This window comes from Xanthomonas sp. NCPPB 1132, assembly GCF_056629235.1.
This window is the reverse complement of sequence record NZ_CM152819.1, coordinates 586,228-642,656: the sequence shown is the minus strand read 5'-3', so window position 1 is coordinate 642,656 and position 56,429 is coordinate 586,228. Positions and strand designations below refer to the sequence as shown.

General features: G+C 70.3%; 49 protein-coding genes and 2 pseudogenes (2 of these 51 only partly in view). 32 read left to right on the top strand and 19 right to left on the bottom strand.

Annotation, left to right across the window (positions count from 1 at the left end; genetic code table 11):
* Both AC1G9L_RS02815 and AC1G9L_RS02810 read left to right on the top strand, forming a co-directional pair.
* On the top strand, nt 1-521 hold the 3' portion of the coding sequence (locus AC1G9L_RS02815) for a class I SAM-dependent methyltransferase (RefSeq protein WP_019800540.1). Its footprint begins 148 nt before the window's first position; the window shows 521 of its 669 coding nt (coding positions 149-669); the start codon falls outside the window, past its left edge; it ends in the stop codon at nt 519-521.
* Between the two features lie 302 nt (nt 522-823).
* Nucleotides 824-1,414 (top strand): fasciclin domain-containing protein, encoded by a 591-nt coding sequence (locus AC1G9L_RS02810; RefSeq protein ID WP_019800539.1) that lies wholly within the window; start codon nt 824-826, stop codon nt 1,412-1,414.
* Nucleotides 1,415-1,533: 119 nt separating this feature from the next.
* Here AC1G9L_RS02810 and AC1G9L_RS02805 read toward each other — a convergent pair whose 3' ends face one another.
* The 3 genes from AC1G9L_RS02805 to AC1G9L_RS02795 form a co-directional block, all read right to left on the bottom strand.
* On the bottom strand, nt 1,534-2,976 hold the full coding sequence (locus AC1G9L_RS02805; protein ID WP_481070238.1) for a UdgX family uracil-DNA binding protein: 1,443 nt from the start codon (nt 2,974-2,976) through the stop codon (nt 1,534-1,536).
* Between the two features lie 56 nt (nt 2,977-3,032).
* Nucleotides 3,033-4,277: a putative DNA modification/repair radical SAM protein gene (locus AC1G9L_RS02800; protein ID WP_019801168.1), complete on the bottom strand. Its 1,245-nt coding sequence runs from the start codon at nt 4,275-4,277 to the stop codon at nt 3,033-3,035.
* Between the two features lie 108 nt (nt 4,278-4,385).
* Entirely contained in the window at nt 4,386-5,192 is an 807-nt protein-coding gene (locus AC1G9L_RS02795) for a DODA-type extradiol aromatic ring-opening family dioxygenase (protein WP_481070237.1), read from the bottom strand.
* A gap of 140 nt (nt 5,193-5,332) precedes the next feature.
* Here AC1G9L_RS02795 and AC1G9L_RS02790 point away from each other — a divergent pair.
* Together AC1G9L_RS02790 and AC1G9L_RS02785 are read left to right on the top strand one after the other, a co-directional pair.
* Nucleotides 5,333-6,237, top strand: a pseudogene (locus AC1G9L_RS02790) (LysR family transcriptional regulator).
* Between the two features lie 107 nt (nt 6,238-6,344).
* The gene (locus AC1G9L_RS02785) at nt 6,345-6,914 is read left to right on the top strand and encodes a flavodoxin family protein (protein ID WP_209031548.1); all 570 of its coding nucleotides are present in this window, start codon (nt 6,345-6,347) and stop codon (nt 6,912-6,914) included.
* A gap of 191 nt (nt 6,915-7,105) precedes the next feature.
* Here AC1G9L_RS02785 and AC1G9L_RS02780 read toward each other — a convergent pair whose 3' ends face one another.
* Nucleotides 7,106-8,017: a LysR substrate-binding domain-containing protein gene (locus tag AC1G9L_RS02780; RefSeq protein ID WP_019801855.1), complete on the bottom strand. Its 912-nt coding sequence runs from the start codon at nt 8,015-8,017 to the stop codon at nt 7,106-7,108.
* Nucleotides 8,018-8,161: 144 nt separating this feature from the next.
* Between AC1G9L_RS02780 and AC1G9L_RS02775 the strand changes: the two genes are divergently transcribed.
* From AC1G9L_RS02775 to AC1G9L_RS02720, 12 genes are all read left to right on the top strand, one after another.
* Nucleotides 8,162-9,229 carry an aldo/keto reductase gene (locus tag AC1G9L_RS02775; protein ID WP_481070236.1) on the top strand — a complete coding sequence of 356 codons (1,068 nt, stop codon included), beginning with the start codon at nt 8,162-8,164 and terminating at the stop codon, nt 9,227-9,229.
* A gap of 38 nt (nt 9,230-9,267) precedes the next feature.
* A complete protein-coding gene (locus tag AC1G9L_RS02770) occupies nt 9,268-9,687 on the top strand; it encodes a carboxymuconolactone decarboxylase family protein (RefSeq protein WP_481070235.1) in 420 nt (139 codons plus the stop codon).
* Nucleotides 9,688-9,741: 54 nt separating this feature from the next.
* Nucleotides 9,742-10,737: an aldo/keto reductase gene (locus AC1G9L_RS02765; protein ID WP_209031545.1), complete on the top strand. Its 996-nt coding sequence runs from the start codon at nt 9,742-9,744 to the stop codon at nt 10,735-10,737.
* 65 nt (nt 10,738-10,802) lie between these two features.
* Complete coding sequence (locus AC1G9L_RS02760) at nt 10,803-11,504, top strand: glycosyltransferase (protein ID WP_481070234.1); 702 nt, start codon at nt 10,803-10,805, stop codon at nt 11,502-11,504.
* Between the two features lie 84 nt (nt 11,505-11,588).
* On the top strand, nt 11,589-12,035 hold the full coding sequence (locus AC1G9L_RS02755; RefSeq protein ID WP_019802466.1) for a GNAT family N-acetyltransferase: 447 nt from the start codon (nt 11,589-11,591) through the stop codon (nt 12,033-12,035).
* Between the two features lie 109 nt (nt 12,036-12,144).
* Nucleotides 12,145-13,161 (top strand): 3-oxoacyl-[acyl-carrier-protein] synthase III C-terminal domain-containing protein, encoded by a 1,017-nt coding sequence (locus tag AC1G9L_RS02750; protein WP_019802467.1) that lies wholly within the window; start codon nt 12,145-12,147, stop codon nt 13,159-13,161.
* Nucleotide 13,162: 1 nt separating this feature from the next.
* The gene (locus AC1G9L_RS02745) at nt 13,163-14,140 is read left to right on the top strand and encodes an NAD-dependent epimerase/dehydratase family protein (RefSeq protein WP_481070233.1); all 978 of its coding nucleotides are present in this window, start codon (nt 13,163-13,165) and stop codon (nt 14,138-14,140) included.
* On the top strand, nt 14,137-14,985 hold the full coding sequence (locus tag AC1G9L_RS02740) for an MBL fold metallo-hydrolase (protein WP_019802129.1): 849 nt from the start codon (nt 14,137-14,139) through the stop codon (nt 14,983-14,985). Before AC1G9L_RS02745 ends, AC1G9L_RS02740 begins: the two co-directional genes overlap by 4 nt.
* Nucleotides 14,978-16,159: an ATP-grasp domain-containing protein gene (locus AC1G9L_RS02735; RefSeq protein ID WP_481070232.1), complete on the top strand. Its 1,182-nt coding sequence runs from the start codon at nt 14,978-14,980 to the stop codon at nt 16,157-16,159. The genes AC1G9L_RS02740 and AC1G9L_RS02735 overlap by 8 nt, the downstream gene beginning before the upstream one ends.
* Entirely contained in the window at nt 16,156-17,262 is a 1,107-nt protein-coding gene (locus AC1G9L_RS02730; RefSeq protein ID WP_019800819.1) for a hypothetical protein, read from the top strand. Before AC1G9L_RS02735 ends, AC1G9L_RS02730 begins: the two co-directional genes overlap by 4 nt.
* A 142-nt stretch (nt 17,263-17,404) precedes the next feature.
* A complete protein-coding gene (locus AC1G9L_RS02725) occupies nt 17,405-18,592 on the top strand; it encodes a diguanylate cyclase (RefSeq protein ID WP_019800820.1) in 1,188 nt (395 codons plus the stop codon).
* 43 nt (nt 18,593-18,635) lie between these two features.
* Complete coding sequence (locus tag AC1G9L_RS02720; protein ID WP_481070231.1) at nt 18,636-19,649, top strand: Rieske 2Fe-2S domain-containing protein; 1,014 nt, start codon at nt 18,636-18,638, stop codon at nt 19,647-19,649.
* Here AC1G9L_RS02720 and AC1G9L_RS02715 read toward each other — a convergent pair.
* Nucleotides 19,639-22,536, bottom strand: coding sequence for a bifunctional diguanylate cyclase/phosphodiesterase (locus tag AC1G9L_RS02715; protein ID WP_481070230.1), 2,898 nt, complete (start codon nt 22,534-22,536; stop codon nt 19,639-19,641). The genes AC1G9L_RS02720 and AC1G9L_RS02715 overlap by 11 nt on opposite strands.
* 181 nt (nt 22,537-22,717) lie before the next feature.
* Nucleotides 22,718-23,644: an oxygenase MpaB family protein gene (locus AC1G9L_RS02710; protein WP_481070229.1), complete on the bottom strand. Its 927-nt coding sequence runs from the start codon at nt 23,642-23,644 to the stop codon at nt 22,718-22,720.
* A gap of 174 nt (nt 23,645-23,818) precedes the next feature.
* On the opposite strand from AC1G9L_RS02710, the gene AC1G9L_RS02705 reads away from it, so the two are divergent.
* Both AC1G9L_RS02705 and AC1G9L_RS02700 read left to right on the top strand, forming a co-directional pair.
* Nucleotides 23,819-24,436: a hypothetical protein gene (locus AC1G9L_RS02705; protein WP_026143828.1), complete on the top strand. Its 618-nt coding sequence runs from the start codon at nt 23,819-23,821 to the stop codon at nt 24,434-24,436.
* A 266-nt stretch (nt 24,437-24,702) separates the two neighbouring features.
* Nucleotides 24,703-26,820: a TonB-dependent siderophore receptor gene (locus tag AC1G9L_RS02700; protein ID WP_019798974.1), complete on the top strand. Its 2,118-nt coding sequence runs from the start codon at nt 24,703-24,705 to the stop codon at nt 26,818-26,820.
* Between the two features lie 558 nt (nt 26,821-27,378).
* On the opposite strand, the gene AC1G9L_RS02695 is transcribed toward AC1G9L_RS02700, so the two are convergent.
* The 6 genes from AC1G9L_RS02695 to AC1G9L_RS02670 form a co-directional block, all read right to left on the bottom strand.
* Nucleotides 27,379-27,774, bottom strand: a complete 396-nt coding sequence (locus AC1G9L_RS02695) for a hypothetical protein (protein ID WP_019798975.1) — start codon at nt 27,772-27,774, stop codon at nt 27,379-27,381.
* 43 nt (nt 27,775-27,817) lie between these two features.
* Nucleotides 27,818-28,585, bottom strand: a complete 768-nt coding sequence (locus AC1G9L_RS02690; RefSeq protein ID WP_209230689.1) for a LytR/AlgR family response regulator transcription factor — start codon at nt 28,583-28,585, stop codon at nt 27,818-27,820.
* A complete protein-coding gene (locus AC1G9L_RS02685; RefSeq protein WP_019802180.1) occupies nt 28,578-29,888 on the bottom strand; it encodes a histidine kinase in 1,311 nt (436 codons plus the stop codon). The genes AC1G9L_RS02690 and AC1G9L_RS02685 overlap by 8 nt, the downstream gene beginning before the upstream one ends.
* Before the next feature lie 170 nt (nt 29,889-30,058).
* A complete protein-coding gene (locus AC1G9L_RS02680) occupies nt 30,059-30,277 on the bottom strand; it encodes a hypothetical protein (RefSeq protein ID WP_019802179.1) in 219 nt (72 codons plus the stop codon).
* Nucleotides 30,258-30,707 (bottom strand): type II 3-dehydroquinate dehydratase, encoded by a 450-nt coding sequence (locus AC1G9L_RS02675; RefSeq protein ID WP_010343672.1) that lies wholly within the window; start codon nt 30,705-30,707, stop codon nt 30,258-30,260. The genes AC1G9L_RS02680 and AC1G9L_RS02675 overlap by 20 nt, the downstream gene beginning before the upstream one ends.
* A gap of 10 nt (nt 30,708-30,717) precedes the next feature.
* Nucleotides 30,718-31,140 carry a hypothetical protein gene (locus AC1G9L_RS02670; RefSeq protein ID WP_019801857.1) on the bottom strand — a complete coding sequence of 141 codons (423 nt, stop codon included), beginning with the start codon at nt 31,138-31,140 and terminating at the stop codon, nt 30,718-30,720.
* Nucleotides 31,141-31,419: 279 nt separating this feature from the next.
* Here AC1G9L_RS02670 and AC1G9L_RS02665 point away from each other — a divergent pair, with 279 nt between their 5' ends.
* The 4 genes and pseudogenes from AC1G9L_RS02665 to AC1G9L_RS02650 all read left to right on the top strand — a co-directional run.
* Nucleotides 31,420-33,012: an APC family permease gene (locus AC1G9L_RS02665; protein WP_481070228.1), complete on the top strand. Its 1,593-nt coding sequence runs from the start codon at nt 31,420-31,422 to the stop codon at nt 33,010-33,012.
* Between the two features lie 286 nt (nt 33,013-33,298).
* Nucleotides 33,299-34,171, top strand: a complete 873-nt coding sequence (locus AC1G9L_RS02660) for an SEL1-like repeat protein (protein ID WP_481070227.1) — start codon at nt 33,299-33,301, stop codon at nt 34,169-34,171.
* Nucleotides 34,172-34,338: 167 nt separating this feature from the next.
* Nucleotides 34,339-34,728: a hypothetical protein gene (locus AC1G9L_RS02655; protein ID WP_481070226.1), complete on the top strand. Its 390-nt coding sequence runs from the start codon at nt 34,339-34,341 to the stop codon at nt 34,726-34,728.
* A gap of 145 nt (nt 34,729-34,873) precedes the next feature.
* Nucleotides 34,874-35,158 (top strand): annotated as a pseudogene (locus AC1G9L_RS02650) (amino acid transporter); the annotation flags it as partial.
* Nucleotides 35,159-35,171: 13 nt separating this feature from the next.
* Here the strand turns inward: AC1G9L_RS02650 and AC1G9L_RS02645 are convergent.
* Nucleotides 35,172-35,702 carry a hypothetical protein gene (locus tag AC1G9L_RS02645; RefSeq protein WP_481070225.1) on the bottom strand — a complete coding sequence of 177 codons (531 nt, stop codon included), beginning with the start codon at nt 35,700-35,702 and terminating at the stop codon, nt 35,172-35,174.
* Nucleotides 35,699-37,405, bottom strand: a complete 1,707-nt coding sequence (locus tag AC1G9L_RS02640; RefSeq protein WP_481070224.1) for a M28 family metallopeptidase — start codon at nt 37,403-37,405, stop codon at nt 35,699-35,701. Before AC1G9L_RS02640 ends, AC1G9L_RS02645 begins: the two co-directional genes overlap by 4 nt.
* 283 nt (nt 37,406-37,688) lie before the next feature.
* On the opposite strand from AC1G9L_RS02640, the gene AC1G9L_RS02635 reads away from it, so the two are divergent.
* From AC1G9L_RS02635 to AC1G9L_RS02605, 7 genes are all read left to right on the top strand, one after another.
* Nucleotides 37,689-39,116 carry a cellulase family glycosylhydrolase gene (locus AC1G9L_RS02635; RefSeq protein WP_481070995.1) on the top strand — a complete coding sequence of 476 codons (1,428 nt, stop codon included), beginning with the start codon at nt 37,689-37,691 and terminating at the stop codon, nt 39,114-39,116.
* 268 nt (nt 39,117-39,384) lie between these two features.
* On the top strand, nt 39,385-40,860 hold the full coding sequence (locus AC1G9L_RS02630; protein ID WP_481070223.1) for a cellulase family glycosylhydrolase: 1,476 nt from the start codon (nt 39,385-39,387) through the stop codon (nt 40,858-40,860).
* A 166-nt stretch (nt 40,861-41,026) separates the two neighbouring features.
* A complete protein-coding gene (locus tag AC1G9L_RS02625; RefSeq protein WP_481070222.1) occupies nt 41,027-43,912 on the top strand; it encodes a M16 family metallopeptidase in 2,886 nt (961 codons plus the stop codon).
* Nucleotides 43,913-44,198: 286 nt separating this feature from the next.
* The gene (locus AC1G9L_RS02620; protein WP_481070221.1) at nt 44,199-44,978 is read left to right on the top strand and encodes a DUF72 domain-containing protein; all 780 of its coding nucleotides are present in this window, start codon (nt 44,199-44,201) and stop codon (nt 44,976-44,978) included.
* A 129-nt stretch (nt 44,979-45,107) separates the two neighbouring features.
* Nucleotides 45,108-46,031: a GAF domain-containing protein gene (locus AC1G9L_RS02615; protein ID WP_481070220.1), complete on the top strand. Its 924-nt coding sequence runs from the start codon at nt 45,108-45,110 to the stop codon at nt 46,029-46,031.
* Between the two features lie 363 nt (nt 46,032-46,394).
* The gene (gene treA / locus AC1G9L_RS02610) at nt 46,395-48,086 is read left to right on the top strand and encodes an alpha,alpha-trehalase TreA (RefSeq protein ID WP_019802031.1); all 1,692 of its coding nucleotides are present in this window, start codon (nt 46,395-46,397) and stop codon (nt 48,084-48,086) included.
* Between the two features lie 57 nt (nt 48,087-48,143).
* Nucleotides 48,144-49,589 (top strand): hypothetical protein, encoded by a 1,446-nt coding sequence (locus AC1G9L_RS02605; RefSeq protein WP_481070219.1) that lies wholly within the window; start codon nt 48,144-48,146, stop codon nt 49,587-49,589.
* A gap of 7 nt (nt 49,590-49,596) precedes the next feature.
* Here AC1G9L_RS02605 and AC1G9L_RS02600 read toward each other — a convergent pair whose 3' ends face one another.
* Together AC1G9L_RS02600 and AC1G9L_RS02595 are read right to left on the bottom strand one after the other, a co-directional pair.
* Entirely contained in the window at nt 49,597-50,367 is a 771-nt protein-coding gene (locus AC1G9L_RS02600; protein ID WP_019799064.1) for a transglycosylase SLT domain-containing protein, read from the bottom strand.
* 416 nt (nt 50,368-50,783) lie between these two features.
* Nucleotides 50,784-51,710: a hypothetical protein gene (locus AC1G9L_RS02595; protein ID WP_481070994.1), complete on the bottom strand. Its 927-nt coding sequence runs from the start codon at nt 51,708-51,710 to the stop codon at nt 50,784-50,786.
* Between the two features lie 330 nt (nt 51,711-52,040).
* Between AC1G9L_RS02595 and AC1G9L_RS02590 the strand changes: the two genes are divergently transcribed.
* Together AC1G9L_RS02590 and AC1G9L_RS02585 are read left to right on the top strand one after the other, a co-directional pair.
* Complete coding sequence (locus AC1G9L_RS02590; RefSeq protein ID WP_481070218.1) at nt 52,041-52,826, top strand: transporter substrate-binding domain-containing protein; 786 nt, start codon at nt 52,041-52,043, stop codon at nt 52,824-52,826.
* A gap of 83 nt (nt 52,827-52,909) precedes the next feature.
* Complete coding sequence (locus AC1G9L_RS02585) at nt 52,910-53,383, top strand: DUF4410 domain-containing protein (protein WP_019800641.1); 474 nt, start codon at nt 52,910-52,912, stop codon at nt 53,381-53,383.
* A gap of 273 nt (nt 53,384-53,656) precedes the next feature.
* Here the strand turns inward: AC1G9L_RS02585 and AC1G9L_RS02580 are convergent, their stop codons facing one another.
* On the bottom strand, nt 53,657-54,556 hold the full coding sequence (locus AC1G9L_RS02580; RefSeq protein ID WP_019800640.1) for an AraC family transcriptional regulator N-terminal domain-containing protein: 900 nt from the start codon (nt 54,554-54,556) through the stop codon (nt 53,657-53,659).
* A 302-nt stretch (nt 54,557-54,858) separates the two neighbouring features.
* On the opposite strand from AC1G9L_RS02580, the gene AC1G9L_RS02575 reads away from it, so the two are divergent.
* On the top strand, nt 54,859-55,218 hold the full coding sequence (locus tag AC1G9L_RS02575; RefSeq protein WP_019800639.1) for a hypothetical protein: 360 nt from the start codon (nt 54,859-54,861) through the stop codon (nt 55,216-55,218).
* Between the two features lie 29 nt (nt 55,219-55,247).
* Here the strand turns inward: AC1G9L_RS02575 and AC1G9L_RS02570 are convergent, their stop codons facing one another.
* Both AC1G9L_RS02570 and cycA read right to left on the bottom strand, forming a co-directional pair.
* Entirely contained in the window at nt 55,248-56,168 is a 921-nt protein-coding gene (locus AC1G9L_RS02570; protein ID WP_019799335.1) for a CorA family divalent cation transporter, read from the bottom strand.
* 78 nt (nt 56,169-56,246) lie between these two features.
* Nucleotides 56,247-56,429, bottom strand: partial view of a D-serine/D-alanine/glycine transporter gene (cycA, locus tag AC1G9L_RS02565; protein ID WP_019799334.1) — the final stretch only. The gene runs 1,188 nt beyond the window's last position; the window shows 183 of its 1,371 coding nt (coding positions 1,189-1,371); its start codon lies off the right edge, out of view — the gene reads right to left on this strand; the stop codon is at nt 56,247-56,249.

Below are 56,429 nucleotides of genomic sequence, written 5' to 3'. Positions count from 1 at the left end.
CCTTCCACGACCACGTGCGGCTGCTGGGCTACCTGTGCCTGCTGCTGGAGGGCGTGCCGGGCGACCTGGTGGAGATCGGGGTGTGGAAGGGCAAGTCGCTGGTGCTGATGAACGAGGTGTCTGGCCGCCAGCGCCGGGTGATCGGCATGGATCCGTTCGCGCTGCCGAACCAGTTCGAGGAGTTCAACCACTATCGGCAGAAGTTGCTGCCCAACGCGCGCTTCATCCGCGGCTATTCCGAATTCTGCGCCGAGCATTTCTACGCCATGGAGCCGAAGGTGGCGCTATTGCACATCGACGGCGGCCACACCGGGCGCAACGTGCTGCTGGATTTCCTGCTGTACGCGCCCAGCGTCGTCTCGGGGGGATTCGTGGTGTTCGACGACTACGGCGACTGGGAGTACTCGCCGGAGGTCGGCCCGGCAGTGGACCTGCTGCGCGCCGCCGGCTACTTCGGCGACTTCCATGTGCTCGGCTGCGCCCACGGCTTCGAGAACAGCTACGTGCTGCAGCGCCGCTGAGCCGATACGCCGCCTTGCGCTGACCGGCGCTGCCAGGCGGCGGCGTCTACGGACGCGTCGATGACGCACCACAGGCGGTTGGGCACAGCGTGCGCAGGCGCCGCTGCCTCGCACGGCCTGTCGCCGCGTGTGTTTCAGCACACAGGGAGACCGGCTTGACCGCGCAAGACCCGAGCGGCGACAAGGCCGGCGCAGCGCGTTCATCATTATCTGGGCGGCGTGATGCAACCGCGCCGGCGCAGGGCGCGTAAAGGCAGGTGCACGGTCGACTGGCCGTGCATCCCTTTCCAGGAGCCAAGCCCATGAAACTCCACTTGCTGTCCCTGGCCCTCGCCGGCCTCGTCTCCCTGCCCGCCATGGCCGCCCCCAGCCAGGCCGCCATGCACGACCACGCCGCGATGAGCGAGACCAAGCCGAATCCGATGGTCGGCGGCGCGCCGATGTACGCCACCAAGGACATCATCGACAACGCGGTCAACTCCAAGGATCACACCACACTGGTCGCCGCGGTCAAGGCCGCCGGCCTGGTGGACACGTTGAAGGGCGCCGGCCCGTTCACCGTGTTCGCACCGACCAATGCCGCCTTCGCCGCGCTGCCGGCCGGCACGGTGGACACGTTGCTCAAGCCGGAAAACAAGGAAAAGCTGACCCAGGTGCTGACCTACCACGTGGTCCCGGGCAAGCTCGACGCGGCGGCGTTGCTGGCGCAGATCAAGGCCGGCGGCGGCAGCGCCAAGCTGACCACCGTGCAGGGCGAAACGCTGATCGCCAAGGCCCGCGGCGGCAAGATCACCCTCACCGACAGCAAGGGCAATACCGCGCACGTCACCACCGCCGACGTGATGCAGAGCAATGGCGTGATCCATGTGGTGGACAAGGTTTTGATGCCGTAAGCACATCGGGGGTGCATTGGCATCGCGGGGACGGCTGCGGCCGTCCCCGTTTTGCACGTCCACGCATGCAACCGCGCCGCCGCGCCCCGATGGCGACACCGCGGCACGCGCACGCATGGTCAGTTGCCGGAATTTCCCGTGTGCAGCATCGGCACCTGCGCCGCCAACACGCGCAGGTCGCGCACGAAGCCTTGATAGGCTTCATCGCCCGCTTCGCCGCCACGCTGGCGCAGCACCCACGACGGATGCACCGTGGCCAGCGCGCGGGTGCCGTCGTCCAGCGCCTGCCATTGCCCGCGCTGGTCCATCAGCCTGAAGCCGCTCCCCAGCACCGCGCGCGCCGCGGTCGCGCCCAGGCACAGCACGATGCGCGGACGCACCCGTGCCAGTTCGCCGGCCAGCCACATCCGGCAGGCCTCGACATGCGCGCGCTCGGGATTGCGGTGCAGCCGCGCCTTGCCGCGCTGCTCGAAACGGAAATGCTTGACCGCGTTGGTCACGTACATGCCTGCACGTTCGACCCCCAGTTCCTGCAGCGCGCGATCGAACAGGCGCCCGGCCGGGCCGACGAAGGGACGCCCGCTCAGGTCCTCCTCGTCGCCGGGCTGCTCGCCGACCACCATCACCGCCGCGTCCTGCGGGCCTTCGCCGAACACGGTCTGGGTGGCCGGCTGCCATAGCGGACAACGGCGGCAGTCGCGCGCCGCCACGCGCAGCGCCTCGAGGCTGTCGTCGGCGGCCACCACCGGCGCCGGTGCCGGCGCGGGAATGCGCCGGCGCACCGGCTCGGGCGCGCGCTCGGCCATCTCGCGCACGCGCAGCCCGGCGTCGCGGATCAGCGTGGGCAGCAGCTGCGCTTCCGGCAGATGCTTCCAGTATTTCTGCGGCATCTCCTGGCGCATCATCGTCGGATTGAGCCGCGCCGGGTTGAAGATGTTGGCGTAGTAGGTGCGCCACAGCGTGTCCTGCGCGTCGTCGGCCGGCGCATCGGCACGCTGCGCACCGGCGCCGAACTGCAGCGTCTCGCCGTCCCAGCGCACGCTGCGGTACGGGGTGAGGATCGCCCAGCGCATGCCGGTGAAACGGCGCGCGAAGAACGGCGCCACCCGATCGACGATGTGGTGTTCCGGCTCGAACCAGGCGATGTAGGCCTCCTGCTCTCCCGGCACCTCGCGGAAGCGCACGAACGCCTTCATCTTGTGGCTGTCGCGGCGCACCGCCTGCGCCCACTGCTGCGCGCGGTGCACATCGGCATCGGTGACCCGCTGCAGCAGCGCGCGCTCGCCGCCGGCGATGCGCCACAACAGGCGGTACAGCAGCGCGTGCCGCTGCGGATCGCGATGGCACAGCACCGCACCGGCCAGCGCCAGGAACTCGGCCGACACCCGCGGCGGCGCCACTTGCGCCGGCAGCGTGGCGACATCGGTCCCGACGAGCAGACCACCCTGCGCATCGCCATCCCACGCCAGCGTCTCCGGCGCCACCTGCGCACACCACGCCGCCCGCGCCACCGCCCGCCACGCCTCCAGGCTCCACGGCGGCACCACCTCAGCCTGGAACACGGTCCGCTCCCTGCCTCGCACCAGCGCGTCGAACGCGACGGGCCGCACTCACCGCGTCAATCAAACAAGCCCACCTGCCGCGGCGCCGGCGCCAGTTGCGCGCGCAGCCGCTGCGGATCGTCCAGCCGTTGCCGCGGGTGGTGGTCGAGCACACTGACGAACGGCAGCAGCTTCTTCAGCGGCACCCGCAATCGCGCCAGGTCCTCGACCCGCAGCCGCGCATGCCGCCGCGCCAGCAGCAGGCGCTCGACATTGCGCGTGCCCAGCCCCGGCACCCGCAGCAGCATCTCGCGCGCGGCGGTGTTGAGATCCACCGGGAACCGCTCGGAGTTACGCAGCGCCCAGGCCAGCTTGGGGTCCACGTCGAGGTCGAGCATGCCGCTGGTGGTGGGCGGGGCGATCTCCTCCACCGAGAAATCATAGAACCGCAGCAGCCAGTCGGCCTGGTACAGGCGGTGTTCGCGCTGCAGCGGCGGCGCCAGCAGCGGCAACTTGGCCGAGGCGTCGGGAATCGGGCTGAACGCGGAGTAGTAGACCCGGCGCAGGCGGTAGTTGCCGTAGAGATTGTGGCTGGTGTGCAGGATCGCGCGGTCGTCCGCGCCGTCGGCGCCGACGATCATTTGCGTGCTCTGTCCGGCCGGGGCGAAACGCGGCGGCTTGGCGCGCACCCGTGCCTCGGCCTTGCGCGCCTCCTTGCTCTCCTCGATGCGCCAGCGCAACTCGCCCATCGCTGCGCGGATGCCGCCGACGTTCTTCTCCGGCGCCAGTTGCGCCAGGCCGCGCTCGGTCGGCAACTCCACGTTGATGCTGAGCCGGTCGGCGTAGCGGCCGGCGGCGGCAAGCAGTTCCGGCGCCGCATCGGGAATGGTCTTGAGATGGATGTAGCCGGCGAAGCGGTGCTCCTCGCGCAGCTGCCGCGCCACTTCCACCAGTTGCTCCATGGTGTAGTCGCTGTTGCGGATGATGCCGCTGGAGAGGAACAACCCCTCGATGTAGTTGCGCTTGTAGAAATCCAGGGTCAGCTTGACCACTTCGGCCGGAGTGAAGCGCGCGCGGCGCACGTTGCTGGAGACGCGATTGACGCAGTACGCGCAGTCGAATACGCAGAAATTGGTCAGCAGGATCTTCAGCAGCGACACGCAACGCCCATCGGGCGTGTACGAGTGGCAGATGCCCATGCCCTCGGTGCTGCCGATGCCGCCGCTGCGCAGCGAATGGCGCTTGTCGGCGCCGCTGGAGGCGCAGGAGGCGTCGTACTTGGCCGCGTCGGCGAGCACGGCGAGTTTTTCGAGGGTATTCACCGGCAGACGATGCCGGGTCCGCGTCTCAAACGGTGAGACGCGGATGCGTTGCGGCCTTCACCGCCATGAACCGCTCAGGTCATGCGGACTCGGGCGGGCGCGCGGCACTCAGGCCGCGACCGGGACCGCCGTACCGTCGAAGCGGTAGATATCCATCGCCAGCAGGCCGGCATCGATGCCGGCGTCGATGCGCTGCGCGCCGAGCCCCTCCGCACCGGCCGCGCCCATCGCCACGTAGATCGGCAGCCAGTGCTCGTCGGTGGGATGCGCGCGCGCGGCGAACGGCGCCTGCCGGCGGTAGTCGAGCATCGCCGGCACGTCGTCGCGGCGCAACGCCTGCTCGGTCCACTCGATGAACGGACGCACGTAGGGCACCTCCTTGCCCTCGGCGTAGCGGCCGAAGTCGTGCAGGTTGTGGGTGATGCTGCCCGAGCCGATCACCAGCACGCCGTCTTCGCGCAGCGGCGCCAGCGCCCGGCCCAGCGCCAGATGGTGCTCCGGCCCCAGCTCCGGCTGGATCGACAGCGGCACCACCGGGATGTCGGCCTGCGGGTACAGCAGCGACAGCGGCACCCATACGCCGTGGTCCAGGCCGCGACGCTCGTCCAGCACTGGCGCCAGCCCGGCCTGCGCCAGCAGCTCGGCCACCTGGTGGGCCAGCGCCGGCGCGCCCGGCGCCGGGTACTGCATCGCGTACAGCGCCTGCGGGAAGCCGCCGAAATCGTGGATGGTCTGCGGCTGCGCGGCGGCGCCCACCAGCGGCCGCCGACCCAGCCAGTGCGCCGAGGCCAGCACGATGGCGCGCGGCCGCGGCAGCGTGGCCGCGAGCTGCGCCAGCCGCGTGCCGACCAGGCCGGGCTGCAGCGCGGTCATCGGCGAACCGTGCGAGATGTACAGGGAAGGCAAACGCGCCATGGAAGGTCTCCACGCAGTGGGGGGCGGCACGGTGGCGCGCGCGGCCAGCGCCGGGCGTTCGTGCAGGCGACCAGGGTATTTCCGCCATCTGCGGGAATAAATTACCCTGCCGCCGACGATCCATTTCAGGAACCGAAACAATGGACACGCTGGAGGCGATGCGGGTCTTTGTGCCGTGGTCGACCGCAACGGGTTCAACGCCGCCGCCGACGCGCTGGGCATGTCCACCGCCAGCGTCACCCGCCAGGTGGCGTGGCTGGAACAGCGCCTGGGTTCGCGCCTGCTCAATCGCACCACCCGCCGGGTCAGCCCGAGCAGCGTCGGCGCCGCCTATTACCAGCGCTGCCAGCTGCTGCTGGCCGAGTTCGACGACATGGAGGCGGCGGTCGGCGAACAGGCGTTGACACCCTCCGGCACGCTGCGGATCAACGCCCCCTTCAGTTTCAGCGTCGCCCGGCTCGGGCCGCGCCTGGCCGGCTACAGCGCGCGCTATCCACAGGTCGCCCTCGATCTGTCGCTGTCCGACCGCCTGGTGGACATCGTCGAGGAAGGCTACGACCTGGCGATCCGCATCACCCGGCAGGTGGCGCCGACCTTGATCGCGCGCAAGCTCGGCGAAGTGCAGGCGTTCCTGTGCGCGGCGCCGGACTACCTGGCGCGCGCCGGCACCCCGCAACTGGCGGCCGACCTGGCCGGCCACCCCTTCCTCAGCTACAGCTACGTGCAGGACGACCTGACCCTGCACGGCCCCGACGGCGCGACCCAGGTACGGGTGGCCGGTACCCTGCGCGCCAATTGCGGCGACGTGCTGCGCGAGGCGGCCATCGCCGGCATGGGCATCACCGTGCAGCCGGACTTCATGGCCGAGGCGGCGCTGGAGGACGGCCGCCTGGTGCGGGTGCTGCCCGACCACGAGATCGGGCCGATCGGCGTGTACGCGGTGTACGCCAGCCGCAGCCACCTGGCGCCGAAGGTGCGCAGCTTCATCGACTACCTGGTCGAAGTGGGCATCGACCGCACGATGCGCTCCCCGGCCGAGAGCTGAACCGCGGCGCGCGGTCGGACACAACATCCCGCCGATGGCGCTGATCGGGGCGGCCGGGCATGCGCACAATGCCCGCGCTTTTCCCCCTCACCTTCAGGAGTCCGCGCATGAGCAAGATCGCGATCGTCTACTTCAGCGGCTACGGCCACACCGTCAAGCAGGCCGAAGCCGTGCACGCCGGCGCCGCCAGCGTCGGCGAAGCCACGCTGTACCGCATCGACCAGGACGGCAACCTGCCCGACGGCGCCTGGGAGGCCATTGGCCAGGCCGACGCCATCGTCTACGGCAGCCCGACCTACATGGGCGGCCCGGCCTGGCAGTTCAAGAAGTTCGCCGACGCCAGCTCCAAGCCGTGGTTCTCGCAGGCCTGGAAGGACAAGATCGCCGCCGGCTTCACCAACTCGGCCTCGGTCAACGGCGACAAGTTCGCCACCATCGAATACTTCTGGACCCTGGCCCAGCAGCACGGCCAGATCTGGGTCGGCACCGGCCTGCTGCCGTCCAACACCAAGGCGCACGGCCCGAACGACGTGAACTGGACCGCCGGCTCCGGCGGCGCGCTGGCGATCTCGCCGTCCGACGCGTCCCCGGACGAGGCGCCGCGCAGCGGCGACCTGGAGACCGCGCGCCTGCTCGGCAAGCGCGTGGCCGAGTTCGCGGCCAAGCTCAAGGGCTGATCCCCCTCGGTGCCGCCCGCGCTGGGCGGCACCCTGCATCGCGACTGCCGCGGTGCCCGCGGCGACGCGATGCCCCTTCAGCGCCCGGCCTTGCCGGCCGGGCGCTTTTCGACGCCGCGATCGCGGCTGCGGCACCGCCGCCTGTTCCCTCTCTTCCCACTTCACCCGCCGGCCCTCGGCCAGCGCCATCGCTACGCCGTGCCACCGACTGCATGCGCCGCACGCAGATGATCGATGAACACACGCAACTTCGGCGGCAGATGCTCGCGCGCCGGGTAGTAGATGTGCCAGCCGGCGAACGGCGCGTGCCAGTCGTCCAGTACCCGCTGCAGGCGCCCCGCGGCGACGTCGGCCGCCACCTGCCATTCGAACGCCTGGCCCAGGCCCAGGCCGCGACGCGCGGCGTCCAGGCCGACCGCGGTGTCGTTGACCACCAGCCGCCCGGCGACTTCGACCAGGAAATCGTGCCCATCGCGGGTGAACTCCCAGGCCTGCAGGCGGCCGTCGGTGCGCCGCCAGCGGATGCAGTCGTGCGCGGCCAGTTCGGCCGGCGTGTGCGGCGTCCCATGCGCGGCGAAGTACGCCGGCGCGGCCACCACCGTCTGCCGCTGCGGCGGGCCCACCGGGACCGCGATCATGTCGCGCGCCAGGCTCTCGCCCAGGCGGATGCCGGCGTCGAAGCCGCCGGCGACGATGTCGGCCAGGGTCCGGTCCGAATACAGCTCCACGCTGACCTCCGGATAGCGCGCCAGGAACGCCGGCAGGTGCGGGCACACCAGTTGCTCGGCGGCCACCAGCGGCAGGTTGATGCGCAGCGTGCCGGCCGGGCGGTCGCGCAGGAAATCCAGGTCGGCGAAGGCCGCATCGATCTGCGCCAGACCCGGCGCCACCCGTTGCAGGAAGCGCTCGCCGTGCTCGCTCAGGCCGACCCGGCGGGTGGTGCGGTTGAGCAGGCGCGCGCCCAGTTGCGCCTCCAGCGCGCGCAACGTCTGCGACAGCGCCGAGGGCGAGACGCCCAGTTCGGCGGCGGCGCGGGTGAAGCTGCCATGGTGGGCTACGCGGACGAAGGCGACGACGGCGGACAGCGGCGAGGGACGGTGCATGGCGGGCGGGCAGCAATGTAGGACGGACGCAGCAGGCGCCGGTCATTGTGTAGCACAGCTTCAAAGCCCATGCGGATTGCCCGGATTTATCCAGGGCGACGCGGCGCCTACAGTGCCCCGCACCCTCACCTGGAGACCGCCGCGATGGCCCTCGACCATTACCGCCTGCTCGGCCGTTCCGGCCTGCGCGTCAGCCCGCTGTGCCTGGGCACCATGACCTTCGGCGCCGACTGGGGCTGGGGCGCGGACGAAGCCGAGGCGCGCCGCCTGTTCGACCTGTACGTCGATGCCGGCGGCAACTTCCTCGATACCGCCAACATCTACACCAACGGCAGCGCCGAGACCCTGCTCGGCCGCTTCGTCGCCGGCCGCCGCGACCGCCTGGTGATCGCCAGCAAGTTCGCGCTCAACCCCTTCCCCGGCGACCCCAACGGCGGCGGCAACCACCGCAAGGCGCTGCTGCGCTCGGTCGACGCCAGCCTGATGCGGCTGGGCACCGATTACCTGGACCTGCTGTACCTGCATGCCTGGGACGGCACCACCGGCATCGACGAGGTGATGCGCGGCTTCGACGATCTGGTGCGTGCCGGCAAGATCCTCTACGCCGGTATCTCCGACACGCCCGCCTGGCAGGTGGCGCGCATGCAGACCCTGGCCGACCTGCGCGGCTGGACGCCGTTCGTCGCCCTGCAGATCGAGTACTCGCTGGCGCAGCGCACGGTCGAGCGCGAACTGGTGCCGATGGCCGCGGCGCTGGGCATGTCAGTGCTGGCCTGGTCGCCGCTGGCGATGGGCGTGCTGACCGGCAAGTACGGCGCCGCCGACCTGGCGCGGGTGCGCGCGGCCGCCTCCGGCGGCGCACAGGTCGATGGCGTGGGCCGCGCCGAGGTCGCGCATTCGCAACGCACCTTCAACGAGCACGCGCTGGCGGTGGCCGAGGCAGTGGTGGCGCTGGCCGCCGAGCTGCAGCGCTCGCCGGCGCAGGTGGCGCTGGCCTGGCTGCTGGCGCGCGGGGCGATGCCGATCGTCGGCGCGCGCAGCCTGGCGCAACTGCAGGACAACCTGGGCGCGCTCACCCTGCACCTGGATGCCGAGGCGCTGCAGCGGCTGGATGCCGCCAGCGCGATCGAACTGGGCTTCCCGCACGATTTCCTGGCCTCGCCGAACCCGCAGGCCTTGCTGAGCGGCGGCACCCGCATCCAGCCGCGCTGAGCGCGGCGACCGTCGCCTTCGCACACCAGGACCGTTCCATGGCATCCCCAACGCATGCATTGCCCGGCAGCACCACACTGGCCGAGGCCGAAGCGGCCGGCATCGCGCAGATCGCCGCGCTGATGGGCGCGCAGCAGGGCGCGGCGATCCGCGCCCTGGCCGACGCCGCGGACACCGCGCTGAGCGGCCGCGGCGCGGCCATCGCCTTCGCCGAGATCTACCGCGCCGACAGCGCACTGGACCTGAAGACCCGCGAACTGGTCACGGTGGCGGTGCTGGCCAGCCTCGGCCACGCCACACCGCAGTTGCGCCTGCATCTGCGCGCCGCGCAGGCCGCGGGCGCCAGCCGTGCAGAGATCTTCGCCGTGCTCGACCAGTTGCACGCCTACGTTGGGTTTCCCACCGCGCTCAACGCCCTGGCCGTCGCCCGCGACACGCTGGGCGCATCCTCACCCTGAGCGAACCGCCCGGCGGCCACGCTTTCCCTCCCCTCCCCCTTCAGGAGCATCTGCATGCAAACCCGCACCCTCGGCCGCAACGGCCCCCGCGTCTCCGCCCTCGGCCTCGGCTGCATGGGCATGAGCGCGTTCTACGGCGGCCGCAGCGACGACGCGGCCGCGATCGCGGTCATCCATGCGGCGATCGAGCACGGCGTCAGTCTCATCGACACCGCCGACATGTACGGCCCGCACACCAACGAAGTGCTGGTGGGCAAGGCGCTGGCCGGGCGCCGCGACCAGGTCGTGCTGGCGACCAAGTTCGGCATCAAGCTCGACCCCAACGACCCGGCCGCGCGCGGCATCGACGGCCGTCCGGAGTACGTGCAGTCCGCTTGCGAGGCCAGCCTGCGCCGGCTCGGCGTGGACCACATCGACCTGTACTACCAGCACCGTGTGGATCCGAACGTGCCGATCGAGGATACGGTCGGGGCGATGGCGCGGCTGGTGGAACAGGGCAAGGTGCGCTTCCTGGGCCTGTCCGAAGCGGCTGCCGCCACCATCCGCCGCGCCCACGCGGTGCACCCGATCACCGCGCTGCAGAGCGAGTACTCGCTGTGGTCGCGCGACCCGGAACACGACGGCGTGCTGGAGACGGTGCGCGAGCTGGGCATCGGCTTCGTGCCGTACTCGCCGCTGGGCCGCGGCTTCCTGACCGGGGCGATCCGTTCGCCGGAGGACTTCGAAGCCGACGACTACCGCCGCCATTCGCCGCGCTTCCAGGGCGAGAACTTCGCCCGCAACCTGCAACTGGTGGAGCGCGTGCGCGAACTGGCGCAAGCCAAGGGCGTGACCCCGGGGCAACTGGCGCTGGCCTGGGTGCTGGCGCAGGGCGAGGACCTGGTGCCGATCCCGGGCACCAAGCGCCTGGCCTACCTGGAAGAGAACCTGGGCGCGCTGCAGGTGAAGCTGAGCGCCGAGGAGCTGGCGCAGATCGAGGCGATCTTCCCCGCCGATGCCGCCGCCGGCCATCGCTATCCCGCCGCCTCGCGCGGCGCGCTGCAGGGCTGAACCGCGCCCCCCGGCCGCGGCGCGGGTCGATTGCCCGCGCCGCGCCGGCCCCGCATGATGCGGGGGTGATCTCCTTCATCGTCCCCGCGCACGACGAAGCCGCCCTGATCGGCGACACGCTGGCGTCGCTGCATGTCGCCGCGCAGGCGCTGCGGCTGGACTGCGAGACCCTGGTGGTGGCCGATGCCTGCCGCGACGCCACCGCCGAAATCGCGCGCCGCCACGGCGCGCAGGTGCTGGAGGTGGAGTTGCGGCACATCGCCGCCGTGCGCAATGCCGGCGCCGCCGCCAGCCGTGGCCGCCACCTGCTGTTCGTCGATGCCGACACCCGGGTCAACACCCCGCTGCTGGCCGCCGCGCTGCGCGCGCTGGGCACCGGCGTGGTCGGGGGTGGCGCGCAGGTGCGCCTGCTCGGCGACATCGCCTGGTACGAGCGCCTGGCGCAGACGCTGTTCGGCTGGCTGTTCCGCTGCGCCGGCATCGCCCCCGGCTGCTTCCTGTTCTGCACGCGCAGCGCCTTCGTCGCCGCCGGCGGCTTCGACGAGCGCTACTACGCCGGCGAGGACGTGGCGCTGAGCCGCGCGCTGGCGCGGCAGGGACGCTTCGTGATCCTGCGCGCGCCGGTGCACACCTCCGACCGCAAGCTGCGCAGCTTCAGCAAGCGCGAGCACCTGGGGCTGCTGCTGCAGTTGCTGCGTCGCGGCCGCGGCATGCTGCGCTCGCGCGATGCGCTCGGCTTCTGGTACGGGCAGCGCCGCGGGCGCTAGGGCGCCGCCCATTTCCGCACAGCAGGTTGCGTCCGGTAGGCAAAGCGGTTGCGCCGAACGCGGGCGACTTCCTACGCTCTGCAAATGCGCGAGAACAGCACCCTGGACATCAGGAACGCGGCGATGGCGGGCCGGCAGGCGATCGTGGCGCTGATGGCAGCGCTGGACTATGCCGGGACCGAGGACTTCATCGAGACCCGCCTGGCGCAGCTCCTGGCACATCCGGACGCGGCCTTGCTGGTGGCCGCCGCAGGGGACGACGTCCTGGGTGTGTTGTCGCTGCACTTTCTGCCGCAGTTGGCATTGGCTGGCGACATCTGCCGCATCAGCTATTTCTGCGTGGACGATCGTGCGCGCGGCGCCGGGGTGGGACAGCGTTTGCTGGCAGAGGGCGAGGCGCTGGCGCGGCAGCGCGGCTGCGACCGCCTGGAGGTGCACTGCCACAGCCGGCGGGAACGGGCGCACGCCTTCTATCGGCGGGAAGGCTTTGTCGAAGCGCCCAAGTATTTCGCCAAGTCGCTGCGCGATTGAGGATTGTCTGGGGTCGCCAGCCGCAGACAGCGGCGCGATCTCCACAAGGCCGGTTGCCGGCGCCGAGCCGCTGGCAGTACGCTGCGCGCCCCTTGTGCGAGCTTTACGGATGAGCGTCCACACCAGCAGGCCCATCGCGCTGCGCATCCTCGGCACGGGCGAGTATCTGCCCACGCAGCAGGTGCAGGCGGAGGCCTTCGACCGGCGCTGGGGCAAGCCCGCCGGCTGGACCCTGCGGCATACCGGGGTCGCCACGCGCCACTATGCGGGCGCCGACGAGCCGGCCACCTTCATGGGCGAACGCGCCGCGCGCGCGGCGCTGGACGCGGCGCAACTGCAGCCGCACGAGATCGACTGCGTGATCAGCGCCTGCAGCCTGATGGAACAGGCGATCCCGTGCAGCGCGGCGCTGCTGCACGCACGGCTGGGCCTGCAGGGCAGCGGCATCCCGGCCTTCGACATCAACGCCACCTGCCTGAGCTTCATCGCCGCACTCGACTTGGCGGCCTGCGCGATCGCCGCCGGCCGCCATCGCCGCGTGCTGATCGTCTCCAGCGAGATCGCCAGCGTCGGCCTCAACCCGGACGATGCGGACACCGCGCCGCTGTTCGGCGACGGTGCCGCCGCGGTGGTGCTCGGCGCCGACGACGGCAGCAGCGGTTCGCAGTTGCTGACCGCGCGCCTGGAAACCTATTCCGAAGGCATCGACCACTGCCGCGTGCGCGCTGGCGGTACCCGGCTGCGCCTGGATCACGGCGTCGACGCGCTGCGCGCCGGCTCGCAGTTCGAAATGAACGGGCGCGCCACCTACCGGCTGGCCGCGGCGAAGCTGCCCGGCTTCCTGCAGCGGCTGCTGGCGCAGGCCGGGGTCGAGTTGGCGCAGCTGCGGCGGATCGTGCCGCACCAGGCCAGCGCCAAGGCGCTGCGCCATCTGCGCGTGGCGCTGGGGCTGGCGCCGGATGCGCTGATCGAGGTGATCGGCCACCGCGGCAACCAGATGGCCGCGTCGATTCCCGGCGCGCTGCACCAGGCGATCGCCAGCGGCCGCATCGTCCGCGGCGACCTGATCGGCCTGGTCGGCTCCGGCGCCGGGCTGGCGTTCGGCGGCGCGGTGTTGCGCTACTGACATGGCCCGCGTCCTGGTCACCGGCGCGTCCGGGTTCATCGGCGCCTATATCGTGCGCGCCCTGGCCGAGGCCGGCGTGCCGGTGCGTGCCAGCGGCCGCGACACCACCAAACTGGCGGCCTTCGCTGGCGATCCGCGCATCGAGGTGCAGCGCGCCGACCTGTGCCGCGACGACCTGGCGCCGTTGCTGCACGGCTGCGATGCGGTGATCCACTGCGCGGCGCTGTCGGCGCCGTGGGCCAGCGCCGAGACCTTCCGCCTGGCCAACGTGGTCGCCACCGAGCGTTTGCTCGCCGCCGCGCTGGCCGCACGCGTGCGCCGCTTCGTGCATTTCAGTTCGCCGAGCATCTACTTTCGTTTCGCCGACCAATACCAGGTGCGTGAGGAGTTCACCCCGCCTGCACGCTGGATCGGCGGCTACCCGCAGACCAAGTGGGAAGCCGAGGAGAAGGTGCGCGCCGCCGCAGCGGCCGGACTGCCGGCGGTGGTGTTGCGTCCGCGCGCGGTGTTCGGCCAGGGCGACAACGCGATCGTGCCGCGCTTGCTGGCGGTGGCGCAGCGCGGCTGGTTCCCGCTGGTCCACGGCGGCCGCGCGATGATCGACGTGTGCTGTGTGGAGAACGCGGTGGCCGCGGCGCTGGCCGCGCTGCGCGCCGAACACATCGGCGACGGCCGCGCCTACAACATCAGCAACGGCGTGCCGATCGCGGTGCGCGACCTGCTGACCGAACTGTTCGCGGTGCTGCGGCTGCGCGTGCGGCTGCTGCCGGTGCCGCGCGGGCCGGCGCTGGCGCTGGCCACGCTCGGCGAGCAGATCGCGCTACGCCGACCCGGGCAGCCGGAGCCGCGGCTCAGCCGCTATGGCATCGGCGTGCTCGGCTATTCGCAGACGCTGGACATCGGCCGCGCCCGCCGCGAGCTCGGCTACGTGCCGGTGCTGTCGACCGAGGCCGGGCTGGCTGCGCTGGAGCGGCCATGAGCGCGCCCAGGCTGCAGTGGCGGCTGTACGAGGCAGGCCACTGCACGCATCCGGAGCGCGCCACGCGCCGCGGCGCGCCGCTGGCACCGTGTCCGTTTCCGGCACTGGCGGCACTGCTGCAGCATCCGCAGCATGGCGACCTGCTGTTCGACACCGGCTATTCGCCCCACTTCTTCGACGCCACCGCGCGCTTCCCCGAGCGCCTGTACCGCTGGCTGACCCCGGTGCACCTCGCGCCCGGGCAATCGCTGCGCGAACAACTCGTCCGCGACGGCGTGGATGCGGACCGCATCGGCTGGATCGTGCTGTCGCATTTCCATGGCGACCACGTCGGCGGCGTCGCCGATTTCCCGCACGCGCGCCTGGCCTGCGCACAGCAGGCCTGGGACGATCTGCAGCGCCGCGGCCGGCTGGCCGCGCTGCGCGAAGGCTTCCTGCCGGCACTGCTGCACGGTGCGCGTCCGCGCATGCACTGGATCGAGGCGCTGCCCGCGGCACCGGTACCCGCGGAACTGCGCGACTTCGGCACGCCACGCGATCTGTTCGGCGACACCAGCGTGCTGCTGGTGCCGCTGCCCGGACATGCGCCCGGCCATTACGGGCTGTGGTTCGAGGACGCACAGGGCCCGGTGTTCCTGATCGCCGATGCGGCCTGGTCCAGCGCCGCACTCGCCGACGGCACGCCACCGCCGGCGCTGGTCACCCATCTGCTCGGCGAGCATCGCGTGTACCGCGACACGCTGGCGCGGCTGCATGCGCTGCGCCAGGCCGCGCCACAGGTGCGCCTGGTGCCCTCGCACTGCCGGCAATGGCGGCCGACATCGGCGGAGCACACGCATGGCTGACGCACCCGGTGTGCTGATCACCGGCGCGCGCGCGCCGGTCGCCCTGGATCTGGCGCGCCGTTTCGCCGCGCAGGGCTGGCGGGTGCACCTGGCCGACAGCGTCGCCAGCCGCATCTCCGGCTGGTCGCGCGCGGTGGCCGGGCATCACCGCATCGCACCGGCACGCGATGCGCCGCGCGCCTGGCTCGCCGATCTCAACGCCCTGCTCGCGCGCCAGCGCCTCGACGTGCTGGTGCCGACCTGCGAGGAAGTGTTCTACCTGGCCCGCTATCGCAGTGCGCTGCCGGCGCAGTTGCAGCTGCCGTTGCACGACTTCGACACGTTGCGCACGCTGCACAGCAAGTACCACTTTATGGAACTGGCGCGCGGACTCGGCAGCGATGTGGAGGTGCCCGCCAGCGTGCGCGTGCGCAGCCTGGCGCAGGCGCGCGAGTGGGCCGGTTCCGAACCGCTGGTGCTCAAACCGGAGTTCTCGCGCTTCGGCGTGCATGTGCGGCTGTACCCGCAAGGCGTACCCGCCGATGCCGCGCCGCTGCCGGCGCAGGGCGACTGGGTCGCGCAGCGCTACTGTGCGGGCGAGGAACGTTGCTCGTATGCGCTGGCGCGCGACGGCATGTTGCTGGCGCATGCGGTGTACCGCCCGCGCTATCGGCTGCGGCGCAGTTCCAGCTATTACTTCGACGCGGCGCCGGATCCGCAGATCGAGCGTTTCACCGCGCAATTGGTGCGGGCGCTGCACTTCACCGGGCAGATCTCCTTCGACTGGATGGTGTCTTCGGACGGGCGCTGCAGCGTGATCGAATGCAATCCGCGGGCGACAAGCGGCCTGCACCTGTTCGCCGCGAGCGATCCGCTGGTGGCCTTGCTGTGCGGCGACGCGAGCGCGGCGCCGGCGCCGTTGCGCCCGGCCGACGACCGCGCAGCGATGCTGGGCATGCTGATGCTCGGCGCGGCCTTGCCGGCGGCGCTGGGCCAGGGCCGGCTGCGACAGTGGCGCCACGACTACGCACGCGCCGAGGATGTGCTGGCGCCGCGCGGCGACCGCTGGCCGCTGGTCGGCACGCTGTGCGACCTGGGCAGCCACGCGCGCCTGGCGCTGGCACAACGCTGCAGCGTGCGCGAAGCTGCCACCCGCGATACCGAGTGGGACGGCGAGGCATTGCCGCCGCCATGAGCCATGGCGACGCCGCCACCGACTACGCTGCGCAGCTGCAACGCTTCGCCGCGCTGCACGCCGGCGGCGACGCGCAGCAGTTGGCCGACAACGCACATGCGCGCATCGAGGTATTGCAGGCGGGTGACCTGGCGCTGCCGGTGACGGTCGGCGAACGCCACCCTGGCAACGCCTGGGTGTGCTCGCCGCGCACCACCTACGCCGACTACGCCGCCGAGGAAGCCGCACGGCTGTTGCCCGGCGCACTGGCCGCGTCGGTGCGCGGGCTGTGCGGCGGCATCGGCGCCTGGCTGGACTGGGCACGGATCGACCGCGCGGTCACCCTCAACAACTGGCTGCTGTCCACCAACCTGTATCCGCCGCTGCCGCCGACCGGGCTGCGCACGCTGCTGGACGCCGCACGCACGCGCTGGCCCGACCACGCGCTGTGGTTCCGCTCGCTCAACGTGGTGGACACGCCGCAGTGGCTGCACGCGCTGCAGGCCGAGGGCTTCACCCTGATCGGCAGCCGCCAGGTCTATCTGTACGAGGACTGGCCGCAACTGCTGCGCCATCGCGACCTGGCCCGCGATCTCAAGCTGGTGGATCGTCGCGACCTGCAGCGCTGCGGCAACGACGCCATCGGCGAGGCCGACTACCCGCGTATCGCCGCGCTGTATGCGCAGCTGTATCTGGAAAAATATTCGCGCTGCAATCCGGCCTACCACGCCGGCTTCCTGCGCGCCTGGCACCGCGCCGGGCTGCTGCGCTTCGACGGCTTCCGCGACGACGCCGGGCAACTGGTGTGCATCACCGGGCTGTTCGGCATCGGCGGCACCGTCACCGCGCCGATCGTCGGCTACGACCTGCGCCTGCCGCAGCGGCTGGCGTTGTACCGCACCCTCACCGCCTGCGGCATCGACCATGCGCGACGGTACGGCCAGCGCCTCAACCAGAGCGCCGGCGCAGCCAGCTTCAAGCGCCAGCGCGGCGGCGTGCCGGTCATCGAGTACAGCGCGGTCGATGCGCGGCACCTGCCGTTGCGGCGACGCCAGCCGATCGCCGCGCTCGGCGCGCTGACCCGGCGCATCGGCGTGCCGCTGATGCGCCGCTATCGGCTGTGACTGGGGTCCGCACCCCGTGTTTTGCACTCCGTAACCGTTTTCAGCACGAACTCGGCGTGCCTTGCCGAATTCCAGGCACACACGCTGCCTTATACTTTGCCGCACCTGCAACACCCCATCGCCGCTGCGGCCCGGAACATCTGTGGAATGGATTGCGCATCTGGCCCATGCCGGCACCCTGCTGATCGTCAACGCGTTGCTCGCGGCAGTGTCCTCGGCGATGTTCCTGGCCCTGTACGTCACCGGCCGCAAGGAACGGCACGCGCGCAGCCTGTTGCTGCTGGCGCTGAGCTACGGCGTGTTCGCCCTGGGCTTCGGCATCCTGCTGGCGCCGGCCTGGAACGTCACCAACTTCTGGGTCAACCACATCGGCAACGTCATCCTGGACGTGGCCACCATGCTGGCGCTGGTGGCGGTGAACGCCTATCTGCGGCGTCCGCTGCTGCAATGGACGCTGCTGTTGCCGGTCGCGCTGCTGTGCGCACTGGAGCTCTACAGCCTGTACTACGCCAACCACGATCACCGGATCATGGTGATCTTCGGCGGCATGGTGCGCGGCCTGCTGACCGCCGCCACGGCCGTTGCGCTGTGGCGCTATGCCGACAGCGTGGTGCGCTCGGCGGCGCGCTTCACCGCCGTCTGCCATTTCCTGTGGGCGGGCATGGTGGGACTGCGCATCGCCTGGTGGGCGCTGCATCCCGATGCCGATACCAGCTACGACCCGACCACCAACTTCGGCCTGCTCTCGCGCATCGTGCTGACCGCCAGCATCACCCCCGGCTTCCTGTGGATGCTGACCCGCGAAATGAACGCGGAACTGCGGCGGCACGCCTCGCAGGATCCGCTGACCGGGGTGACCAACCGCCGGGTGATGTGGGAGCGTGGCGAGGCGGCGACCCACGATGCCGCGCGCAGGCAGGCGTCGATCGCGGTGCTGATGATCGACGTGGACCATTTCAAGGCGATCAACGACCGCTTCGGCCATGCGATCGGCGACCAGGTGCTGGTCGCCATCGCGCAGACGCTGGCGCAGCACATCCACACCCCCAACCTGCTCGCGCGCATCGGCGGCGAGGAGTTCATGGTGCTGATGCCGCATGGCGACGAGGCGCAGGTGCGCGACCTCGCCGAGCGCCTGCGGCGGCGCATCGAACAGCAGCAGATCGACGCTGCAGCGGAGGCATCGCCGGTGTGCACGGTGAGCATCGGCTATTGCCTGTCGCCGCGCGCGCAAGCGCCCTGGCAGACCCTGGTGCTGGCCGCCGACCAGTCGCTGTACGCGGCCAAGCGCGCCGGCCGCAACCGCATCGCCGGCACCACCGTCGCATGAGCGCCCCGGGCGCGCGGCACGCCATCCGCGCCACGCCGCCGGCATGAGCGCCTGGCATCCGTCGCTGTACCGACACTGGTTCGCCGTCGCACCCGCCGCGGCGTTTCGGCGGCAGCCGCTGGCGGTGACGGTGATGGACCGGCATGCGGCGATCGCGCGTTGCGCCGACGGCGGCCTGCTCGCACTGGAGGACCGCTGTCCGCACCGGCACGCGCCGTTGTCGGCCGGCTGCGCTACCGGCGACGGGCTGTCCTGCCCGTATCACGGCTGGCGCTTCGACCGCAGCGGCGCGCTGCGCGAGATTCCCGGCCTGCCGCCGGGGCAGACGCCGCCGGCCGTGCGCGTCCGCGCCTTCGCCGCACGCGAGCACGACGGCCTGATCTGGCTGCGCCCCGATCCGGAAGGCGCCAACGCGCCATCGCAATTGGTGCAGGCGCTGCAGCCGTCGGCGCGGCGCTTCCTGTGGCGCACCCGCTGGGACGCACACGTGGTCGATGCGCTGGAGAACTTCCTCGACCCGCTGCACACCCATCTGCTGCATCCGGGGCTGGTGCGGCGCGGCGGCGCGCGCACCGCGATGCGCGCCGAACTGCGCCACACCGAGGAAGGCTTCCACGTGGACTACCGCGGCGCCGCAGCACAGAGCGGCTGGCTGTACCGCTTGTTCGAATCGCCGCGCACGCTGGAACGTGCGCACTTCGCCGCACCCGGCAGTGCGCAGATCGAGTACCGCTATGCGCGCGGCGGCCGCGTGCGGATCAGCCTGCACTTCACCCCGCTCGACGTGCGCAGCACCGAGGTCTTCGCCAGCCTGCACGTGGAAGGGCGCTGGGCGCCGGCGTGGGCGGTACGCCTACTGGTGTGGCCGCTGCTGCGTCGGGTCGGCGAGCAGGACCGGCGCATGCTCGCGCTGCAGTCGCGCAACCTGCAGCGCTATCCCGGCGCGCGCGGCGCCTCCACCGCGCTGGACCTGGTGCGCGAACCGCTGCGCCGCTACTGGGATGGCGAGCCGCTGCCGGCGCCGGGCAGCGGCCACGACGTGGAGATCATGCTGTGACCGCGCCGAGCCGCTGCAGCACCGTCGCCAACGGGGCCGGACGCCCGAGCAGATAGCCCTGCACGCCGCCACAGCCGTGCGCGCGCAGCCAGCGCAGCTGCGCCTCGGTTTCCACGCCTTCGGCGACCACGTCCAGGCCCAGGCAATGGCCCAGGGTCAGCAGCGCCTGGCAGATCGAGGCGTTGCGCGGATCGCGGTCGACCTCGGCGACGAAGCTGCGGTCGATCTTCAGCGTGTCCAGCGGCAGGTCGCGTAGATACGCCATGCTGGAGAAACCGGTGCCGACATCGTCCAGGGCCACGCGCACGCCCAGCGCACGCAGTTGCCGCAGCACTTCGCCGGCCTGCTGCGGCTGCCGCATCAGGCTGCTCTCGGTCAACTCCAACTGCAGGCCGTCAGCAGCCAGCCCGGCCTCGGCGCACGCCTGCACCAGGTCGGCGACCAGATCGCCATCGAAGAACTGCAGCGCCGACACGTTCACCGCCACCGGCAGGTTCGGCCAACCGTGGTCGGCGAGTTCGCGGCGCGCACGCGCTGCGGCGCGCATCACCCAGCGTCCCAGCGGCAGGATCAGCCCGGTGTCCTCGCACAACTGGATGAAGGTGTCCGGCGCGATAAAGCCGCCATCGGCCTGCGGCCAGCGGATCAGCGCTTCCAGTTCGCGCGGCGCGCCGCTGACCGCGTCCATGATCGGCTGGAAATGCAGCTCGAATTCCTGCCGCTCGATCGCCTGCTGCAGGCGTCCGGCCAGGCGCAGGCGTTCGCCGGTGCGCGCGGCCATGGCGCGGTCGAAGCGCACCAGGCTGCGCCCCTCGGCCTGCGCCGCATGCGCGGCCTGGGCGGCGCTGCCGATGGCCTCGTCGGCATCGGCGGCATCGTCCGGACACAGCGCCACGCCGATGTGCGCCTGCAGTTGCTGGGCGAACTCGCCGCCCTGCACCGGCGTATGCAGCGCCTCCTGCAGCGCCTGCAAGGCCTGCGGCAGGAGCTGGGGGTCGAGGATCGCCAGCACGAAATCCTGCGCCGGCTGGTGCGCGCTCAGGCCGAAGCGCTCGCCGAGCGTGCGGATGCGACCGGCCACCGCGCTGCGCACCGCGTCGCCGGCGGCGCGGCCCAGGGTGTCGCCGATCAGGGCCAAGCCGCGCACCTGCACGTAGGCGATGGCATAGCCGCCGCGCTGCACGCGCAGCGCCTCGGCCATCGCGCGCGGCTTGAGCAGGCCGGTGTTGAACTCGTGGCGTGCCAGGTAGGCCAGTTCGCGCTCGTGGGCCAGGCGTTCGGTCACGTCCTCGGCCAGGATCAGCCGCGCCGGCACGCCGCCGAATTCCAGGTCGGCGCTGTGGATGCACACCGACAGCAGGCTGCCGTCCTTGCGCCGGTGGGTCCACACGCTCGGCGCGTCGAAGCCCTCGCGCGGCTTGCGCACGTCCCGCAGCAAGCGCTCGGCGTCCTCCGCCGGGCGCAGGCCAAGCAGGTCCATCGCCAGGAATTCCTCGCGGCTGTAGCCGTACTGGCGCACCGCCGCCTGGTTCACTTCCAGGAAACGCAGGCTGTCGACGGCGAACACCCAGTACGGCAGCGGATTGCGGTCGAACACCAGGCGGAACTGCCGCTCGGCATCGAGCAGGCGCGCCTGCGCCGCCACCCGGTCGCTGACGTCCTGCACCGCACCGGTCATGCACATGCCATCGCGCGTGCGCACCAGCGCGCCGCGCGCGGCCAGCCAGCGCAGGCGGCCGTCGGGCAGGTGCATGCGATAGACGGTGTTGTAGTCCGCGCGCCCTTGCGCGGCGTCCTCGTACAACTGCTCCACCCGCGCGCGATCCTCGACGTGGAGCCGCTCCAGGAACGCCTCGATCGGCATCTGCATGCGTTGCAGGCCAAACATCGCCCCGGTCGGCTCGGACAGGCGCAGCACGCGCTGCGCGATGTCGATGCGCCAGGTGCCGATGCCGCCCATGCCGTGGGCCAGGCGCAGGTCCTCGTCGCCGCGACGCAGCCGCTGCAGCAGGTGGCGCTGGCGCCGCTCGGCACGGCGCAGGCTGCCGAGCAGGTAGGCCAGGCCGAGCAGGTACAGCGCATAGACCAGCGCCGCCGCCGCAACGAACCACCACCAGCCCGCCAGCGTCTCGCGCAGCCCCACGCCGGCCACTGCCAGCAACGGATAGGCACCGCCGCCGCTTATCGCGAGAATCCGCGGTGTTCCATCGAAGACGTCGCGGCGCACGCCGAGCGCGCCGCCATGCGGCATCGGCTGCGCCAACGCCTGCGGTAGGTGCGGCCGGCCTGCCGCGAGCGGGCCGCTCGCGGCCAACAGCACACCTTGCGCGTCGGTCAACGCGACGATGCCCTCGCGCCCGCTGTCGGTGCCCTGCACGATGCGCTGCAGCGCAGCCACCCGCCATTGCGCCACCACCCACCCGTCCGTCTCCCAGGGTACGGCGACACGCACCACTGCCTCGCCATCGGCCAGGCGCAGCGGCGGACTCACGCAGACCCGGCCACCGCAGCGCGCGCGCGCCATCCAGGCGCGCACGTCCGCATCGCCAGCACCGCCGAAACGGCGTTGGCCCTGCGCATCCAGCAAGGCCACGTCGCGCAGTTCCGGATGCCGCACCAGCAGGCCGTGCAGCGAGGCGTCGATCAGGTCGGGGGCGCGTGCCGGCGCCTCCGCGAGCAGCGCCCGTGCGCCCAGGCCCTCGCCATGCAGCGCCTGGCCGAGATTGTCCAGTTGCAACTGCAGCAGGCGGTCGGTGCCGGTAGCCAACGCCAGGCTCTGCCGCTGCGCCGCAACCAGGCGGTAATGGCGGTCCTGCGCCAGCACCAGCACCAGGCCGGCGGCCAGCACCACCGCCAGCACCAGCCCCCAGGTCGCGATCGCCCGCACCGGCGCGCGCGTGACGCGCCGCAGGCTGTGCCGAAAGCGACGGTCGCGCTTCCTGTCGGCGAGCGGGTTCGGCGGCATCGAAAAGGGAGGACTGACGTAGGTGCAGATTACAGCGGCTTGGGACCGGCGATCTTGACCTTGCGTGACGCAATCCTGGACTAAGCGACACAGATAAACGTGTTCAGTCCATCGCAGGCCACTGCGCCAGTTGCTGCATCGGCAACCCGACACGGCGACACGCGCGCGCGGCGATGCCGTCGTGCAGTGCAATCCGGAACAGCGGCGCCACCTGCTGCAGCAGCCAGGCCGGCACCGCCGGGCCGGTGCGCTGCAGCCGCGCCTGCCGCAGCAGGGCGCTGGCCCACGGCGGCAGCAGCGCCGCGCCGGCCCCCAGGAACAGTTCCCGCGACAGCCCCGGCGCCGGCACCGGCAGGCGCAGGCCGGACAGCACCGCCAGCACCTCGCGCGAGCGCGCATCCACCCGCAGCAGCGGCCGCTGCCGCTCGAAATAGGCCAGCACCGCCGCCTCGCTGGCCGGCACCGCGCGCGCGCCCAGCGCCTCGGCCACGCGCCGGCCTTCGTCGTAGTAGCGGTCGGCGATCGCGGTCGGCACCGCGCGGCAATAGCGGCGGTAGCCCTGCAGGAAACCGTAGGCCTCGGTCACGTGCACCCAGGTCAGCAGCGCCGGATCGTCGGCCGCGTAGGCGCGTCCGTCGGGCGTGTGGCCGCGCACCCGCGCATGGATCGCACGCACGCGGGCGATCTGGCGCTGCGCCGCGTCCGTGGGCGCGTAGCTGGTGGCGGCGACGAACTGGGTGGTGCGGCGCAGGCGCCCGACCAGGTCCTCGCGGAAGTTGGAGTGGTCGTAGACCCCGGCCAGCGCCAGCGGGTGCAGGGTCTGCAGCAGCAGCGCGCACAGCCCGCCGGCCAGCATCCCGGGAAACTCGGCATGGATGCGCCAGGTGACGCTGTTCGGACCGAACAGGCCCACATCGCCGAGCGGCTGGTCGTAGTCGATGGCATCGCGTTCGCGCGGGAACGCGCCCAGCACCCAGCGGCGGATCTGGGTGGTGGCCGGAGCGGAGAGGGTGCGCAGCAGCGAGGACATGCCCCGATGGTAGCGGAGGCGGCGCCAGCGCCGTGCGATGGCGTATGGCGCGCGCAGGCCGCGCTGCATGTGCGACCGCAGCATGCACTTTGCGGCCGCTGTGCTAGAAAGAAGGCGCCTCAAGATCGCCCGTCGACGTTCCGCATCCGTCACCGCATCTGCAAGGAGCCCGTCATGCTCGCTTTGTTCAAAGGCTTGGGATTGCTGCTCGAGGACAACGCGCTGCACCAGCGCTCGTTTCCCGAACAGGTCGCGCACTGGCAGCACAAGAGCGAGGCGCAGATCCGCGAAGAGGTGGCCCTGCTGGCCAAGGCCAAGCAGCAATGGCTGGTGGCCTCGATCATCGGCTGGCAGGCGATCTCGCTGATCCTGCTGGGCGTGATCACCGCGCAATTGTGGCAGCACGACTACCACCTGACCTTCTCGCGCATCGTCATCGTGGTCACCTCGTGGGTGGCGATCCTGTTCGTGATCTGGTTCATCGCCAACATGTTCGACCGCACCGCCGGTTTCGAGCGCTGGCTCACCGCGTTCAACAGCCGCGAACCGCTGTCGGCCGATGCCGACACCGTGGAGTGCGTGGCAGACGCGCTGAACATGGCGCGCAAGTATCCGGAGATCCTCGCCTACAAGCGCGAGGTGGTGGCCAACCGCGAACTGCGCCACGAGGACATCCGGATCATGCGCGAGATGGGCCGCATCCGCCTGCATGCCGAACTGGTCGCCTCGCTGATCCAGTTCGAAGGCACGCCGCCCGGCGGCCAGCCTGGCGTGTTCCGCGTGGCCGGCTGAGTCCGCCGCGCGCCCGCGCGACGCGTACCACCTCAACGGCGTCACCGCGCCGCAAAGCGACCGCACCGGCGGTCGCTTTGCGTTTGTGGAGACAGCGCGGCGATGCGCTGCGCCGTCGCTGAAGGCCGGCACAGCGCTGGTACGGCCCCCGATATCCAGGCATGCCGCGCAGCGGGCACTCCGCCGTGCCGCGGCCGCGGGCATTCCCAACGCCGCTCTCGCGAAATATAATCATTCTCGATTAGAACTTTCGCCCCACGGTCTCGATGACACTGCATCCCCTCTCCTGCGCCTGCCTGCTGGGCATGGCGCTGTCCCTGCCTGCGCACGCCGCCAGTGCCGATACCGCCACGGACGCCGACAGCGGCGCCGATGCCGCACAGGCGACCGCCCTACCCGCGGTGCAGGTGCGCGCCGACGCGCAGAGCGGCTTCCGCGCCACCGGACCGTTTCAGGCCGACAAGTCCGATGCGCCGCTGGCGCAGACCCCGTTCTCGATCACCGTGGTGCCGCGCGCGCTGCTGGACAGCCAGCAGGCGCTGAGCCTGTCCGACGCCCTGCACAACGTCTCCGGGGTGGTCGCCAACACCTACGGCCGGCGCGGCTGGGACGACCTGATCATCCGCGGCCAGACCGCCTCCGATTCGCTGTTCGTCGACGGCCTGCGCACCGCCGACAGCAACCGCGTGGCCGAGCAATTGTTCGGCGTGCAGCAGGTGGAAGTGCTGAAGGGTCCGGCCTCGCTGCTGTACGGGCAGGTGCTGCCTGGCGGCCTGGTCAACCTGATCAGCAAGCGCCCCGGCGCCGAGCCGATGCGGCGGGTCGACCTGGGCGTGGGCAGCGACGGCCTGCGCCAGGGCAGCGTGGATCTCAACCAGCCGCTGTCGGCCGACGGCAAGGTGGCGCTGCGCCTCAACGGGCTGGCGATGAACAGCGACGACCCCACCGACCACGTGTATTTCCGCAGCCGCTGGATCGCGCCGTCGCTGTCGCTGGACCTGGGCCCGCGCACCGACTTCGTGCTGCTGACCAGCTACCAGGAACGCGATTACATCCGCCAGCAGGGCCTGCCCTGGGAAGGAAGCGCCGAACCCAACCGCAACGGCAAAATCGACCGCGCGCTGTTCACCGGCGAACCCGGGCAGCGGCCGTACCACAGCCACCAGAGCCGGATCGGCTACGTGCTCGATCATCGCTTCGACAACGGCTGGAGCCTGCACCACGCCGCGCGCTGGCAGAGCTTCGGCCTGGACGGCTTCCTGATCGCCAGCAACGGCCTGGCCGCCAACCTGCGCACCCTGCGCCGCACCGCCACCCAGCAACAGTTCGACGGTCGCACCTGGGTGCAGGACACCTACCTGCAGGGCGGCTTCGCCACCGGCACCTGGCAGCACACGGTCACCGCCGGCCTGGACGCGTTCAAGACCTGGGAATGGAACGTGCAGTCGACCTGCCGCGTCGGCAACCTCGACGTATACGCGCCGGTCTACGGCAGCGCCGTGGTCTGCCCCGCCCGGCCCACCCGCGACAACCTCAGCGTGGTGACCTCGGGCGGCCTGTACCTGCGCGACCGCATCCAGTTCGCACCGGACTGGCAGTTGCTGCTGGGCCTGCGCCACGATCGCAGCCGCAACCAGAGCGAGGACCGGTTGGCCGGCAGCGACACGCGCACCGACAACAGCGCGACCACGGGCTCGGCAGCGCTGATGTTCGACGCCGGTGGCGGGCTGCGCCCGTATGTCAGCGTCGCCACCTCGTTCTATCCCAACGTCGGCGTCGACGCGCAGGGCGCGCAGTTCGATCCCGAGCGCGGCCGCCAGGTGGAACTGGGCGTCAAGATGGAAGTCGGCAGCGGCACCAGCCTGAGCATGGCGCTGTACGACCTGCGCCGGCGCAACGTGCTGCAGAGCGATCCGTTCAACGACGGCTACAGCATCGCCGTGGGCGAACAGCGTAGCCGCGGCCTGGAGCTCAACGCCGCCGCCGACCTGGGCGATGGGCTGAGCCTGTTCGGCGGCTACGCCTACACGGATGCGGTGGTCACCGACGACGGCGGGCAAAGCGTCAGCACGGTCGGCACCCGCCTGTACAACGTGCCGCGGCACAGCGGCTCGCTGTGGCTGCAGTACACCGCCCACGGCATGGCCGACGGCTGGAGCGTCAGCGGCGGCGCCCGCGCCGAAGGCGAGAAGACCGCCTACGGTCACCGCATTCCCGGCTACCTGGTGTTCGACGCCGGCCTGGGCTACCGCCAGGGTCATTGGCGCTACGCGCTGAACCTGAAGAACGCCTTCGACCGCGACTACTTCACCGGCGGCCTGCAGCGCGCGGTGGCCCTGGGCGACCCACGCACGTTGCTGTTCTCGGTGGGCGTGGATTACTGAGTGGGTGGCGTCGCTACGCACGACGCGATGCCGTAGCTGAAAGCGCGGATGCCGGATCTCGGGGAACACCCTGTGGGAGCGACTTCAGTCGCGACGCGAGACGTCATCCGGCAGTTCCATTGCCGATGCGTCGGGACTGAAGTCCCTCCCACAACAGCGACGGGCTGATTGCGTCATTCGGCTGCAAGGGCGGATGCGGCGACGCGATGCGATGCATCGGTCGACCTCGCATCCGGGTCGCGGCTGAAGCCGCTCCTACGCGCGGCCTTGCTGCGGCCGAACATCGGCACCGTAGGAGCGGCTTCAGCCGCGACGCATGACGTCATCCGACAGCTCTGCGGTAATGCATCTCAACGGCTTCAGCCGCAACGCGGGACGTCCGACAGCTCCGCGGTAACGCTTCCTGTGGGAGCGACTTCAGTCGCGACGCGGGACGTCATCCGGCAGTTCCGTTGCCGATGCGTCGGGACTGAAGTCCCTCCCACAACAGCCGCGGCCATCGTGACATCGCTAGGATGTGTCGGAAGATCGTATCGATCGTTCCTTCCATGTCGCCCCTCACTCCCGTCCGCAGGCCGACACCGAAGCATCAGACACCACGCACTGGCGGAAGTCGCGCGGCAGCCCGGCGATCTCGCGGCGCTGGCCGACCGCCAGATCGAAGGCCTGCAGTACGCGCGGACTGCATGCAGCGCGCTCGCTGCCGGGCGCCGCCTGCGCTGCCGTGCAGGCGGCATAGACCTGGTAGTGGCAGCGCCCGCTGCGGCTGTCGAGGCAACGGAACGTGGCCAGGCCATCGCGGTAGGTGGTCCGGCTGAAGATCAATGGCACGCCGCGGTCGCTGGCCTGCACCACCGTCTCGCGGCGGGCGCCCGTGGACAGGTCCAGATCGGCATGTCCCTGGCAGCCGAACAGGCCGAGCAGGCACGACCACAGCAAGGAGAGCAGGCGCATGACCGAGATTCCTTTTCCAGGGCGAAGCGAAGGGGCTACGCGGCTACATGCCGCGGAACAGGCTCATGTACGGCTGGCTGACGGTCAGGACCTCGTCGCGGTGGCGCAGCTTCAGCCGGCCCTTGCCGGTGTCCTCGCGCACCACCGAGGCCACCGCCTTGAGGTTGACGATGGTGGAGCGATGGATCTGCCGGAACGCAGTCGGATCGAGCACGTCCAGCAACTCGCGCAGCGAGGTGCGCAGCACCGCCTCGCCGTCGCGGGTGAGCACCGTGGTGTACTTGCTGTCGGCCTGGAAATACAGCACGTCGTCGAGCAGGATCAGCCGCGTCTCGCGGCCGCTGCTGGCGGTGACCCAGGCCAGCGGCGGCGGCGCCGACGGCGCGGCCGGGCGCTGCTGCAGGCGCTGCAGCAAGGCATCGAGCACCGCCGGATCCGGCCCCTGCGCCGCACGCGCCTGCAGCCGCTGCACCGTGGCCTGCAGGCGTTCGCGCACGATCGGCTTGAGCAGGTAGTCCACCGCGCCGTGCTCGAACGCGTCGATGGCGTACTGGTCGTAGGCGGTGACGAACACCACCTGCGTGTGCGGGCTCAGTTCGCCCAGCGCACGCGCCACCTCGATGCCGCTCAGCCCGGGCATGCGGATGTCCAGGAACGCCACCTGCGGGCGCAGTTCGGCCAGGCGTTCCAGCGCGCTGGCACCATCTTCGCACTCGGCGACGATGCGCAGCTGCGGCCACACCTCGCCCAGCAACGCGACCAGCGCGTCGCGCAGCAGGGTTTCGTCCTCGGCGACGATCGCGTCAGTCATGGTGCGCTCCCGTGTGCATCGCCACCGCTGCCGGCGCTGGCGCTGGCGGCGGTGTCTGCGTCGTCGCCGCCGGCCACGGCAGGGTGATGGTGGCGGCCACGCCGCTGGGGAAGTTGGAGACGATGGCGAAGCTCGCCGCGCCGCCATAGGTCAGGCGCAGCCGTTCGCGCAGATTCTTCAGGCCGATGCCGGTGCCGCTGGACTGGGTGTTGAAGCCCAGGCCGTCGTCGGCCACGGTCAGGGTGACGTGGTCGTCGACCGCACGCGCCAGGATCCAGATGGTGCCGCCGCCGGGCTTGGGTTCCAGGCCGTGCTTGATCGCATTCTCCACCAGCGTCTGCAGCATCATCGACGGCAGCGGCAGCGTCTTCATCGTCTCCGGCACCTGCACCTGCAGTTGCAGGCGCGCGCCCATGCGGATGCGCAGGATCTCCAGGTAGGCCTGGGTCCGTTCCAGTTCGTCGCCGAGCGAACTCATCGCGTCCTCGGCGCTGGGCAGCGAGCGCCGCAGATACTGGATCAGGTAACCCAGCATCAGGTCGGCGCGCGGCGGATCGGTGCGCGCCAGCACCTGCGCACTGGCCAGCGTGTTGTAGAGGAAATGCGGCTCGACCTGGGCGTGCAGCAGGTTCAGCCGCGCCACGGTCAGTTCCTGCTCGGTGGCGGCCTGCGCGGCGGCGGCCTGCTCGTCGCGGCGCAGCTCGGCCACGCGCCGGGCCAGCGCGCGGCCCAAGGCTTCGGCGTTCTCGTAGTTGCTGCCCTCGTCGACCGCGAACAGGTCGATCCAGGCGCTGGCATCCGGCTCCAGCAGCAGGGTCAGGCTGCTGGTGCCGGTGCCCGGGGTCACCGTCGCCAGCACCTGGTTGCGCTTGACCGCGAAGCGCGCGGCCAGGTTCCAGCGCGACGGCGGGCGGCCGTTGTAGGGATCGATGCGGCGCACCTTGGCGCGCACCTGCAGGCTGTCCAGCGTGCTTTCCACCTCCTCCACCCGCGGCAGCTCGCGCACGGCCGCATCCAGCAGTGCGAACGCCTCGTGGGTGTCCAGCGGAATCTCGATCTGGCGCCGCTGGCGGCTGGCCAGGGTGCCCCAGTCCAGGCGCCCGGCGATCAGCCAGACCTTGCGCAGGTGAGTGATGCCGGCGATCAGCGCCGACAGCATCAACAGCATCGCCAACAGGCCGAACAGCCAGCCCGGCCCGGAGTTCATGCCGTAGAACAACCCGGCCCAGACGAAGGCGGCCACGATCACCGCTCCGGCCCAGGCGCACAACAGGCGAACGAGGAAGAACAGGCTGGCGAGCATGGCGGCCGGGGGTTGGGGAGTTCCGGCGAGGATAGCCGCGGCGTCGCGCAGCGCCAGCGGCGTGCGACGAAACCGCCGCTGGCATGGATGGAGCCCGGCCTCGGCAGGACGAAACCGCGACGCCGCAGCGCTCTGGTACGACTGCAGCGGCTGGTGACTATGCGTCTGCCCTACAGCCGGCTCACGCTGCGGATGCGGATCTCGCTGCTGTCCACGCCGTGGCGTTGCGCCGCCTGCGCACGCAGGCGGCCCAGCAGCCGCTCCGGGTCCAGCGGCGCCGGCTCGGCCCAGGTGTGCGCCAGGGTGCCCCAGGCCACGCGCTGGCCGAAGCTGTAGGCCTCGTAGTCGGCCAGGTAGTGGCGCGCGCGCTCAGGTGCCGACGTGGACATCGCCTTCGTAGCCGTTGCAGCCCAGGTGCTCGAGCGCGATCGACAGCGCCAGCGCGTAGCCCTGCGCGCAGTAGCCGCCGACCTGGCCTAGCCGCTGCCCCGAGGCCGCGCACAGGCAGGCTTCGCGGCGATCGCTGGCATCGTCGTGCACTTCCACGTAGGGCCGGCGCAGGTGCGCAACCGCGTCGGCGGTGACGGCGCTGTCCGAACACGCGCCCGGATCCAGCAGCAGCATCTCCACCCCGGCCTGGTCGGCCTGGGCCAGCGCCTGCAGCAGTTCGCGCTCGCTGGCGCAGCCGCGCACCGCCAGGGTCTTGCCGGCGCGCCCGGCATGGGCGAGCAATTGCCGCATCACCGGCGCGGCGATGCGCGCCGGGCGGCCGCGATGGCCGGCCACGCAGTCCGGACCACGAAGCAACAGGATCGACATGGCGGCGCCCTCAGTTGGCCAGCGCCGCGCGCGCGCCGAGCCGGCGCTGCGCCACGCCCAGGGCGATGGCATAGCTGTCGGCGAGCGCACCGTTGGCGATCACCGTCAGCAGCGGCATGTGCCGCGGGTGCAGCAGCGGTTCCAGCGCCTGCGCGCTGGCGTCGTGCACCTCGATGTACGGGTGGCCCAGCGCCTCCAGCGCCGCGCACAGCTGCGCGCCGTGATCGGCAAGATCCGACGCCGGCAACTCACCGGAATCCAGCAGCACCAGCTCGGTGTCGTCGCACGCGCCTTGCCGCAGCCGCGCCACGATCTGTGCGGCATCGGCGCAGGCCACCGGCACCACCTGCGCGGCATGGGAGGCGGCCAGACACTGCGCCGCGGCAATGGCCGACGCATCGCGATGCGGGCCCTGGATCAGCAGAATCGACATGGAACACACCCATCGGGGAAGACGGGGCGCAGTCTGCGCGCGCGGCGCGTAAGCGTTCCATGCCGATGGAGGGCGTGGGGCGTAAAGTCTTTGTAAGGCCGGGATTCGGGATTGGGGATTGGGGATTCGCAAAAGCGGATGGCGGCGCTGCGCCTCCACCAATCCCAAATCCCCAATCCCCAATCCCTGCTTCTAAGCCAATCCCCAATCCCGAATCCCCAATCCCGGCTTTATGCGATCATCCCCGGCTTCCCGCAGCCACCGCCGCCCGGACCCGCCATGACCCACTCCGCTCTGCGCCGCGATGTCGGCCCGTTCGCCCTGATGCTGACCGGCCTCGGCTCGATCATCGGCTCCGGTTGGCTGTTCGGCGCCTGGCGCGCCGCCGGGCTGGCCGGCCCCGGTGCGATCTGGGCCTGGGTGCTGGGCGCGGCGATCGTCACCACCATCGCCCTGGCCTATGCCGAGCTGGGCGCGATGTTCCCCGAGTCCGGCGGCATGGTCCGCTACAGCCACTACTCGCACGGCTCGCTGGTCGGCTTCATCGCCGGCTGGGCCAACTGGATCGCGATCGTGTCGGTGATCCCGGTGGAGGCCGAGGCCTCGGTGCAGTACATGGCGTCCTGGCCGTGGCAGTGGGCGCAGGACCTGTACGTGCAGCAGCCCGGCGGCGCCGGCGAGCTGTCGGTGCCCGGCCTGTGCATCGCCGCGGTGCTGGTGCTGGTGTATTTCCTGCTCAACTTCTGGAGCGTCAAGCTGTTCGCGCGCTCCAACAGCCTGATCACCGTGTTCAAGCTGGTGGTGCCGGCGCTCACCGGCGTGGCGCTGATCGCCAGCGGTTTCCACAGCGAGAACTTCAGCGTCGGCCTGCACGGCGGCAGCCACACCATCGACTTCGCCGCGGTGCTCACCGCGGTGGCCACCGCCGGCATCGTGTTCAGCTTCAACGGTTTCCAGAGTCCGGTGAACCTGGCCGGCGAGGCGCGCAACCCCGGGCGCAGCATCCCGTTCGCGGTGCTCGGCTCGATCGCGCTGGCCACGGTGGTCTACGTGCTGCTGCAGGTCGCCTACCTGGGCGCGGTGCCGCCGGACCTGCTGGCCAAGGCCGGCTGGCACGGCATCGACTTCCGCTCGCCGTTCGCGCAGCTGGCGATCATCGTCAATCTGCACTGGCTGGCGATGCTGCTGTACGTGGACGCCTTCATCAGCCCCAGCGGCACCGGCATCACCTACACCGCCACCACCGCGCGGATGATCTACGGCATGGAGCGCAACGGCACCATGCCCAAGGTGCTGGGCCGGGTGCATCCGACCTGGGGCGTGCCGCGCCCGGCGATGTTCTTCAACCTGCTGGTGTCCTACCTGTTCCTGTTCTTCTTCCGCGGCTGGGGCACGCTGGCGGCAGTGATCTCGGTGGCCACCATCATTTCCTACCTGACCGGTCCGATCAGCGCCATGGCGCTGCGCAAGCACGCGCCGGAGATGCACCGCCCGCTGCGCATCGCCGGCCTGCCGGTGCTGGCCGCCGCCGCCTTTGTGCTGGCCACCGAACTGCTGTACTGGGCGCGCTGGCCGCTGACCGGCGAGATCATCCTGCTGATGCTGGTGGCCCTGCCGGTGTACGCCTACTACCAGCAGCGCGACGGCTGGAAGGATTTCCGCCGGCACCTGCGCGGCGCCAGCTGGCTGATCGCCTACCTGCCGACCATCGCCCTGCTGTCGTGGGCCGGCAGCACCACCTTCGGCGGCCACGGCTACCTATCCTACGGGCCGGACCTGGTAGTGGTCGGCGTGGTCGCGCTGGGCTTCTACTTCTGGGGCGTGCGCGCCGGCTGGCGCACCCCGTCGCTGCAGCAGGCCAGCGGCGGCTGAGCCGCGACGGCATGCAAATAGCAAGCGCACTACTGGGCGACGTGGCGTAAGCTGCGCTGCGTGGCACCACTTGTATGCCCACATAAGTACCAGCGCGGTTACAGTGCAGTTACAAGTCCTTATAGCCGACTTTCACTTGGGCTGTGTGGGGGAGTTCGGTCAATGTATGGATCTACTGCAACCTTAAAAAATACAGGCCATTGGTGATGTAAATCTAACAATTAGCTGTATAGTCGAGTTTGTGTCGCTAAGGAAGGTACTGATTATGAGTAGTAGAAGGCAAATTTTGATCATCACCGCTTGCCTCCTCGCATGCGCAGCGCTCGCAATTAGTATTACTATCCACACAAACCCAGGCCTAAATCAAGCTAACACGCGATCAGCAAATAAAGACACAGAAACGAAAAATAAAAAAAATCCTTATCCCATTTCAGTTCCTTTTACCGTGATAGACAGATCAGTCGTCACGCCGGTTGGTGAACGCGCGTTCGTCATAAATCGCTTATCGTCTGGCCGCCCCGCTGGTGATGTACTTAGTTACGTCCGCTCTCTTAAAGTCAAGTCGGACCAAGGGGATGCCGTTGCCACGTACTCAATATTTCTCGCAGTGCAAGAATGCAAGGACGCTTTAGACGCAAAGAGCATGAATGCGTTGGAAGCCATGAAAAAGGCGGGGGTGGGCCGCGAGTATTTGGCTGGGATCGAGAGAAATCTTAATGATTGCGCCACACTTGCCTCTGACTCTGGATATTACGAAACGGCATGGCTGCAGAAAGCAGCACAACAGGGTTCTATAGAAGCGAGACTCTACTACGCAGCCTCCCCCGAGTCCGTTATTGGCCCGCAGAGAGATTATTTAAAAAACTCAGACCTGGCCTCAGAATGGAAAGCAAATTCCCTTTCCTATCTACAATCGGCTTCGCGACTTGGAAGCGTAGACGCACTGCTCTCACTAGGCAACGCCTATTCCGCAGGGATAATAGCACCCGCGGACCCAGTAATGAGTTTTGCTTATTACAACGCTGCCAATCAAGTTTTCCCAAATGCACAATCATCGCAGCTAATTGATCAACTTCAGGTTAAGTTGACAGCCGCTCAGCAGCAGTCGGCACGTCAAATCTCCCAAGAGATAATCAAAAACTGCTGTAACAGCCATTAATTGATACGACATGATTGACAGATGCAGGAAGCAAAGTCTTTTTTTCACTATCGGCTTGGCGTTTGTTATTGCAACTGGATTCGCATCTTGGAACGCTTTCGGCGTAGCTCCGCAGACACTAGGACCATACATGTGCACTGGGTGCAATATAGGCTCACCCATGCCGGATGCGATCACCAAAACATTTCTTGCAAATTTTGAATCAAATTACGAGCACGCCATTTTCTCGGGATATTCCATTATTGTTTGCAACACTAGCTATTGCGCCGTCTATACAAAGACAGATAGCGACAGCTACGTTGGAAGCAACCGGACGCAGCAGCAGTCTGGCGGTGGCGGTGGCGGTGGCGGTGGCGGTGGCGGTGGCGGTGGCGGTGGCGGCGGTGGCGGCGGCGGTGGCGGCGGTGGTGGTGGTGGTGGTGGTGGTGGCAGTAGCGGCGGCAACCTACCGGGCGGTTGTATTGGTCACTGCACGGGAACCGTCACTGTGGGCGGAAAGTAAGTATCCTCCGGCGAAGTCGGAATCTTTAAATATGTGGGCTGCTCAAAGCAGCTAACGGGAGGGGCTATTCACGCTCCCCTGGGAGAGGCCACCCGAGAGTGGCCTCGGCCGCCACCAAGTGCTGTAACTCATCGGTCCTGAAGAACCCGCATCTGCTGGTATAGCGAGGTTTTATGGCGACATGAAGTGTGTCTTTATTGATCATCCTGCTGATGCTGGTGGCCCTGCCGGTGTACGCCTACTACCAGCAGCGCGACGGCTGGAAGGATTTCCGCCGGCACCTGCGCGGCGCCAGCTGGCTGATCGCCTACCTGCCGACCATCGCCCTGCTGTCGTGGGCCGGCAGCACCACCTTCGGCGGCCACGGCTACCTGTCCTACGGGCCGGACCTGGTGGTGGTCGGCGTGGTCGCGCTGGGCTTCTACTTCTGGGGCGTGCGCGCCGGCTGGCGCACCCCGTCGCTGCAGCAGGCCAGCGGCGGCTGAGCCGCGGCGGCGCTCAGCCGCCGCGCAGGAATTGCAGTGCGCGCGACAGCAGCGCGGCGCCGACGAAACCGGCCAGGGCGCACAGGCCCACCGCGATGACGCCCTGGTGGGACGGGTCGTCGCGTCTGTCGAACAAGGCCAGCGCCGCGGCGACGCAGACCGCCGAGGTGCCGGCGCCGATCAGGCCGATGCGCAGATGCGCGGCCCAGCCGCGCAGGCGCGGCCAGGCGCGTGCGGCGAACAGACCGGTCAGCAGCGCCGGCAAGGCGCCGAAGACATAGGAAAACATCGCCATCAGCAGGAGCAGCAGCAGCGGAGCGCTGACGCCGCTGCCCTCTCCCCAGGTCATCGCGATCGCCACCGGCAGCCCGACCACCACGGTCCCGAGCGGCGGGCCGACGAACAGGAAGGTCGTGACCACGCCGACGCCGACCAGCCAGCGCGGCAGCGGGTCGTTGCCCGGTTCCGCGTCGAGCGGGTCGACCTCGTCCGCGCGTGCGTCCGGGGCCGCCTGCGACGCAGGCGGCAACGGGTCGTGGCTCACTGCTTGGCGGGCGCCGCCTGGCGCTGCGCGGCGCTGGCGTCGCGGGTGGCGCGGAACTCGGAGTCGCGGCTCCAGTTCGGCCACTGCGGCGAATTGGCCAGTTCCTCGCCCAGGGTGTACAGCACCTGCATGTCGCGCGCGGCGCCGGCGAAGGTCCAGCTCGGCTGCCATTCGTCGCCGGGCTGGTGGTAGCGCTTGGCGGTGTAGTCGTCCGAGGCGGCCTTGCCGGCGGCGACGCCGCCGTCCACCCAGTCCTGGCCAGCCGCAAACGACAGCGCCGGCACGCCGCGCTTGGCGAAGGAGAAGTGATCGGAGCGGAAGAAGTAACCGGCTTCCGGCTTGGGATCGGGCGTATAGCGCAGGTCCCAGCCCTTGGCCACGCGCTTGAGGTCGTCGAGCAGTTCCAGCTTGGCGGTGCCGTAGATGCCGAAATCGCGCGAGGGTCCGAACGGGCTCATGCCGTCCATGTTGATCACCGCCACCGTGCGCGCCAGCGGGTACAGCGGCTTGGAGGCGTAGTACTCCGAGCCGAGCAGGCCCTTCTCCTCGCCGGTGACCGACATGAACACCACCGAGCGCTGCGGCGCCGGGCCCTTGGCGAAGGCGCGGGCCAGCTCCAGCAGCGCGGCGACGCCGCTGGCGTTGTCCAGCGCGCCGTTGAAGATGCGGTCGCCCTTGGCGTCGGGCGCGCCCACGCCCAGGTGATCCCAGTGCGCGGTGTAGATGAGGGTCTCGTCCGGCCGGGTCTTGCCGGGCAGGCGCGCGACCACGTTGTGCGAGGTGATCACCTCCGACTTCACCGCGTAGTCGGCGTACAGGCGCTCGCCCTTCAGCTCCACCGGTTTGAAGTCGCGCGACTGCGCCTGCTTCTTCAGCGCATCGAAATCCAGCCCGGCGCGCTTGAACAGGTTCACCGCCAGGTCGCGCTGGATCCAGCCCTCCAGTTCCGGGTGCACCGACTTGGGATCGTCGCGAACCACGTCGAACATGCTGTTGGTGTTGGAGTTGGCCACGGTGGCCCAGCCATAGGAGGCCGGTGCGGTCTCGTGCACGATCAGCACGCCGGCCGCGCCCTGCCGCGCGCCTTCCTCGAACTTGGAGGTCCAGCGGCCGTAGTAGGTCATGCCCTTGCCGTCGAACGCGCCCTTGCCGGTCTCGAAATCGGGATCGTTGATCAGCACCACCGCGATCTTGCCCTTCAGGTCCACGCCCTTGAAGTCGTCCCAGCCGCGTTCGGGCGCCTTGACGCCGTAGCCAACGAACACCAGCGGCGCCCCGTCCAGACTGACCTGGCTGCTGCCGTCGAGCGCGGCGCGCACGGCGATCTGCTGGCCCTGGGTCAGGGCCTGGCGCTGGTCGCCGCTGGCGATCGCCAGGCGCGGGGTACCGACGATGTCGGCGCGGCGCAGCGGCACCGCCTGCGTCCACAGGCGCTTGCCGTCGCGCAGGTCGCCGCCGGGCTGCAGGCCGGCCGCCTGGAACTGCGCGCTCAGGTAGGCCACGGTCTTCTCCTCGCCCGCCGAACCCGGGGCGCGGCCCTCGTAGGCGTCGGAGGCCAGCGTCTTGACGTCGTTGGACAGGCGCTGGGTATCGAAGGTCGGTGCGGACGGCGGCGCCGCCAGGCAGGCGCCGGACAGCGCCAGGGCCAGCAGGCTCACGATCGGTTGTTTCACGGGGTTCCCCTCGGCAGACACAAAGAGCATCGAGTGTAGCGGCGCCCGCCCGGGGCCGGGGTGTGTCGAATGATCGCCGTACGTGCGCTGTCGCAAAAATTTATTGTGATAAACAGCTCAAATACGAACCTGAACATGCTCTAATGCCGCGCTCGCGCATCCCGGGGCCATGCCGATCCGGTGGCCCAGGCCGATCCGCGTGCCCATGGCGGCTTCCACCCGAGCCGCGCATGGCGTCCGTTGCCCCCCACCCTCACACTGGGCCGCTCCGACTGCGGGGCCGGCCCGCTTCCGGAGACCTGCAGAGATGGCGATGTCCCCCTTCACCCGCATCACCCGTTGCGCGCTGGCCGCCGCGCTGCTGGCCGCCAGCGGTTCGGCCTGGAGTTACGCGGTCAGCAAAGGCACGGTGGTGGACGACCGCGGCAACGCGGTGCAGCTGCGCGGCGTCAATTGGTTCGGCTTCGAAGGCAGCGCGCACACCGTGCACGGCCTGTGGGCGCGCAACTGGAAGGACATGATCACGCAGATGCAGGGTCTGGGCTTCAATGCCGTGCGCCTGCCGTTCTGCCCGCAGACCCTGCGCGGTGTCGCCCCCACCAGCATCGACTACGGCCGCAACCCGGACCTGCAGGGTCTGAACTCGCTGCAGGTGCTGGACAAGGTGATCAACGAATTCAGCAGCCGCGGCATGTACGTGCTGCTGGACCACCACTCGCCCGATTGCCAGGGCATCTCCGAACTCTGGTACACCGACTCCTACAGCGAGCAGCAGTGGATCAGCGACCTGAGCTTCGTGGCCAAGCGCTACGCGTCGGTGCCGGGCGTGATCGGCATCGACCTGAAGAACGAGCCGAACGGACGCAACACCTGGGGCACCGGCAACCTCAAGACCGACTGGAACAAGGCGGTCGAGCGCGCCTCGGCGGCGGTGCTGAAGGTGGCGCCGAAGTGGCTGATCGTGGTCGAGGGCATCACCGACAACCCGACCTGCTCCAGCAGCTACGGCTACTGGTGGGGCGGCAACCTGGAACCGCTGACCTGCACCAAGCTCAACGTGCCGGCCAACCGCCTGCTGCTATCGCCGCACGTGTACGGCCCGGACGTGAACTGGCAGCCCTACTTCGGCGACAGCAGCTTCCCGGCCAACATGCCGGCGATCTGGGAGCGCCAGTTCGGCCAGCTGACCCAGCGCGGCTACACCATGATGATCGGCGAGTTCGGCGGCAACGAAGGCCGCAACCAGGCGCAGGACCCGATCCTGCAGAAGGCGCTGATCGACTACCTGATCAAGAAGAACATCCGCAGCGGTTTCTACTGGGCCTGGAACCCGAACAGCCGCGACACCGGCGGCGTGCTCGACGACGACTGGACCACCGTGCGCACCGAGAAGATGACCGGGCTCAAGCGGCTGTGGGGCGACACCAGCGGCACCACGCCGACCCCGACGCCCACGCCCACCCCGGAGCCGACGCCGACCCCGGGCAGCGCCAGCTTCAGCACCAAGATCATCGTCGACAGCGACTGGAACGCCGGCTACTGCGAACGCGTGCAGGTGACCAACAGCGGCAGCGCCACCGGCAACTGGGCGGTCACCCTGTCCATCAGCGGCACCGTCAACAATCTGTGGAACGCCACCTGGACGCAGTCGGGCACCACGCTCAGCGCCAGCGGCGTGGACTGGAACAAGACCCTGGCCCCCGGCGCCACCGCCGAGTTCGGGTTCTGCGCCGCCCGCTGAAGGCCGCGCCATCGCCCCGCGCACCCCGCGGGGCAACACGCCAACGGCAGCGTTCCACGACGCTGCCGTTGGCGTTTCTGCGCTCCCCATCACCGCCCGGCCGCGGCCAGGCGCGTGCGCATCGGCCGGCCATGCGCAATCGGTGGACAAGCGCCTCTTCTGCAACCGCAGTCACGGCCGCCGCGGCGGACACTGCCGATCATCGCCGCCGAGCATCCGCCCCCCTTTGGCCGGCGCGCTCCGCACCGGCCGCCATCGGAGCATCGCAATGAACAGGTCCCTGCATTCCCGCATTACCCGCTGCCTGCTGGCCGCGGCGCTCGTGGCCGCCAGCAGCCCGGCCTGGAGCTACGCCATCAACCAGGGCAAGGTGGTGGACGACGCCGGCAACGCCGTGCAGCTGCGCGGCGTCAACTGGTTCGGTTTCGAGACCTCGCAGCACACCGTGCACGGCCTGTGGGCGCGCAACTGGAAGGACATGATCACGCAGATGCAGGGCCTGGGCTTCAACGCCGTGCGCCTGCCGTTCTGCCCGCAGACGCTGCAGGCGGTGTCGCCCGGCAGCATCGACTACAGCCGCAACCCGGGCCTGCAGGGCCTGAACTCGCTGCAGATCCTGGACAAGGTGGTCAACGAACTCAGCAGCCGCGGCATGTACGTGCTGCTCGACCATCACACGCCGGACTGCAACGCCATCTCCGAGCTCTGGTACACCGGCAGCTACAGCGAGCAGCAATGGCTGGACGACCTGACCTTCGTGGCCAAGCGCTACGCGTCGGTGCCGGGGGTGATCGGCCTGGACCTGAAGAACGAGCCGCACGGCGCCGCCACCTGGGGCAGCGGCAATGCCGCCACCGACTGGAACAAGGCCGCCGAGCGCGCGGCGGCGGCGGTGCTGAACGCAGCGCCGAACTGGCTGATCGTGGTCGAAGGCATTTCCAACACGTCGACCTGCTCCAGCGACACCGCGCACTTCTGGGGCGAGAACCTGGAACCGCTGGCCTGCACCGCGCTGGCCATTCCGGCCAACCGCCTGCTGCTCGCCCCGCACGTGTACGGGCCGGACGTCTACATGCAGCCTTACTTCAGCGCCTCCAACTTCCCGGCCAACATGCCGGCGATCTGGGAGCAGCACTTCGGCCAGTTCGCCCAGGCCGGCCACGCGCTGCTGCTGGGCGAGTTCGGCGGCAAGTACGGCCAGGGCAACCCGCTGGACGTGCAGTGGCAGAACGCGCTGGTCGACTACCTGATCGGCAAGGGCATCCACAGCGGCTTCTACTGGTCGTGGAACCCCAACAGCGGCGACACCGGCGGCATCCTCAACGACGACTGGAGCACGGTGCGTACCGACAAGGTGACCCTGCTGAAGAAGCTGTGGGACGGCGACGGCAGCAGCACGGGCGGTGGCGGTGGTAACGGCGGTGGCAATGGTGGAGGCGGTGGTGGTGGTGGCAACGGCGGCGGCGGAACGCCCACGCCGCCGCCGTCCGGCAGCAGCTTCAGCACCAAGGTGCTGGTCGACAGCGACTGGAACGCCGGCTACTGCAACCGCGTGCAGGTGACCAACACCGGCGGCAGCAGCGGCGACTGGAGCGTCACCCTGTCGATCAGCGGCACGGTCAACAACCTGTGGAACGCCACCTGGACCCAGTCGGGCACCACGCTCAGCGCCAGTGGCGTGGACTGGAACAAGACCCTGGCCCCCGGCGCGACCGCCGAGTTCGGCTTCTGCGCCGCACGCTGAGCGCTCCGCGGCTTGGCTGACCTCACGCGCCCGGCCACTCCCTCGGGGGGATGGCCGGGCGCGCTGCCGGCCGTCCGCCAGCGCACCGCGCTGTGCCATCAGTCACGTTCCCGCAGTCGCTGCCGGCCCTCTATGCTGGCGCACTGTCCACACTCAGGCCCGGCCCATGCTCCGCCCCTTGTCGCTGTTGATCTCCAGCATCCTCACCCTCGGCACCGGCGCCGCCCTGCTGGCCGCGCCGTCGGCCCTGGCCGCGGCCACGCCGGGCCAGGCGACCGCGCCGGAGATCGCCTACACCCGCTTCACCCTGCCCAACGGCCTGACCGTGGTGGTGCACGAGGACCACAAGGCGCCGGTGGTGGCAGTGAGCATCTGGTACCACATCGGTTCGGGCGACGAGCCGGCCGGCAAGACCGGCTTCGCGCACCTGTTCGAGCACCTGATGTTCTCCGGCTCGGAGAACCACAAGGGCACCTACTTCCAGCCGTTCGAGAAGGTCGGCGCCACCGACATGAACGGCACCACCTGGTTCGACCGCACCAACTACTTCGAGACCGTGCCGACCACCGCGCTGGACACCGCGCTGTGGATGGAATCGGACCGCATGGGCCACCTGCTCGGCGCGATCGGCCAGAAGGAACTGGACACCCAGCGCGGCGTGGTCCAGAACGAGAAGCGCCAGGGCCAGAACCGCCCCTACGGCCGCGTCGACGAGAACATCCTGGCCAACATCTTCCCGGCCAACCATCCGTACCAGCACGACACCATCGGCTCGATGGCCGACCTCGACGCGGCCTCGCTGGACGACGTCAAGCAGTGGTTCCACGACAACTACGGCGCCGCCAACACCACCCTGGTGCTGGCCGGCGACATCACCGTGGCGCAGGCCAAGGCCAAGGCCGAGCAGTACTTCGGCGACATCCCCGCCGGCCGCCCCGTGCCGCGCCAGCAGCCGTGGATCACCCCGCTGGCCAAGCAGACCCGCGGCGTGCAGCACGACCACGTCGCGCAGCCGCGCATCTACCGCACCTGGGTGGCGCCGCAGCTGGGCACCGACGATGCGGTGCTGCTGGACCTGGCCACCACCGTGCTCGGCGGCGGCAAGACCAGCCGCCTGTACCAGCGCCTGGTCTACCGCGACAAGCTGGCCGACGATGTGTCCGCCGGGCTGCAGTCGTTCGCGCTGGCCAGCCAGCTGCAGATCACCGCCGACGTGAAGGAAGGCGTGGACCCGGCCAAGGTCGAGGCCGCCATCGCCGACGAACTGCAGAAGTTCCTGGCCGAAGGCCCCACCGCCGACGAACTGCAGCGCGCGCAGGTGGGCTACCGCGCCGGCTTCGTGCGCGGCCTGGAGAAGGTCGGCGGCTTCGGCGGCAAGGCCACGGTGCTGGCCGAGGGCCAGGTCTACCGCAACGATCCGGGCGCCTACAGGAAGGACCTGCAGCGCGCGCAGGACGCCACCGTCGCCAGCGTGCGCAAGGCCGCCGACACCTGGTTCGGCAAGGGCGACTACCTGCTGACCGTGCTGCCGGCGCCGGAGGGCTTCGATCCGGCGGCCGAGGACAAGGCGGTCAAGCCGCTGCCGGCGGCCCCGGGCAAGCCCGCGCCGAAGGTGCCGGCCAAGGGCAACTACAGCGTCGGCAAGACCCAGGTCGATCGCGCCGCCGGCGTGCCGGAGACCACCCAGTTCCCGAGCCTGAGCTTCCCGCAGCTGCAGCGCGGCAAGCTCAAGAACGGCATCGAGGTGGTGCTGGCCGAGCGCCACACCATCCCGGTCACGCAGATCCAGTTGCTGTTCGATGCCGGCTATGCGACCGACCGCGGCAGCAAGCTCGGCACCGCCAACTTCACCGCGGCGCTGATGAACGAGAGCACCCGCAACCTGGATTCGGTGGACGTGGCGCAGCGCCGCCAGCGCCTGGGCGCGATGACCAGCGTGTCCTGCGAACTGGACAGCTGCGACGCCTCGCTCAACGCGCTCAACGACCAGTTGGCGCCGTCGCTGGAGCTGTTCGCCGACATCGTGCGCAACCCGGCGTTCAAGGCCGACGACATCGAGCGCATCCGCGGCCAGTGGCTGGCCTCGATCGCGCAGGAGAAGACCCAGCCGCAGGGCCTGGCGCTGCGCACCCTGCCGCCGCTGCTGTACGGCCCCACCCATCCGTACGGCGTGCCGCTCACCGGCACCGGCACCGAGGCGGCGATCAAGAGCCTGACCGCGGGCGACCTGAGCGCGTTCCAGAACAACTGGCTGCGTCCGGACAACGTGCGCATCCTGGTCGCCGGCGACACCACCCTGGACAAGATCATCCCGCAGCTGGATGCCGCGTTCGGCGACTGGCAGGCCCCGTCCGGCAAGCGCCCGACCAAGCGCCTGCCGCAGGTGGCGGCGCAGCCCAAGCCGCGCGTGTTCCTGATCAACCGCGACGACGCCCCGCAGTCGCTGATCCTGGCCGGCCTGCTGGCGCCCTCGACCAAGGCGCGGAACAACCTCGCCATCGGCGTGGCCAACGGCGCCTTCGGCGGCACCTTCACCTCGCGCCTGAACATGAACCTGCGCGAGGACAAGCGCTGGGCCTACGGTGCCAACAGCTTCATGATCGACGCGATCGGCCAGCGCCCGTTCCTGTTCTTCGCCCCGGTGCAGACCGACAAGACCGCCGAATCGGCCGCCGAGATCCTCAAGGAAGCCAAGGCCGTGGTCGGCGACAAGCCGCTGACCGCCGACGAGATCGCCAAGATCAAGGAACAGCGCGTGCGCGCCCTGCCGGGCAGCTTCGAGACCACCGGTGCGGTGCTCGGCGCGATGGAAGGCATCGTCCAGTACGGCCGCCCGGACGACTACGTGCAGACGCTGAAGACGCGCCTGGAAGCGATCGACCAGCCGGCGGCGGAAGCGGCGATCAAGGAGATCGTGGCGCCGCAGGCGATGACCTGGGTCATCGTCGGCGACCTCAAGCAGATCGAAGCGCCGGTGCGCGCGCTGAAGCTGGGCGAGGTGCAGGTGCTGGACAGCGACGGCCAGCCGGTCAAGGCCAAGGCCAAGCCGTAACGCCGCACACGCATGGCGGGGCTGCCCCGCCATGCGCCACGCGCCGACGCCAGCATCGGGCGTCGGCGCCATCGCAACGCATCGCCATCGCGCGATGCGACATGCGACATGCCACGACAGTGAGTGAACGCGCAGACTGCGCTGCGGCGCAGCCTGCGGGTATCGGCCTTCCCTGGCATGCGCGGGTCGCGGATGAGTCGCCAAGGCGGCGCGCCGCGCCTGTCCTTCACGTCTCTTGGTCGCAACGCTTGGTATCCGCAAGGCCTGTCCTGGCCTGCCACCGCCGATGCCGACCGCTTCTCCCCGCCACGTCGCCGCTCCCCGCATCCGCGTCGGCTGCGCCGGCTGGTCGATCGCCAGCACGCAACGCGCCCTGGTCGGCGACGGCGCCAGCCAGTTGGCGCGCTATGCCACCCGCTTCGACGCGGTCGAGCTCAACTCCACGTTCTATCGCGCCCACCGCGCCAGCACCTACCAGCGCTGGGCCGACAGCGTGCCGACGGGGTTCCGCTTCTCGGCCAAACTGCCACGCACCATCACCCACGACGCGCGCCTGTACCGCGTCGCTCCACTGCTGCAGACCTTCCTCGGCGAGGTCGGCCATCTCGGCGACAGGCTCGGCTGCCTGCTGGTGCAACTGCCGCCGAGCCTGGCCTTCGATGCGCGCATCGCCACCACCTTCTTCGCGATGCTGCGGCGCCGCTGGCAGGGCGGCATCGCCTGCGAACCGCGCCACCCCAGTTGGTTCAGCGCACGCGCCGAGGCGCTGTGGCAGCGCCACCGCATCGCGCGCGTGGCCGCCGACCCGGCCCTCAACGCCAGCGCCGCGCAGCCGGCCGGCGCGGCGGCGCCGGCCTACTGGCGCTGGCACGGCGCACCGCGCATCTATTACAGCGACTACGCCGACGCCACGCTGCGCGGCCTGGCCGAGCGGGTCGTCGCCGCCACGCCGCACCCGCACGACGCCTGGGTGATCTTCGACAACACGGCGCACGGCCACGCCCTCGACAACGCCGCCACGCTGCAGGCGCAGCTGCGCGCGCTCGGCGTCGGCGCCGCCGACTGATCGCCGACGCGTGGCCGTCGGCCGCCTGGCGTGCGCCGCGTCACGCTTGCGCGCTTGTCCACGCGACCTCGCCACGCCCTGCGGTATGGTCCTGCGCCTCGCGATCCGCGCCCTATCCGACGCCGCCCCATGACTGATGAAGCCCAGCGCCAGCGTGTCCTCGACAGCTACCACATCGTCGACAGCCTGCCCGAGGACGCCTACCAGGACATCGTGCAGATCGCCGCCGCTTTATGCGACACGCCAATCGCGCTGCTGTCGCTGGTGGACCGCGACCGGCAGTGGTTCAAGGCGCGGATGGGCCTGGAGGTGCCGCAGACCGAACGCAGCCAGGCGGTGTGCGACCACGCGATCCGTGAGCCCAAGCAACTGATGGAAGTGCCCGACCTCGCCGACGACCCGCGGTTCGCCGACATCTCGGTGGTCCGCGGCGACACCGGCGCACGCTTCTATGCCGGCATGCCGCTGGTGACCGATGAAGGCGTCGCCTTGGGCACGGTGTGCGTGCTGGACACCACGCCGCGCGAGCTCAAGGACGCCCAGCGCGACGGGCTGCGCGCGTTGGCGCGCACCGCCATGCGCCTGCTCGACGCGCGCCGGGATGCGCTGCAGCGCCAACGCGAGGCGCTCCTGCAAGCGCACCCGGTTGGCGACAACACGGACACTGGCGCCGACGGCCTCTACCGCGTGGTGATCCTGGAAGTGCAGGAACTGGCCGCACTGGCCGAACGGCAGAGCGAACGCCTGCTGGGCGCCACCCTGCAACAGCTCGACCGCACCCTGGCCAGCTACGTACAAGACGACGCCGCCGCCGACAGTGTGGACCGGGCGACCGACAGCGCCGAGTTCATCGTCATGCTGCACGGCGCCGATGCCGAGCAGAAACTGCGCGGGCTGCGCGAAATCGCCGCGCGGCAGCAGGCGCTCGGGCTCACCGTGCTGGTCGGCGACGCCCAGGCCACGCGCGCGGACGAGCCCATCGGGCAGGTGTTCCTGCGCGCCGAGGCCGCGCTCAGCGCCGAGAAGGATCGCCAGCCGCCGCTGGCGCCCTGACCGGCGCCCTGACCGCCGACCGGCGCGCGTGGCGCGCTGGCAGCCCTGATCGGCGCAGCGGGCGCGCACGCACGCGCACCGGCCCTGGCCGCGCGCTGGACGACCCGCCGCCCCCGATCCGGCAGGCGCCGCCCCCCATCCGGCTGAAGAGACCTCCCGGCCGCCGCCTGGGCGACGGACACCCGCCCCGCCTCAGCGGCCCCGTTCTTGCATCCCCCAGGTGTTGCGGTCCCTCACCGGTACGAGCCGGGCGGCGCGCGGCCGCCAGGGCAGGATCGGCAGCCGCGTCTCCAGAGCCGGCCGCGCGCCCCGTCTCCGCTTCGGTCGTTTACCATGCCGCACGCATCCTGCTCTGGACCCGACATGAGCCATGCCGCTCCTCCCTGCTGCACCCCGCTGCTGAGCCTGTCGCTCGGCCTGTTGCTCGGCACCGCCGATACCGCCATGGCGGAGGCCGCGCCGGCGACGACGCTGACCGCCCCGGCACCGCCGCCGCAGACGCCCGACCTGGCCTACCCGGAACTGTTCCAGGCGGTGCAGCAGCAGGAACTGTTCGACGACCAGAAGCACTTCGTCGACGCGCTGCCGCTGCGCGACCCGGCGCTGATCAACGCCGACTATCTGGCGCAGCGCCAGCAGCCCGGTTTCGACCTGCGCCGTTTCGTCGCCGCCAACTTCGAGGAATCCGGCCCGGTGCAGACCGAGGCGATCCGCCAGGACACCGGCCTGCGCGAGCACATCGACGCGCTGTGGCCGCTGCTGGTGCGCCGTCAGGTCGACGTGCCGCCCTACAGCAGCCTGCTGTCGCTGCCGCACCCCTACGTGGTGCCGGGCGGGCGCTTCCGCGAGGTCTACTACTGGGATTCCTACTTCACCATGCTCGGCCTGGTGGAGAGCGGCGAACACGAACGCAGCCGGCAGATGCTGGACAACTTCGCCTACCTGATCGATACCTACGGGCACATCCCCAACGGCAACCGCACTTACTACCTGAGCCGCTCGCAGCCGCCGTTCTTCTCGCACATGGTGCAGTTGCAGGCCAGGGTGGAAGGCGATGCCGCCTACGCGCGCTACCTGCCGCAGTTGCAGAAGGAATACGCGTACTGGATGGAAGGCGCGCAGACCCTGGCCCCGGGCAGCGCGCATGCGCACGTGGTGCGCCTGGCCGACGGCAGCCTGCTCAACCGCTACTGGGACGCGCGCGACACGCCACGCCCGGAGGCCTGGCTGCACGACGTGCGCACCGCCGCCGAGGCCAAGGACCGCCCCGCCGCCGAGGTCTACCGCGACCTGCGCGCCGGCGCCGAGAGCGGCTGGGACTATTCCAGCCGCTGGCTCGGCGACCGCAAGACCCTGGCCAGCATCCGCACCACCGCCATCGTCCCGGTCGACCTGAACAGCCTGCTCTACCACCTGGAGACCACCCTGGCCCTGGCTTGCGCCAAGAACCCGGGCGCGCCCGGCTGCGACACCGACTATGCCGCCCTGGCCAGCGCGCGCAAGACCGCGATCGACAAGCACCTGTGGAGCGACGCCGGCTACTACGCCGACTACGACTGGCAGCAGCGCCGGCTGCGCGAGCAGGTCACCGCCGCGGCGCTGTACCCGCTGTTCGTCGGCGTTGCCTCGCCGGTGCGGGCCAAGCGCACTGCCGACACCGTGCAGGCGCAGTTGCTGCGCCCCGGCGGCGTGGCCACCACGCGTCTGCATACCGGCCAGCAGTGGGACGAACCCAACGGCTGGGCGCCGCTGCAATGGATCGCCGTGGACGGCCTGCGCCGCTACGGCCAGGACACGCTGGCGCAGCGCATCGGCAGCCGTTTCCTGGCGCGGGTGCAGGCGCTGTTCGCGCAGCAGCACAAGCTGGTGGAGAAGTACGGCGTGGACGCGCAGGCCAAGGGCGGCGGCGGCGGCGAGTACGCGTTGCAGGACGGCTTCGGCTGGACCAACGGCGTCACCCTGCTGCTGATGGATCTGTACAGCGCCCCGGCCGCAACCGCGCCCACCGCGCCGCAGCCGCGCACGCAGCCGGAACCGGAGCCGGCATTGCCCTGAATCGCCCGCCATCCACACCTCGCCTGGCCGGGGCACGCGCCTGGCGCCGAAGCCGCCGTGCTGCGCGGCCTGCCGTCGCAGGCGCAGCTGTGGCACTGGATCGAGCGCCTGAACGGGTTCGGCCCACGCCTGACCGGCAGCCCGGCACACGCCGCGGCGATCGACTTCCTGGCCGCCGAACTGCAGGCGCTGGGCCTGCAGGTCCAGCGCGACCACCTGCCGCTGCGTCGCTGGACGGCGCATGCCACGCAGCTGGCCCTGGACGACGGCAGCGCGATCGCGGTCGCCGCGCCCCTGCCCTACTCCGGCGTCACCCCGCCCGACGGCCTCGCCGGCGAACTGGTCTGGTTCGACGGCCGCCCACGCTCGTTCCGCAAGGCGCGCGGCAAGATCGCGGTGGTGGCCCTGCGCCGTCGCGACCTCGATCGGACCTTGCTGACGCTGGCGTTCAAGCGCAAGGCGCGGCTGCCTGACGGCGACGCCGACGTCGCATCGCCCATCACCACCCCGCTGCTGACCGGCCTGCAGGCGGTGGCGCTGGACAAGGCGCGTCGGCACGGCGTGCGCGCGGTGATCTGCGTGTTCGAGGGCGTTTCCGAGGCGCAACTGCACGGCCAGGTGCTGCCGTTCATCACGCCGTACCGCGATCTTCCGGCGGTGTGGGTGAGTGCACGCCACGCCGAGGCGTTGCGTGCCGCGGCCGCGCAGCGCAGGCAGGCGCGGCTGACCCTGCACGCCACGCTGCAGGACACCACCACCGACACGCTGTATGCGGTGCTGCCCGGCCGCGCGCAGGACGAGACGCTCATCGTCAACACGCATACCGACGGGCCGAACGCCTGCGAGGAGAACGGCGCGGCCGGCGTGCTGGCGCTGGCCCACGCCTTCGCCGCGCTGCCACGCGCGGCGCGGCGCCGCACCCTGGTGTTCGTGCTGGTCACCGGCCATTTCCAGTTGCCGCAGATCGGCGTGCACGGACGCCAGGCGACCTCGGCCTGGCTGCAACGGCATCCGCAGCTGTGGGACGGCCGCGGCAGCCACGCGCGCGCGGTGGCCGGCATCACCATCGAGCACCTCGGCTGCACCGAATGGCGCGACGACCTGGCGGCAGGCGCGCCAGCACCGACCGGCAAGCTGGAACGGGACCTGGTGTACACGGCCACACCGGCACTGGATGCGCTGTATCGGCAGGCCTGCGCCGGGCGCAGCAAGCTGCGCGCGCTGACCCTGTCGCCGCGCCTGGAGGTGGCGATGCTCGGCGAGGGCCAGCCGCTGTACCAGGCCGGCATCCCGGTCGTGGCCACCTGCCCGATCCCCGACTACCTGTGCCAGGTCCTGCCGGAGGGCGGCATCGCCCGCCTGGACCCGGCGTACGCGCAGCAGCAGGTGGAGACCTTCGCGCGGCTGCTGGCGCGGCTCGACCAGCGCGACGCCGCGCAGATCGGGCGCATTCCCTTCTCGCTGGGCAGGCTGCTGTCCCGCCTGATCGAGCGCCTGCGCTGACGCCGCGCTACTGCGCCGGCGTTTCCACGGCGATGCCCATCGCGGTGCGATAGCGCTGGTACAGGGCCATCACCTTGTCGATGTACTCCCGGGTCTCCGCGTACGGCGGCACGCCGCCGTAACGCGTCACCGTGCCGATGCCGGCGTTGTAGGCGGCTGCGGCCAGCACCCGATCGCCACCATAGCGACGCAGCAGCGCACGCATGTAGCGTGCGCCGCCGTCGATGGACTGGTCGGCCGCGAACGGATCGCGCACGCCGTATTCCTTGGCCACCTCCGGCAACAGTTGCATGACCCCCTGCGCACCCTTGGGCGACACCGCGGCGGCGTCGAAGCCGCTCTCGGCATGCGCGATCGCGCGCAGCCACGGCTCGTCCACCCCGGTGGCGCGCGCCGCGGCGCGGAACTGTTTGGCATGCGCCTGCAGTTGCGGCGCGCCGAGCTTGCCCAGGCCGGGGTGCGCGCTTTCGCCCGGCGGGGTCACCGCGGTGAAGCGCAGGTAGGGCCGCGAGCCCGGCAGGTTGCGCGTGGAGTAGACCAACCGCCCATCCTGCTCGCGCTCGTACAGGGTGCCGCTGAACACGCCCAGGTTGCCCCACAGGTTGGGCGTGGCGATCGCCGCATCGTCCAGCTCCTTCGGCGTGCAGCGCGAGCCCGGTTCCGGTGCGGTGGCCAGGCTGACCGTGCCATCGCGCACGCAGCGGTACACCGTGCGCGCGGACGCGCCGGCGGCGACACCGCAGCACAGCAGGCACAGCGCGGCACGGGCAAGCGACATCGGCGACACGCTCGGATAGGGTGGGCGCGCATCATGGCGCAGCGCGCGTCGAGGCGAGTGATGGCGGCGTTCGGCGCGCTGTCCGACAGCGCCTCCCTCGTAGGAGCGGCTTCAGCCGCGATGCTTTATCGGGAAAGCCTCGCGGCTGAAGCCGCTCCTACAGCAATCCGCGGCAAGCTGGCGGGGTGCACTGTGGGAGGGACTTCAGTCCCGACGCTTCCAAGTCGAATACACCGCATCCTCCGCCTGCGCGGCTGAGGGGCGCCTCCGACAACCCGAGGGGAGCACACCCGTAGGAGCGGCTTCAGCCGCGACGAGGCCTTCCCTGGAAAGCCATCGCGGCTGAAGCCGCTCCTACAGGAATCCAGCAAGCTGGCTGGTGCACTGTGGGAGGGCTACCAAGATCGAATCACCGCCTACGGCGCACACGCCGCCAGCTTCTGGTCGGCGTACCACAGCGCGCGCCTCGCCAGGTCGTAGGCGCTGTCGGCCTCGCGCGGCAGCAGTTGCTGCGCGCGGATCGGGTCGGCGCCCTTGGCCATTGCGGTTTCCACGTGCAGCAACGCGTCCAGGTGCTCGCGCACCGGCGTCAGCAGGCGCTCGCGCTGCGCCGCCGGGCAGGCGCCGCGGCGTTGCTGCAGGTCGGCCAGGGCCTGGCGAATCCGCCGGCTGGCTTCGCCGTCCAGTCCGGGTGCCTTCTCGAACGCGATCGGGGCGGCCTTGTACGCATCGCCAGTCGCCTCGCTGCCGAGGTCGCTGGGGCGTTCGTGCAGCGCCGGGTTGAAGCGCACGTCCGGCGGCGGCCGCGCCACCGCCGACTGGTGCGTGTTCTTGGGCAACAGTTGCTTGATCGCGCGGTTGATGCCCTGCACGGCGACGTCGCCGAGGGTGCCGTCGCTGGCCCAGTCCTTGTCGAAGCGGGTGGACCGGTAGTCGATCGGATTGGGCCGTTCGAGCAGGCGCTTGGACTTGGCGACATCGCGCGGATTGAGCGTCCCGGGCGGCGTGCCCTGCGCCTGCGCGAACGGATCCACCGCCACCGCATCGGGCAGGCGCGGATGGCCATCGCCGGTGTAGAGCGTCGCCGCCATGCCCGTGGCGGCCGCAGCGGGCGCGATCGGCGTCGACGAAGAAGTCGGCGCGGGAGCGGCGTGCGGTTGCCGCGCCGCAGCCGGCATGCGCGCGGCCGTCGAGGGCGCACGCGTGGATGCCGGCGGCGGGACCGGCGCGCGACGCGCCGGCTGCCGCGGCAGGAACACCAGGCGCAGCGCATCCTCGGCCGCCGCGCGCGGCGGCGCCGACGGCGCGCCCCACAGCAGGCGCCCCAGCAAGGCCAGGATCATCGCAGTCGCCAGTGCCGCCCACAGCTGCAGCCAACGGTCTTGCGCAGGGAGGGCGGTCACGACGGTCGAGGATCCATGGGCAGGCGGCTGGGGCGAATGTGGGGGACGGACCGGTACAGCGTGCCGGGAGTTCCGTTGCCGGCGCGTGCCGCCGCGCGCGGCGGGCCGCGACACGCCGCCACCTGCCGCCGCTGCCGACACGCAAGGCCTTGTCGCGTCAGGGATTGCGTCGGCGCACGAGGAAACCGGCTAAGGTGACGCGCCCGGCCGGCGCGACAGCCGGCGTACAGCCAGCGGGCCCCGACACCCGCCCTGCCGCAGGAGAACCGCATGACCCGACGCCTGGCCACCGCCCTGCTCGGCGCCGCGCTGGCGCTGCCCGCGCACGCCGCGCCCTCGCACCTGGACAGCGTCCTGCAACGTGGCACGCTGCGCGTGTGCACCACCGGCGACTACGCGCCCTACAGCCGCCTGCGCGCCGACGGCGGCTACGACGGCATCGACATCGCCCTGGCGCAATCGCTGGCCGACAGCCTGGAGGTCAAGTTGCAGTGGGTACCGACGCGCTGGCCGACGCTGCTGCCGGACCTGCGCGCCGACCGCTGCGACATCGCCGTCGGCGGCATCTCGGTGTCGCTCCCGCGGCAACGCCAGGCCTGGTTCAGTGCAGTGCTGGAGGTCGACGGCAAGATCCCGCTGGTGCGCTGCGCCGACCAGGCGCGCTACCGCGACATCGCCCAGATCGACCGCCCCGAGGTGCGGGTGATCGAACCGCGCGGCGGCACCAACGAGGCGTTCGCCCGCCGCGAACTGCCGCATGCGCAACTGCTGCTGTCCGACGACAACCCCGCCATCTTCCGCGACCTGCGCGAGGGCCGCGCCGACGTCATGATCACCGACGCCTCCGAGGCGCGCTTCCAGCAGCGCCAGGTGCCCGGCCTGTGCGCGGTGGCGCCGCAGCGGCCGCTGCAGTACAGCGAGAAGGCGTTCCTGCTGCCGCGCGACGACATGGCCTGGAAGACCTACGTCGACCAGTGGCTGCACCTGAGCAAGGCCAGCGGCGCCTATGCGCGGATCGTGGCGGCGTGGCTGGGCGATCCGGAACCAATTCCCTAAACCTCCCGCCTGCCCGCGTGCAGCCGCTATGCTGCCGCGGCCGGCGGCGTTCGCCCCGGCATGGGGACCAACAAGGAGAGAGCATGAAACTGCAATGGAAAACGCTCGCGCTGCTGAGCGTGATGTTGCTGGCCACCGGATGCGCGACCAACAGCGTGGTGCACCAGAGCTACAAGGCGACCACCGCCGAAACCTACTGGTACCAGCTCACCGGCAACGACGACACCGATGCCGAAAGTCTGGCCATGTTCCGCCGCCAGCTCGACGCGCAACTGGACGCGGCGCACCTGCACGGCACACAGGGCCAGGCCAATGCGCGCAAGATGACCATCGTCATCGATCACTACTACATGCGCAGCAATGGCGCGCGCTTCTGGGCCGGCATCATGGCCGGGCGCGACAAGATCAAGAGCCGCATCAGCGTCGCCGATGCCAACGGCAAGACCGCCGCGCAGTTCGATGTGGAATCGACCAACAGCACTGCCTGGGGCACCTCCGAAGGCCTGATCGAGCGCCACGCCGAAGAGATCGTCGCGCGGCTCAAGCAACTGCAGTAGTGCATGCCGCCCGTGCAGGACCGCAGCGGTCCTGCGCGGGCGCCGAAGTGCTCCACCGCGCTAGGGCACTTCGAATCACCTGCTCCCACGACACTCCAGCCGCATGCAGCTTGCCCCGTAGGAGCGGCTTCAGCCGCGACGGAGCGTTCCCGGTAAAGCCCGTCGCGGCTGAAGCCGCTCCTACAGCACACACTTCGAATTGATGCGCGATGCGCTGTCGTCGATCAGGCAGCACGTCAAATGCGCAAGGCGCCCGCGCAGTGCCGGTACCGCTCAGCCGGCCAGGCCCAACTGCTCGGCCAGGTCGCTGCGCGGCGAACGTCCGTACAGCCGGCTGTATTCGCGACTGAACTGTGATGGGCTCTGGTAGCCGACACGGTAGCCGGCGGCGCCCACGTCCATGCGTTCGACCACCATCAGCCGCCGCGCCTCGCGCAGGCGCAATTGCTTCTGGTACTGCAGCGGCGTCATCGCCGCGACCGCGCTGAAATGATGATGCAGCGAGGACACGCTCATGTTGACCTGGCGCGCCAGATCCTCGATCCGCAGCGGCTCGGCGTAGTGCTGGCGCAGCCAGGCGATGGCCTTGGCGATGCGGTTGCTGGGGCTGTCCTCCTGGGCGATGCGCAGCAGGTTCGGCCCGCATGGCCCGGCCAGCAGGCGATACAGGATCTCCTGTTCGATCAGCGGCGCCATCGCCGCGATGTCGGCCGGACGTTCCAGCAGCCGCAGCATGCGCAGCGTGGCGTCCAGCAGGTCCGGGCACGCGGTGTTGACCGAGACGCCACGCGGGCGTTCGGCCCCGACCTGCGGCGGCAAGGGGATGCGCTCAAGCAGTTCGCGCAGCCGGTCCGGCAGGATCGACATGCCCACGCCCAGCAGCGGCTGTTCCGGGCTGGCCTGGGTGATGCGCGAGACCACCGGCAGATCCAGCGTCACCAGCAGAAAGGTGCCCACGCCGTAGCGGTATTCCTCGTTGCCCAGGGTCAGGCACTTCTCGCCCTGCAACACCAGCGCGAAGACGGGCCACTGCGCGGTGTGCGTCTTCGGCGACGGCGCGGAGCGGTAGGAACAGAAGAAGCCCTCGATGGCGGTCTCGTGGTCGCCATCGGGGACGGCCAATCGGGCAACCAGGGCGGCCATTTCCTGGTAACGGTGGGCGAGCGCGGTCATCGGCAAGGGCGCCGTAGCGTGCGAAAGGAGGAAGGCAAGCTTGCACGATGCTGCGCCGGCGCGGACCAGGGCGCGACGCGGCTTGCAGGATCGTACAAGAATTCCGTTGGATCGCGCTAACGCGCCCGCGGCGCCGGCCAGCATCCTGTCTCGGCCGGTTCCCCTACCGGCGCCGTCCCGGAACGCCCGCCCCCGCCCGCCTGTTCCGGCCGTACGGCCCTGTCCCTTCCCCATGCCCCTCGTCGCGCTGTCGCGTCGCTGCCAGCGTGCCATGCGGGCGATGCAGACCGCAGGAGAGACCGATGCATCCCCATACCGAAGCCCTGGAAATCGCCACCTTCCGCCTGCTCGACTGCACCTGGCGCACCTTCCTGCGCGCCAATGCCGAGGTCGATGCCTGGCTGCAGCGCCAGCCCGGCTTCCGCTCGCGGCGCATCGCCCGCCGCCGCGACGGCAGCGTGGTCGACATGGTGCTGTGGGACAGCGTGGCGCACGGCACCGCGTCGGCGCGGCGGCTGATGCGCGAACTGCACGGCGCGGCAATCCACGCCTTGATCGACCCGGACACGGTATCGTGGGACATCGCCGCGGTGCAGCACGTCAGCGGCGAGGAAAGCGACCGGGAGGAGGACGCCGCCGAGGCCGACAGCCTCGCCGCGTGACCTGCACGGCCGGCGCCGCGCGCGGCTGGTCAGACCCAGCCGCGCCGGCGGAACCAGGCCAGCGGCAACAGCATGCTCAGCGCGATCACGCCCAGCGCCCAGTAGTAGGCGTCGTGCCATTTCAACTCGGGCATGTGCGCGAAGTTCATGCCCCAGATGCCGACCAGCACCGTCGGCGGGATACCGACCACCGAGGCCACCGCCATCACCTTCATCACGTTGTTCTGGTCGACGTTGATCATGCCCAGCACGCTGTCGAGCAGGAACTCGATGCGGTCGTCCAGGTGCTGCTCGAATTCGATCAGGGTGGCCAGATCCTTGTGCAACAGGCCGATGCGCTTGGCCGCGTCCTCGCCGAACCAGTCCGGCGCCGCATCGTCCAGGTAGGTGGCCACGCGCAGCAGACCGTGGCCGGCGTTGTGCATGCCGCCCAGGCGCCGGCCCATGTCGCCGACGTCGTGCAGCATCCGCTCCAGGTGCCGCGACTTGTGCCGCGCATGCGGCTTGGCGAACGCCGCGCGCGTGGTCTCGGTGATCTGCGCCTCCAGCGCTTCCAGGCGGTCGGCCAGGCGCCCGACCAGTTCGTCGAGCAGGCGCAGCAGCAGGTCGTCGCTGCTGCGACAGGGGCTGTGCTGCAACTGCGCGGCCACCGCATCCAGCGAGGCCATCGGCTGCTCGCGCTGGGTCACCAGCACCCGCGGCGACACCGCGAACCCGAGCGGCGCGGTCGGGCCGTCCTCGTCCTGGAAGCGCGGCACGTTGAGGAACAGCACCTCGCCTTCCACCCGCACCCGGCTGCTGAACTCGATCTCGCCGATGGCCGCGCGCGTCGGCACCGCGAAACCGACCTTCTCGTCGACCTCGGCCAGCTCCGCCTCGCTCGGCCGGCACAGGTCCACCCAGCACACCGGCGTATCGGAAGTGCCGCCGAGGCGGTGGATGGTGATCATCGGGACGGGCTCGCGCAGGAAAGGCCGCGAGCATCCGTCAGCGCGCGCGGAGCGTCAACGCCCGCCGCGCGCACCGGTTCAGGCACTGCGGCGCTTCAACGCGTAGCCCACGCCCAGCAGCAGGAACCACACCGGGCTGGCGAACAGCGCCTGGCGGGTGTCGGCCTGCAGGGTCAGCAGCGCCAGCACGAAGGCGAAGAACGCCAGGCACACGTAGCACATGACCACGCCGCCGGGCATCTTGAACGCGGAGGCCGCATG

What these genes read in the sequence shown, in the direction of transcription:
- AC1G9L_RS02695 (WP_019798975.1), bottom strand. Translation starts at nt 27,774, where the DNA reads ATGCGCCTGCTCTCCTTGCTGTGGTCGTGCCTGCTCGGCCTGTTCGGC.
- AC1G9L_RS02795 (WP_481070237.1), bottom strand. Translation starts at nt 5,192, where the DNA reads ATGGCGCGTTTGCCTTCCCTGTACATCTCGCACGGTTCGCCGATGACC.
- AC1G9L_RS02640 (WP_481070224.1), bottom strand. Translation starts at nt 37,405, where the DNA reads ATGCTCTTTGTGTCTGCCGAGGGGAACCCCGTGAAACAACCGATCGTG.
- AC1G9L_RS02590 (WP_481070218.1), top strand. Translation starts at nt 52,041, where the DNA reads ATGACCCGACGCCTGGCCACCGCCCTGCTCGGCGCCGCGCTGGCGCTG.
- AC1G9L_RS02740 (WP_019802129.1), top strand. Translation starts at nt 14,137, where the DNA reads ATGAGCGCGCCCAGGCTGCAGTGGCGGCTGTACGAGGCAGGCCACTGC.
- AC1G9L_RS02580 (WP_019800640.1), bottom strand. Translation starts at nt 54,556, where the DNA reads ATGACCGCGCTCGCCCACCGTTACCAGGAAATGGCCGCCCTGGTTGCC.
- AC1G9L_RS02655 (WP_481070226.1), top strand. Translation starts at nt 34,339, where the DNA reads ATGCGATCACCAAAACATTTCTTGCAAATTTTGAATCAAATTACGAGC.
- AC1G9L_RS02745 (WP_481070233.1), top strand. Translation starts at nt 13,163, where the DNA reads ATGGCCCGCGTCCTGGTCACCGGCGCGTCCGGGTTCATCGGCGCCTAT.
- AC1G9L_RS02570 (WP_019799335.1), bottom strand. Translation starts at nt 56,168, where the DNA reads ATGATCACCATCCACCGCCTCGGCGGCACTTCCGATACGCCGGTGTGC.
- AC1G9L_RS02615 (WP_481070220.1), top strand. Translation starts at nt 45,108, where the DNA reads ATGACTGATGAAGCCCAGCGCCAGCGTGTCCTCGACAGCTACCACATC.
- AC1G9L_RS02700 (WP_019798974.1), top strand. Translation starts at nt 24,703, where the DNA reads ATGACACTGCATCCCCTCTCCTGCGCCTGCCTGCTGGGCATGGCGCTG.
- AC1G9L_RS02780 (WP_019801855.1), bottom strand. Translation starts at nt 8,017, where the DNA reads ATGCACCGTCCCTCGCCGCTGTCCGCCGTCGTCGCCTTCGTCCGCGTA.
- AC1G9L_RS02630 (WP_481070223.1), top strand. Translation starts at nt 39,385, where the DNA reads ATGAACAGGTCCCTGCATTCCCGCATTACCCGCTGCCTGCTGGCCGCG.
- AC1G9L_RS02730 (WP_019800819.1), top strand. Translation starts at nt 16,156, where the DNA reads ATGAGCCATGGCGACGCCGCCACCGACTACGCTGCGCAGCTGCAACGC.
- AC1G9L_RS02680 (WP_019802179.1), bottom strand. Translation starts at nt 30,277, where the DNA reads ATGTCCACGTCGGCACCTGAGCGCGCGCGCCACTACCTGGCCGACTAC.
- AC1G9L_RS02720 (WP_481070231.1), top strand. Translation starts at nt 18,636, where the DNA reads ATGAGCGCCTGGCATCCGTCGCTGTACCGACACTGGTTCGCCGTCGCA.
- AC1G9L_RS02735 (WP_481070232.1), top strand. Translation starts at nt 14,978, where the DNA reads ATGGCTGACGCACCCGGTGTGCTGATCACCGGCGCGCGCGCGCCGGTC.
- AC1G9L_RS02770 (WP_481070235.1), top strand. Translation starts at nt 9,268, where the DNA reads ATGGCATCCCCAACGCATGCATTGCCCGGCAGCACCACACTGGCCGAG.
- AC1G9L_RS02810 (WP_019800539.1), top strand. Translation starts at nt 824, where the DNA reads ATGAAACTCCACTTGCTGTCCCTGGCCCTCGCCGGCCTCGTCTCCCTG.
- AC1G9L_RS02755 (WP_019802466.1), top strand. Translation starts at nt 11,589, where the DNA reads ATGCGCGAGAACAGCACCCTGGACATCAGGAACGCGGCGATGGCGGGC.
- AC1G9L_RS02775 (WP_481070236.1), top strand. Translation starts at nt 8,162, where the DNA reads ATGGCCCTCGACCATTACCGCCTGCTCGGCCGTTCCGGCCTGCGCGTC.
- AC1G9L_RS02670 (WP_019801857.1), bottom strand. Translation starts at nt 31,140, where the DNA reads ATGTCGATTCTGCTGATCCAGGGCCCGCATCGCGATGCGTCGGCCATT.
- AC1G9L_RS02575 (WP_019800639.1), top strand. Translation starts at nt 54,859, where the DNA reads ATGCATCCCCATACCGAAGCCCTGGAAATCGCCACCTTCCGCCTGCTC.
- AC1G9L_RS02625 (WP_481070222.1), top strand. Translation starts at nt 41,027, where the DNA reads ATGCTCCGCCCCTTGTCGCTGTTGATCTCCAGCATCCTCACCCTCGGC.
- AC1G9L_RS02750 (WP_019802467.1), top strand. Translation starts at nt 12,145, where the DNA reads ATGAGCGTCCACACCAGCAGGCCCATCGCGCTGCGCATCCTCGGCACG.
- AC1G9L_RS02635 (WP_481070995.1), top strand. Translation starts at nt 37,689, where the DNA reads ATGTCCCCCTTCACCCGCATCACCCGTTGCGCGCTGGCCGCCGCGCTG.
- AC1G9L_RS02685 (WP_019802180.1), bottom strand. Translation starts at nt 29,888, where the DNA reads ATGCTCGCCAGCCTGTTCTTCCTCGTTCGCCTGTTGTGCGCCTGGGCC.
- AC1G9L_RS02690 (WP_209230689.1), bottom strand. Translation starts at nt 28,585, where the DNA reads ATGACTGACGCGATCGTCGCCGAGGACGAAACCCTGCTGCGCGACGCG.
- AC1G9L_RS02765 (WP_209031545.1), top strand. Translation starts at nt 9,742, where the DNA reads ATGCAAACCCGCACCCTCGGCCGCAACGGCCCCCGCGTCTCCGCCCTC.
- AC1G9L_RS02665 (WP_481070228.1), top strand. Translation starts at nt 31,420, where the DNA reads ATGACCCACTCCGCTCTGCGCCGCGATGTCGGCCCGTTCGCCCTGATG.
- AC1G9L_RS02710 (WP_481070229.1), bottom strand. Translation starts at nt 23,644, where the DNA reads ATGTCCTCGCTGCTGCGCACCCTCTCCGCTCCGGCCACCACCCAGATC.
- AC1G9L_RS02620 (WP_481070221.1), top strand. Translation starts at nt 44,199, where the DNA reads ATGCCGACCGCTTCTCCCCGCCACGTCGCCGCTCCCCGCATCCGCGTC.
- AC1G9L_RS02600 (WP_019799064.1), bottom strand. Translation starts at nt 50,367, where the DNA reads ATGTCGCTTGCCCGTGCCGCGCTGTGCCTGCTGTGCTGCGGTGTCGCC.
- AC1G9L_RS02595 (WP_481070994.1), bottom strand. Translation starts at nt 51,710, where the DNA reads ATGATCCTGGCCTTGCTGGGGCGCCTGCTGTGGGGCGCGCCGTCGGCG.
- AC1G9L_RS02705 (WP_026143828.1), top strand. Translation starts at nt 23,819, where the DNA reads ATGCTCGCTTTGTTCAAAGGCTTGGGATTGCTGCTCGAGGACAACGCG.
- AC1G9L_RS02585 (WP_019800641.1), top strand. Translation starts at nt 52,910, where the DNA reads ATGAAACTGCAATGGAAAACGCTCGCGCTGCTGAGCGTGATGTTGCTG.
- AC1G9L_RS02675 (WP_010343672.1), bottom strand. Translation starts at nt 30,707, where the DNA reads ATGTCGATCCTGTTGCTTCGTGGTCCGGACTGCGTGGCCGGCCATCGC.
- treA (WP_019802031.1), top strand. Translation starts at nt 46,395, where the DNA reads ATGAGCCATGCCGCTCCTCCCTGCTGCACCCCGCTGCTGAGCCTGTCG.
- AC1G9L_RS02785 (WP_209031548.1), top strand. Translation starts at nt 6,345, where the DNA reads ATGAGCAAGATCGCGATCGTCTACTTCAGCGGCTACGGCCACACCGTC.